This window comes from Chenggangzhangella methanolivorans, from assembly GCF_042648545.1.
Taxonomy (GTDB): Bacteria; Pseudomonadota; Alphaproteobacteria; order Rhizobiales; family Methylopilaceae; genus Methylopila; species Methylopila methanolivorans.
The window spans coordinates 55739-107914 of the sequence record NZ_JBHRXS010000015.1; the positions used below are offsets into that span (position 1 = coordinate 55739).

The following is a 52176-nucleotide window of genomic DNA, read 5'->3' on the forward strand; positions in this document are numbered from 1 at the left end:
CGACGCCGACTGCTATGGCGGGCGGCAGGATTATGTCCGCGAGCAGGTCTCGCGAGGCGACCGCACGTTCTTCAGCGCGGTCGACAAGGTGACGCTCGACCTGCTCAGCTGCCTGCGAGCCGAGTTCAACTCGGAGCTCTGGTCGACCGACGGCACGCCCGCCGGAACCCGCAAGGTGCGGGAGATCTATCCCGGCGAAGGCGGCTCCGTCGGCGACAGCTACCGCCACATGGGCTCCGACCCCGCCTACCTGACCGTCGGCGGCGCGCCCGTCAGTCGGTGAGTTCGGCCTCGAGCTTGGGCCACGACTTCTGAGCGCTCGCGAGGTCGCCGAAACCGTCTCGGGTCTGGGCGGTGCTGAACAGATAGAGCCGCTTGCCCTCGATGCGGAAGATGAGCGGATGGCCCGCGACGGCGACGCCGGTCGCGACCGCCGACGGATCGTAGCCGCCAAAGCGGGGAGCGTAGGTCTCGGGCGAGGACAGGAACACGGCGCGGTTCGCCTCGTTGGCGAAGCGCCAGGCGGCGCCGTTCCACTCGGCCTCGACGTCGCGGCGGCCGCGCACGGCCTTGCCGTCGGTGAAATAGGCCACCGGATCGAAGCCGTAGAGCGCGACGCCCGTCGAGGGATCGGCCACGATCTTCTCGTTGAGGCCGGGCGTCGCTTCGGCGAGACCGCCAAGGCACGCCAGCCCGACGCCGAGCGCGAGCGCCCCGGCGAGCTTTGCGATGGTCATCTGATCGTCCCCGACCGCTGTTTTTGGCGCGGTTCGTCCTGTCTTCCTCCTTCTAACCCGGCGCCGTTCACCTTCCGGTAAAGCCGATCGCTCAAATTGTTTCGAATCGGCGCGAACCCCGCTCCCCCTTGGGATTCGCGCGTCTGACCGAAAGGACGACGCGATGAAGTGGAACGCCCTCGTCGCGGGCCTCGCGTTCGGAGCCGCCATGCTGACGGCCGCCGCCGACGCCCATGCGCAATATTCCGGCCCCCGGGCCGCCAACGCGAACTACGCCGAAGACGGCGGCTACGGTTCGCCCCGCCAGACCTATTCGGCCGGCGACATCGTCGACCGCGGACACAAGTTCTTCGGCTCGACCACCCGCGGCCTCGGCGGGATCGTCGAGAAGGCCGTCTCCACCTGGGGCGAGCCCGACGCCTACATCCTCGGCGAGGAAGGCTCCGGCGCCTTCGTGGGCGGCCTGCGCTATGGCGAGGGCAAGCTCTTCACGCAAGGCGGCGGCGACCAGGGCGACCGCCACGTCTACTGGCAGGGCCCCTCGCTCGGCTTCGACTTCGGCGGCGACGGCGCGCGGACCATGATCCTGGTCTACAACCTGACCTCGCCCGACATGCTGTACTCGCGCTTCGCCGGCATCAACGGCTCGGCCTATCTGGTCGGCGGCTTCGGCATGACGGCGCTCAAGGACTACAACGTCGTGCTGGTGCCGATCCGCACCGGCCTCGGCGCGCGGCTCGGCGTCAATGTCGGTTACCTCAAGTTCACGCCGCAATCGACCTGGAACCCGTTCTAAGCTCCGAACGCGTTCCGACCACACGGTCCGAGAAGGGCCGCGCAAGGGTCGCGCGGTCCTTAGAGTTTTCTGGTTTCCGGGCACGTTTCCTTGGCGTCGCGGAGCGGCTGTGCCATGGTGCCGGTCGAAACCGGGGCCGCGGGCGGCGCGCCTTTCGCGGTCCCCACGTCGGGCGCGGGTCAAGACGCGCCAAGCGAGCCTGAATGGTCGAGCCGATCCTCTACGCTTCCTTCGGCGCGCTCCTCGCCACGCTTCTCGGGCTTCTGTTCCTGCCCTTCTTCTGGGGCCGGGCCGTGCGCCTGACGACCCGCCGCCTGCTTCACCGCCTCCCCGTATCCGCCGACGAGATCGTCGCCGCGCAGGACCGCCTGCGCGCAGAATTTGCGATGACGATGCGCGAGACCGAGCGAAAGGCCGAGCGCGCGACCGCCGAGGCGACCCGCGACCGGGTCGAGAGCGCCCGCGCCCGCGCCACGGAGCTCGGCCACCTCGCCGACATCTCGGAGCTTCGGAGCCAGGTCGCCGCGCTTGAAAGCGAAGGCGCGAAGGCGCGCGACGAGCGCGACCGCCAGGGCGCGGACGCGGCGTCCGCCCATTCCGCGCTGGAGGAGGCGCGCGCGGCCGCGCTCCAGGCCGCCAAGGATCTGCAGGCCGCCCGTCAGGACGCTTCCGCCTCGCGGGCCGCGACGGAGCAGGCGCGCATCGAGGCCGCCGAGCGCGAAGCCGAGATCGCGGCGCTGCGCGCCAAACTCGTGATGCTGGGCGCCGACAGGCGCGCGCCCTCCGCGTCAGCCTCGCCGCGCATGCCCCATGTCGACCAGACGCTGGAGAGCGCGGAGACGGCCGACCGGCCGGACGCCGAGGCGCTCGCGGCTCTCCGCCGACGCCTCGACGAGGTCGCGGACCAGATCGCAGCCGCGACCAAGGCGCCGGCCGAACCTGCTCCGCAGTCCGAGCCCACCGTCCCTCCGACCAAGCCGGAGCAGCGCCGCTTCGTGCCCCAGCTCGCCGCCGGGCAGACTGTGGGCGGCTAGAGGCCCGTCCTCCCGATCGAGGTCAGGCCCCAAGCCCCTCAGAACCGCAGCGCGCGGGCCTGCGTCACGTGCTCGAGCGCCTCGACCTTGGCCACCACCTCGGCCGGAATGTCGCCGTCGATCTGGACGAGCGCGATCGCCTCGCCGCCCTGCGCCGCGCGGCCGAGATTGAAGGTCGCGATGTTGACGCCCGCCGCGCCGAGCGTCTGGCCGAGCGCGCCGACGTAACCGGGCTTGTCGTCGTTGGTGACGTAGAGCATGGAGGGCGCGAAAGCGGCTTCGATCTCGATGCCCTTGATGTCGATGATGCGCGGCTTGCCGTCCGCGAACACCGTGCCGGCGACGTGCCGGGTGAAGCTGTCGGTCTCGACGGTCAGGCGAATGACGCTCTCATAGGTCTCGGCCTCCTCGCGCCGCACCTCCTCGATCGCGACGCCGCGCTCGCGCGCGATGACCGGGGCCGACACCATGTTGACGTCGGCGAGCAGCGGACGGAGCAGGCCGGTGATGGCGGCCGAGGTCAGCGCCTTGGCGTTCATCGAGGCGACCTCGCCCTCATATTCGATGCGCACCGACTTCAGCCCCGCGTCGGTCAGCTGGCCCGCAAAGGAGCCGAGCCGCTCGGCCAGCGCCACGAAGGGCTTGAGGCGCGGCGCTTCTTCGGCCGTGATCGACGGCGCGTTGATCGCGTTCGAAACCGCGCCGCGGATGAGATATTCGGACATCTGCTCGGCGACCTGCAGGGCGACGTTCTCCTGCGCCTCGGAGGTCGCGGCGCCGAGATGGGGGGTGCAGACCACCGCCGGGTGGCCGAACAGCGGATTGGCCTCGGCCGGCTCCTCGGTGAAGACGTCGAAGCCCGCGCCCGCGACATGGCCCGAGTCGAGCGCGGCGCGCAGCGCGACCTCGTCCACGAGGCCGCCGCGCGCGCAGTTCACGATGCGCACGCCCTTCTTCATCTTCGCGATCGCGGCCGCGTCCACGATGTTGCGGGTCTTGTCCGTCATCGGCACGTGCAGCGAGATGAAGTCGGCGCGCGCGAACAGCTCGTCGAGCTCGACCTTCTCGACGCCGAGCTCGATCGCGCGCTCGGCGGAGAGGAACGGATCATAGGCCGCGACGTGCATCTTGAGGCCGATGGCCCGGTCGGCCACGATCGAGCCGATGTTGCCGCAGCCGATGAGGCCGAGCGTCTTGGCCGTGATCTCGACGCCCATGAAGCGGTTCTTCTCCCACTTGCCGGCCTGCGTGGAGGCGTCGGCCGCGGGGATCTCGCGCGCCACCGCGAACATCAGCGCGATGGCGTGCTCGGCGGTGGTGATGGAGTTGCCAAAGGGCGTGTTCATCACGATCACGCCGCGGGCGGTGGCGGCCGGAACGTCGACATTGTCGACGCCGATGCCGGCGCGGCCGATGACCTTGAGACGCGTGGCGCGCTCGAGGATCTTCGGCGTCACCTTGGTGGCGGAGCGGATCGCGAGCCCGTCATAGTCGCCGATGGCGGTCGCGAGCGCCTCCTTGTCCTTGCCGAGGTCCGGCCGGAAGTCGACCTCCACGCCGCGGCGCTTGAAGATGTCGACGGCGGCGGTCGAAAGCTTGTCGGAGACGAGAACGCGGGGCGCCATGGCTGGGCTCTTTCATGAACTGAGCTGGGGGAACCCGCGCCATGCCGGGCGCCCGGGCCTTGGGCGGCCCGGCGCATGACGCGGAAGATCAGGGCCGCCGATAGATCGGCTGGTTGTCTTTCTCGAAGTACCCGTCGAGCGGGGAGCCCGGCACGGGCACGAAGTCGATGACGTCCGAGGGCTTGGCGACCTCGTCCAGGACTTCGCCGACATGGTCGAGCACCACGTCGAGATCGCCGTCGCAGTCGATGCCGATGACGAGGCGCTTCAGGCCGTCGGCGTCGGGAAACAGCGACTGGGCGAGATAGGCGGCGCGCACCTCGCGCAGCCCGGAAAACAGCTTCGTCAGCGGCTTGACCAGATGGGTCGGCACGGGCGAAGGCCGGCCGACGACCTGCGGCAGCGCCTCCTCCTCGTCGAAACCGCCGTCGGCCGCGAAATCGTCGCTCTCGGCGGCCTTTTCGAAGTCGCCCGCGAGCATCGCGGCGACGTCCTCCTCCATGATCTCGCGACCGTAGTCGGAGCCGGGATTGAGCACGAAGTTCGCGCCGTCGATCTGCTCGAGGATCTGCCGGAAGGTCTGGCGGACCTTCATCATCTTCTCGAAGCCGAACATCGCCTCGACGCGGCTGTCGGCGGTGAAGATCGGCACGAAGGCGACGTCGTCGGACATCACCTCCGGCACCTCGTAGCCGCCGCCCTTCTTGTCGCGGGACTCGACGAGGGCGAGCGTCAGCTCGGCGTCGATCAGCTTCTCGAAGAAGGGCGCGCGCGCCGACGCGTCTTCCGCGGCGCTGACGAGGGCGCGTTCGATGTCGTTCTCGGGCTTGAACATGGGTTCGTCCGGGGTCTGATGGGCGTGTCGATGCGACTGGAGGCGGGACATGCGCCCCGCCGCCAGGTTTTCAACGCGTCGCGCCTCAGGCCGCCTGCGCCAGTCCCTGCCGGGCCTCGGCGTAGGCCCAGTCGAGCCATTCGGTGAGCGCGAGGATGTCGGAGGTCTCGACTGTCGCGCCGCACCAGATGCGAAGGCCGGCCGGCGCGTCGCGATAGGAGCCGAAGTCGTAGGCGACGCCGAGGCCCTCGAGGCGATCGACGATGCCCTTGGCGAAGGCCGCCTGCTCCTTGGCCGGGAGAGCGACGATCGCCGGATCCACGACCTTGAGGCAGACGCCCGTGTTGGTGTGGGTCTTCGGATCCTCGGCCAGGAAATCGAGCCAGTCGGTGCGGCGCACATAGTCGCCGAGCGCGGTGGCGTTGCGGGTGGCGCGGGCGATGAGGCCTTTCAGGCCGCCGACCGACTTGCCCCACTTCAGCGCGTCGAGATAGTCCTCGACCGCGAGCATCGAGGGCGTGTTGATGGTCTCGCCCTGGAACAGACCCTCGTCGATCTTGCCGCCCTTGGTCATGCGGAAGAGCTTCGGGATCGGCCAGGTCGGCACGTAACTCTCGAGCCGCTCGACGGCGCGCGGGCCCATGATGAGGATGCCGTGCGCGGCCTCGCCGCCCATGATCTTCTGCCAGGAGAAGGTCACGACATCGAGCTTGTCGTAGTCGAGCTCCATCGCGAAGGCGGCCGAGGTCGCGTCGCAGATGGTCAGGCCAGCGCGGTCGGCCGGGATCCAGTTCGCGTCGGGGACGCGCACGCCCGCGGTGGTGCCGTTCCAGGTGAACACGACGTCGTTCTCGAAGTCGACGGCCGACAGGTCGGGCAGCTTGCCGAAGTCGGCGACGGTCGCCTTGGTGCCCGGCACCTTGAGCTGCTTGACGGCGTCGGTGACCCACACCGCGCCGAAGCTTTCCCAAGCCAGCACCTCGACGCCGCGCGGGCCGAGCAGCGACCACATCGCCATCTCGACGGCGCCGGTGTCCGAGCCCGGCACGATCGCGATGCGATGGCTGGCCGGCACCTCGAGCACCTCGCGGGTGAGGTCGATGGCTTCCTGGAGCTTGGATTTGCCGAGCTTGGACCGGTGGGAGCGACCGAGGGACGCGTCCTTGAGGGCTTCGAGCGACCAGCCGGGGCGCTTCGAGCAGGGTCCGGAAGAGAAATTGGGGTTTGCCGGCCGCACGGCCGGGCGAGCAGTCGTCGTCATGTCCATCCATCCTTTCAGATGGTCGCCCCTCGGTGGGGAGGGGTGGCCCGTCGACGCGGATACTTCCCCGACGCCCGCTTCGTCAAGCGCGAACTTGGGCAAGGCCCCAAAAAGCAAAACGGCGGACCACGAAAGCCCGCCGTTCTCTTGAACTCGCATGTAACGCGGAAGATCAGTCGAGCATGTAGCGGAAGCCGACGCGGACTTCGTGCGCCTGCACGTCGTCGATCCGCACCTTGCCGCCGTTCTTTCCGGGAACCGTCTTGGTCCGGGCCTCGCCGAGGTCGACGAAGCGGTAGTTGGCGTCGAACAGCAGGTTGTCGGTGATCTGGTAGGAGGCGCCGGCCTGGAGGTTCCAGGCGAAGTTCCACTGGGCGTCGCCGCCGTAGCTGTCGGGCTTGCAGCCCGGGCAATTGGCGATCGGCTTGGTGTCGTAGCCGCCCTTGACGTCGAGGCGCGCGACGCCGATGCCGCCGCCGACGTAAGGCGTGAAGCCGTGAATGGTGATCAGGTCGACATAGCCGTTCCAGAACAGGGTCCAGGCGTCGATCTTGGTGACGTCGCGGCTGCCGCACTGCACCGCGCCGCAGGCGCCGGTGTTGGAGTAGAGCGTGCCGGTGAACTTGGCCCGGGTCTCGTAGTCGACCGTGACGTCGGAGCGGAAGTGCTCGTTGAACTTGTAGCCGACGCCGCCGCCGATCACGGCCGCGTCGCCGAGCTTCTCGCCCTTGAAATTCGGGTTGCCCGGATAGTTGCGGCCGGTGAAGCGCGCGTCCGGGTTGTTGTAGTTCTTGTATCCGACGTCGCCGCGGATGTACCACGCCGAGGCGAACTCAACCGGAGCGGCGGGCTCGAGCAGCGGCGGCTCCGGAAGATCGGCCGCGTGACCCGCGACCGGCGCGAGCGCGACAGCGAGCGCGCCTGCGAGCGCGTAGGTCGTGAGCTTGGCCATAATTGCCAGATCCTTGCTTGTGTCGCCGCCCCTCCCCCCAGGGCGAATGCGGCGCGCAGTCATGTGACGACTGGCAATCTGGCAGCTAATCCTTAAAGGACGTTTAACCTTAACTCTTAACCGTGCTCTCTCGACTTTCGGCTGATCTTCGTCAGACGCGAACACGCGCTCCCGCAAAGCGGGCGCGCGTCTCGATAAGGCTGAGAATAAGGGCTTCGGGCCGTCAGGCCGCGACCTTGGAGATGACGTCCACGACGTCGTCGACGACGTGCCGCACGAGATCGCCGTCGTCGCCTTCCGCCATCACGCGGATCACGGGCTCGGTGCCCGAGGGGCGGATGACCAGGCGCCCGTCCGCGCCGAGGCGCTCGGTGGCGCTGGCGATCGCGGCCCGCACCGTTTCGTCGTCGAGCGGCCGGCCGGCCTTGTAGCGGACGTTCTTGAGCACCTGCGGCAGCGGCTCGAAGCGGTGGCAGACCTCCGAGACCGGACGCCCGGCCTTCTGGACCACCGCGAGCAACTGAAGCGCCGCCACCAGCCCGTCGCCCGTGGTGGCGAAATCCGACAGCACGATGTGGCCCGAGGGCTCGCCGCCGAGATTGTAGCCCTGCGCGCGCATGCGCTCGACGACGTAGCGGTCGCCGACGGGCGTGCGCTCGAGGGTGAGGCCGATCGAGCTGAGATACCGCTCGAAGCCGAGATTGGCCATGACCGTCGACACCAGGCCGGGAGCGGAGAGCCGCCCGTCCTCCGCCCAGGAGGCCGCGACCACGGCCATCAGCTGGTCGCCGTCCACCACCTGGCCCTTCTCGTCCACGATGATGACGCGGTCGGCGTCGCCGTCGAGCGCGACGCCGATGTCGGCGCGGGTCTCGCGCACCTTGGCGATCAGCGCGTTCGGCGCGGTGGAGCCGCAGTCCTTGTTGATGTTGAGGCCGTTCGGCTCGACGCCGATCCGCACGACCTCGGCGCCGAGCTCCCAGAGCGCTTCCGGCGCCACCTTGTAGCCAGCGCCATTGGCGCAATCGATCACCACCCGCACGCCCTCGAGCGAGAGGTTGCGCGCGACCGTGCGCTTGGCGAATTCGATGTAGCGGGCCTGCGCGTCGTCGATGCGCTTGGCGCGGCCGATGTCGTCGGAGAGGGCGAAGCGCGGGGAGAGATCGGAGTCGATCAGGCGCTCGATCTCGAGCTCGACCTCGTCGGAAAGCTTGAAGCCGTCGGGCGCGAACAGCTTGATGCCGTTGTCGTCGTAAGGGTTGTGAGAGGCCGAGATCATCACGCCGAGATCGGCGCGCATGGAGCGGGTGATGTGGGCGACCGCCGGCGTCGGCATCGGACCGACCAGCAGCACGTCGACGCCGACCGAGGTGAAGCCCGCCTGCAGCGCGCTCTCGATCATGTAGCCCGACAGCCGCGTGTCCTTGCCGATGACGACGCGGTGGCGATGGTCGCCGCGGCGGAACGCCAGCCCCGCCGCCATGCCGACCTTCATCGCGAGATCGGGGGTGATCGGGAACCGGTTCGCGCGGCCGCGGATGCCGTCGGTGCCGAAATATTTGCGCGTCATCTGGGCCGCTCTCCACGTGGCGTCCGCCGCTTCCTGGGAAGCCGCGGAGGCGTCAGTGCGTCGATGCTAGCACGGCGAGGTTCAGAAATGGTGAGCGTGGCCGCGGCGCATCACTTTGGCGTTTCGCGCCTCCGATGAGCGCGCCGACGAGGTGGGACGATCACAGGACGTCGGCGGAGAGACAAACAAAAAAGGCCGGGCGCTGGGGCCCGGCCTTTTCTTCAGATGGCGCTCGCCGCTTACGCGCTCGGCTGCGGCTCCAGCCCGGCGTCGGGGCGCGGGCGCGGCTTGCCGGCGGTCGGCACCGCGGAGCCGCGCGGGCTCGGCGGCTCGTCGGTCGCGTCGCGCACCGGCGGATTGCCGGCGAGGATGTCCTTGATCTCCTGGCCCGTCAGCGTCTCGTATTCGAGAAGCGCCTTGGCGACCTTGTCCATCTCGTCCTTCTTCTCGGTGATGATCCGGCGCGCGGTCTCGTAGCCTTCGTCGACGAAGCGTTTGATCTCGTTGTCGATCTTCAGCATCGTCGTGCCCGAGACGTTCTGCTGGCGCGCGACCGACATGCCGAGGAACACCTCGTCCTGGTTCTCGCCATAGGCCACGGTGCCGAGCTCCTTGGAGAAGCCCCAGCGCGTCACCATCCCGCGGGCGATGTTGGTCGCCATCTGGATGTCGGACTGCGCGCCGGCCGTCACCTTGTCCTCGCCGAAGAAGATCTCTTCCGCCACGCGCCCGCCCATCGCCATTGCGAGGCGCGAGGTCAGCTGCTCGTAGCTGATCGAGATCTGGTCCTTCTCCGGCAGGTACTGGACCATGCCGAGCGCGCGGCCGCGCGGGATGATGGTCGCCTTGTGGATCGGGTCGTTGGCGGGCGTGAAGAGCGCCACCACCGCGTGTCCGGCCTCGTGATAGGCCGTCACCTTCTTCTCCTCGTCGGTCATCACCATGCGGCGCTCGGCGCCCATCATGATCTTGTCCTTGGCGCTGTCGAACTCGGCCGAGGTCACCATGCGCTTGGAGCGACGCGCCGCGAGCAGCGCCGCCTCATTGACGAGGTTCATCAGATCCGCGCCCGAAAAGCCCGGCGTGCCGCGCGCGACCGTCTTGAGGTCGACGTCCGGCGCCAGCGGCACCTTGCGGACGTGGACCTTCAGGATCTTCTCGCGGCCGACGATGTCGGGGTTGGCGACCACGACCTGGCGGTCGAAGCGGCCCGGACGCAGCAGCGCGGGGTCGAGGACGTCGGGACGGTTGGTGGCGGCGATCAGGATGATGCCCTCGTTCGCCTCGAAGCCGTCCATCTCAACGAGCAGCTGGTTCAGCGTCTGCTCGCGCTCGTCGTTGCCGCCGCCGAGGCCCGCGCCGCGATGGCGGCCGACCGCGTCGATCTCGTCGATGAAGATGATGCAGGGCGCGTTCTTCTTGGCCTGCTCGAACATGTCGCGCACGCGGCTCGCGCCGACGCCCACGAACATCTCGACGAAGTCCGAACCCGAGATCGTGAAGAACGGCACGTTGGCTTCGCCCGCCACCGCGCGAGCGATGAGGGTCTTACCCGTTCCGGGAGGGCCGACGAGCAGCACGCCGCGCGGAATCCGGCCGCCGAGCCGCTGGAACTTCTGGGGATCGCGCAGGAACTCGACGATCTCCTGGAGGTCGTCCTTGGCCTCGTCGACGCCGGCGACGTCCTCGAAGGTCACGCGGCCATGGGCCTCGGTGAGGAGCTTGGCCTTCGACTTGCCGAAGCCCATCGCCTTGCCGGCCCCGCCCTGCATCTGGCGCGACAGGAAGATCCACACGCCGATGAGCGCGATGAAGGGCAGCCACTGCAGCAGCAGCGCGACGATCCACGGCATGTTCTCGCCGGGCGGGCGGGCGGTGATGGCCACGCCCTTGTTGTAGAGGCGCTGGACGAGCGAAGGGTCGCTCGGGGAGTAGGTCTGGAACTGCGCGCCGTCGGTGTAGGAGCCGGAGATGTTCGGCCCCTCGATCGTCACCGCCCGCACCCGGCCGTTGTCGACCTCGGTGAGGAGCTGGGAGAACGAGATGTCGTTCGTCTGCGCGCGCTGTCCCGGGTTCTGGAACAGCGTGAAGAGCGCAAGCAGCAACAGAACGATGATCACCCAGAGGGCGAAGTTCCGGAAATTCGGGTTCATCCACGCGCCTTTCGCGACGTCGGCCGCCGGGGGAGAAAGGAGCGGCGCGCGTCGCTCGCGAATGTAGGCGCGCGGAGGGCCGCTGCCAAGACGAGGCCGCGTTGTCGAATGCGCGAAGAATCAACATGGTTTCGCGCCCGCGCAGCCTTGCTTCGCCACAATTGCCCGCTCTAGTCGCGTCGAGGGCGGCGGCCGCCGGGACACGCCGTCGACGGCGAGGGTTCGAGGATCTCCATGACGACGTTCGACAGTCGCGAGCAGGCGTTCGAGGCCATGTACGTGCATGACGAGGAGACGCGGTTCTACGCGCTCGCTCGACGCAACCGACTGCTCGGCCTCTGGGCCGCCGAAAAGCTCGGCAAGACCGGCGAGGCCGCGGAAGCCTACGCCAAGACCGTGGTGATGTCGGACTTCGAGGAGGAAGGCGACCACGACGTCTTCCGCAAGATCCGCAAGGATTTCGACGTCGCAGGCGTCGACCAGTCCGACCACCAGATCCGCCGCCGCATGGACGAGCTCCTCGCGGTCGCGGCCGAGCAGCTCGCCGGCGAGAAGTGACGGCCCAACGCCAGACGCCGCGCCCGGGAGCGCTGCCGGCCGCGAGCCTCGGGCCCGGCGGGCGGCACTTCACCGGCTGGATGTTCACCGCCTACCCGATGATCGTCGAGACGGTGGCGCGCGCCGGCTTCGATTCGGTGACTCTCGACGCCCAGCACGGCTTCGCGACCTTCGAGACCATCGCCGAGGGGGTAGCGGCCGCCGCGCTTGCGGGCAAGCCCGCGATGGTGCGCCTGCCGCTCGGCGGCTTCGCGCTCGGCGCCCGGGCGCTCGACGTCGGGGCCGCGGGACTGGTCGCGCCGATGATCGACACGGCGGCGGACGCCCGCGCCTTCGTGGACGCGGTCAAGTATCCGCCGGTCGGCCGGCGCAGCTGGGGCCCGGTGCGCGCCATGGGGCTCACCGGCCTCTCCCGCGACGCTTATCTTGCGACCGCCAACGACTTGACGCTCGCCCTCGCCATGATCGAGACCGAGACCGCGCTTAGAAACGTCGAGGAGATCCTCGCCGTCGACGGGCTCGACGGCCTTCTGATCGGACCGAATGATCTCAGCGTATCCCTGTCGGCCGGCGCGGCCGTCGATCCCGCTCATCCGGGCGTGGTTGCGGCGCTCGCGAAGATCTCGGCGGCGGCCAAGCGGGTCGGAAAGCCCGTGGCGATCTTCGCCAACACCTCGGCGTTCGCGTCGGACTATGTGCGCCGCGGTTTTCCGATGATCGCGCTCGGACCCGACCTCGCCTTCCTGTCGGCGGGCGCGGAACGCGCGCTGTCGGACGTGTTCGACGCGCCCGCGACCGGCGAAGGCCCGGGCGGATGACGGGCGGGCGCGACATTCGAAGATGTGATCGGCGCCATCTTCGCGCCGCGCAGGCTTCGTAAGGCGCGCTCGTGTAACGCAGCGAACAGACGGGCGACGCCGCGCGTTTGAAGCTTTGAACGACTGTCGCAGCCGCCCGACAAGCCGGCGCGACGAGACCAACAGGGAGTTACGACGCCCATGACCTTCAAGCTCAAGGCGCTGCTCGCCTCCGGCGCGCTGCTCCTGTCCTCGGGCGCGGCGCTCGCGGCGTCCGCGACAGCCTCCACCAACGTCAACGTCCGCTCGGGCCCGGGCCAAAACTATCAGGTGATCGACGTCCTGCCCGAGGGCGAGACCGTCAACCTCATCGGCTGCGACGACGCCTGGTGCGAGATCAGCATGGGGCGCGACGGCACCGGCTTCGCGCTCGCCGACCTGCTCGACTTCAACGGCCGCGCGCCGGCGATGAGCTACGGCGAAGAGCCCTTCGTTATCGAGCAGGACGACCCGGTCGTGGTTCGCGGGCTCGTCATCGGCGGCTATTGGGACAACCGGCCATACTACATCCGCGACGGCTACTATTACTGGGGCGGCCGCTGGTACGGCGCGCGTCCGGGCCTGCGCGGCTGGCGCGAGCGTTCGTGGCGGCGCTGGGAGGAGCGACGCTCCTGGGGCGGCCGCGACCGGCGCTGGGCCGATCGCCGCCCCGGCGACACCCGCAACGGCTTCACCAACCGTCCGCCCCGCGCCGACGACCGGCGCGACCGCCCGGGCCGACCGAACGACGAGGCCGGTCGCGGCGGCGGCCGTGACCGCGGCGACGGGCGCGGCGGCGGACGCGACGATCGCTGGGGCGGCGGAGAGCGCGCTGGCGACGGGCGCACGAGCCGCGCCGAACGGGTCGAGGCGCGGCCCGAGCCGCGCGACCGCGGCGACCGCATGGGCCTTGACCGGGCCGGCGGCGGCGGCCGGGGCGACGGCGCCGGCCGTGGCGGCGGCGGCGGTCGCGGAGATGGCGGCGGTCGTGGAGACGGCGGCGGCGGTGGACGCGGCGAGGGCCGCGGGCGCGACTGAGCCTGGAAAGCGCGAGATCTGGATTGCGGGATGGGCGGCCGAGAGGCCGCCCGTTTCGCTTCCGGCCCGGCGCCGACCTGCGGCGCATGTCGGGAGAATCTCATGCTTGTAAGTTGATAGATTTAATGACTTTAATCCGCCCGGCGACGGATCGCCCTGGGGTGGACAGGCATGGCCGAGAACATTGGACGACGGACTTTTCTGAAGGCGTCCGCAGCGCTTGCGGCCGGCGCAGCCGCAGGCTTCAGCTGCGTCGAGATCGCGAGCGCGGCTCCCATCGTCGCGCCGACCGTCGACAAGCTCACGCTGCGGGTGCTGATCGACTCGGCCCATGACCAGTTCCTGAAGCCGAGCACGGTCCAGGGCGTGCTGCACCAGCCGCCCGGCAACGGCCGCGGGCAGGACTATCGCAAGGTGCTGCACAACCAGTGGGGCCTGTCGCTGTTCGCCGAGACGCAGCGCGCCGACGAGACCCGCGCCATCCTGCTCGACTTCGGCTACAGCCCGGACGCGCTTCTCAACAACATCGAGATCCTGAAGGTCGATCCGAGAAAAGCGAACGCGCTCATCGTCAGCCACGGCCACCACGACCACTACGGCGGGCTCACCGGCTTTCTCGATCGCTACCGGAAGGAGCTCGCGCCGGACGTGAAGCTCTACGCCGGCGGCGAGGACAATTTCTGCCACCGCGTCAGCCCGAGCGGCGTCCAGGGCCAGTTCACCGACTTCGGCCAGCTCGACCGCCGCGAGCTCGCGGCGCGCCAGATCACGACGGTGCTGTGCGAGACCCCGACGGTGGTCGCCGACCACGCCTTCACCACCGGCCAGATCAAGCGCTCGTCGATCGAGCGCGTGCTGCCGAACACCTTCGTGGAGCGGGGGATCAAGGACGGGCTCGGCTGCGACCCCAGCCACTATTCTCCGGCCGAGCTTCAGGGGAAGATCATCCCCGACGAGCACGTCCACGAGCAGGCCACTTGCTTCAACGTCAAGGACAAGGGGCTGGTCGTCATCAGCTCCTGCGGCCATGTCGGCATCGTGAATTCGGTGCGGCAGGCGCAGGAGGTGTCCGGCGTGCAGAAGGTCCACGCGATCGTCGGCGGCTTCCATCTCGGCCCGGCGCCGAAGGACTACCTCGTCCAAGTCGTCGCCGAGATCAAAAAGCTCGAGCCCGACGTCGTCATCCCGATGCATTGCAGCGGCCTGAATTTCGCGCTCGAGGCGCAGGCGCAGATGCCCGCCAACGTCATCGTTCCCACGACCGGCAGCAGGCTGACGTTCGGTGCGTAACGCCGCCCTCGCCGCGGCTCTGGCGGCCGCGCTCGTCTGCCATCAGGCCGCGCGCGCCCAGGACGGCGGGGCGCCGCGCCGCTCCGCCGCGGAGCTGATGGACGTGCTGATGTGGAGCCGCGAGCCGATCGGCGGCCCGTTCGCGCTCGTCGACCAGAGCGGGCGCGCCCGGACCGACGCCGACTATCGCGGCAAGCACCTGCTGGTCTATTTCGGCTTCACCACCTGCCCCGACATCTGCCCGACCGACCTCTACCAGATCTCCCGGGCGCTCGAGCTGCTCGGAGACGACGCCGAGAAGGTGCAGCCGCTCTTCATCACGCTCGATCCCGAGCGCGACGGCCTTTCGCGCCTTGCGGAGTACGTCGCGGCCTATCATCCGCGCCTCGTCGGCCTCACGGGCGAGCCCGACGCGATCCGCAAGACCGCGGACGCCTACAGGTTGTTCTACGAGAAGGTCGCGTCGCCCGGCGGCGGCTACACCGTCGACCACTCGGCCTTCATCTATCTGATGGACCCGTCAGGCCGGTATCTCGGCTTCTTCCCGCCCGGCACGACGGCGGAACGGATGCTGACGATCCTGAAACCGCATCTGGCCCGCTGAAGCCTTCATACGGACGCAATCGCGCGACCGCGCCGCGCCCTGAACTCGTCGCCGCCAACCAACGCCAGATACAGCTCCTGCAGAGACTTCGTCCCGAAGCTATCCAGAGCGTCGTTCTGCTCCCTCGCCGTCGGCTTGCGGGCCAAAACGAGCCGGTAGGCGGCGACGACATCCCGGTCGGAAGGCGCACGCTTCCTCACCCATTCGGGATACCGGTCCAGGAAACTTCGCGCCAAGGTCTCGTCATCGATCTCCCGAACCGACCGGAGAAGGGTCAGGCCGATTTGCGCCGCCCAAGCGTGATCAGGGTGCAATCCATTCAGAAACGGCGAGCCCAAATCGTTGACTCGAACAAACTTGTCGTGGGCGCTGATTGGCGCCCGCAGCGCCTCGCCGAAATCTTTGCGCGCATGAGAATGATACCAGCGGTTCACGCCGTCGAAGGTCGCGAACGCGTAGTCCTGATCGAGCAGAGCCGCCTCCCAGGCGGGAGGCTCAAAGCCAGCTTCAATCACGATCACCATCGGCCTGACGAATGAAAGGCCAGCCCCTGCGAGAACGTCGGCCTCAGCGCCCTCGACGTCGATCTTGAGCAGCTCGTATTCTTGGCGGCCCGGGAAATGTTCCTCCAGACATCGAGCGAGCGTCGTCATCGGCACCGTGAACTCGACGACCCCGACCGCTCTGGCCTTCATCGCCGCGCCAAGCTCCGCGACGATGGTCGACGTGCCGCCGCGCCCGAGCGACTGGAAGAACCTCGCCTGTCCTTCCGAGCGGCCGGCTGCGGCGCGGATGGTTATGTCGCGCGGCCGAAGCGCCTCGTTCTCCTCAGCGCGTTCCGGGATCGGCTCCAGATTGATGCCGCGCCATCCCCTGCGATAAAGAGCGTAGGTCACCGAATGCCGTGTCGGCTCCGAAGCCCCGACATCGACGTAGACGCCGGCCGCCGTGGACCCGAAGCACCGCTCGGCGAGAACGTCCTCAGCATTTTGGGCGAAGCTTTCGAACGTCATGGATGATCGCGCCCCCGCGCCGAGCCCCAACTTTTACGCCATTGCCCGGACAGGAAAGAGGCCGTCAGGCCTCTCAGCTCTCGCCGAACACCCGGGCGAACACCGCGTCGACCGCCTTGAAGTGATAGCCGAGGTCGAACGCCTCTTCGAGCTCGGCGTCCGAGAGCAGCGCGCTCACCTCCGCGTCGGCCTTGAGCAGGGTCAGGAAGTCGCCCTCCCCGCGCCAGACCGGCATGGCGTTGCGCTGGACGAGCCGATAGCTGTCCTCGCGGCTCGCGCCCTTCTGGGTCAGCGCCAGCAGCACGCGCTGGGAATGCACGAGGCCGCCGAGCCGGTCGAGATTGGACTGCATGCGCTCGGGATAGATCAGGAGCTTCTCGACCACGCCCGCGAGGCGATTGAGCGCGAAGTCGAGCGTGACGGTCGCGTCCGGGCCGATCATGCGCTCGACCGAGGAGTGCGAGATGTCGCGCTCGTGCCAGAGCGCGACGTTCTCCATCGCGGGAAGCGCGTAGGATCGCACCATGCGCGCAAGGCCGGTGACGTTCTCGGTCAGGACCGGGTTGCGCTTGTGCGGCATCGCCGACGAGCCCTTCTGGCCTTCCGAGAAGAACTCTTCGGCCTCGAGCACCTCCGTGCGCTGCAGGTGGCGGATCTCGATGGCGAGCCGCTCGCAGGACGAGGCGACGACGCCGAGCGTCGCGAAGAACATGGCGTGGCGGTCGCGCGGGATGACCTGCGTGGAGACAGGCTCGACCGTCAGTCCGAGCTTCTCGGCCACGTGCGCCTCGACCGCCATGTCGATGTTGGCGAAGGTGCCGACCGCGCCCGAGATCGCGCAGGTGGCGATCTCCTTGCGGGCCGCCACGAGCCGCTCGCGGGCGCGCTCGAACTCGACATAGTAGCCGGCGAGCTTCAGCCCGAAGGTGGTGGGCTCGGCGTGGATGCCGTGGCTGCGGCCGATTGTGGGCGTGAACTTGTGCTCGAGCGCGCGGGTTTTGAGCGCCGCCAGCATCCGGTCGACGTCGGCGATCAGGATGTCGGAGGCGCGGGCGAGCTGCACCGAGAGGCAGGTGTCGAGCACGTCGGACGACGTCATGCCCTGGTGCACGAAGCGCGAGTCCGGCCCGACGAATTCCGCGAGATGGGTGAGGAACGCGATGACGTCGTGCTTGGTCACGCGCTCGATCTCGTCGATGCGCTCGACGTCGAACGTGGCCGCCCCGCCCTTCTCCCAGATCGTCTTCGCCGCGTCCTTCGGGATCACGCCGAGCTCGGCGAGCGCGTCGCAGGCGTACGCCTCGATCTCGAACCAGATGCGGAAGCGCGTCTCCGGCGACCAGATCTCGGTCATCTCGGGGCGCGAATAGCGGGGGATCATTGCAGGCTCCGGCGCGGGGATTGGTCTCGCGGCGGGTCTCTAGCACGGATCAGGCGGACGGCCAGAACCCCTCCTAGAACATCCCGTTCGAATTGGCCGAGGTCTCGGGCAGGACCTGGAGCACGTCCCAGTGCTCGACGATCTTGCCCTGCCCGTCGAGCCGGAAGATGTCCATCGCCGCATAGTCGTGGTCGCCCGGCCAGCGCTGCAGGCAGTGCAGCACGACGAGATCGCCTTCGGCGACCGCGCGCTTCACCTCCATGCGCTTGCCCGGCCACTCGCGCGCCATGCGCTCGAAATAGTCGATGAAGCCGGCTTTGCCGGTCGCGACATGCGGATTGTGCTGGATGTAGTCGTCGCCCGCATAGGTCTCGATCGCCTCCCGGGGGCGGCAATCGTTGAACATCAGCTCATAGAAGGCGATGACGTTCGCCTTGTTGCGGCCGAGCCTGTCCATGCGCTCCCCCAAGCGGCGACGCGGACCTCAGACGGCCACGCTCCATTCGAAATGCTGAGAATGGCCGGGCGGCAGAAGCACGACGCCGCGCTTGCGGGCGAACTCGCCGTCCCAGTCGGCCTGGCTCGCCATGCCGCGCCACGGCTCGACGCACAGGAACGGCGCGCCCTTCGGCGCCGACCAGACGCCGAGGTCGCGATAGCCCCGCCACGAGACGGTCAGCGCGCGAAGCTCCTCGCCGTCGGGCCCGAGCGCGACATAGCGCACCGACCGGCTCGCGACGTCCGGCATCACCAGCGCGTCGCGCGCGAACAGCGCCTCGTCGAGCGGCAGCGTGACGCCGTCGAACGGCAGGTCGCTCTCCTCGCCTAGTAGGCCGCCGTCGACCACCGAGCGGCGAACGCCGGTCTCGCGCGCTTCGAATTCGAGGATGTGCGCGCTCTTCTCCACGCCTTCGACCAGAGGCCAGCGAAAGCCGGGATGGGCGCCGATCGAGAACGGCAGGTCGACGTCGCCCGGATTGGACACCGTGTGCGCGACGGTGAGCCGCGAGCCCTCCGCGGAGATCGTCGCATCGAGCCGGAACGCGAAAGGAAAGATCGCCCGGCTCTCCGCGTCGTCGGTCAGCGCAAGGACGGCGCGCGCCTCGCTCCGCTCGACCCACTCGAACCGGCGGTCGCGCGCGAAACCATGCTGAGTGACACGGTAGCTTTCGCCGCCGTGCCTCAACGCGTCGCCCTTCAGCCGCCCGACCACGGGAAACAGCGCCGGCGCATGCCGCGGCCATTCAGGCCCGGCCTGCCACAGCAGCTCCTCGCCCGCCTTGTCGGTCACGCTGACGAGCTCCGCGCCGTGCTCGGACACGCGCGCGGAAACGCCGGTCGAACCGACGCGCCAGGTCTCGCTCAACTCCACGACCCCGCGGCGACGATCATTCGGCGCTCTGCAGGCGCGGCCTGCCGAAATCGCCGGTCTCGGTCGCGTCAAGCCGCTCGAGCAGCTTGCCCATGTCCCTGCGCAGATTTCGGATTTCGTCGTCGCCCATGCCGAGCCGGCAGACGATGGTCTCCCGCACGCCGAGCGCCTCGTCGCGCATCGCCGAGCCGCGATCCGTCAGGCTGATCTCGACCTCGCGTTCGTCGGCGCGATTGCGCGAGCGACGCACAAGCCCGGCGCTCTCAAGGCGCTTGAGCACCGGGGTCAGCGTGCCGGAGTCGAGCCGCAGCCGCTGGCCGAGCTCCGAAACGCTCTGACGGTCGATCTCCCAGAGCGCGAGCATGGTGAGGTATTGCGGATAAGTGAGGCCCAACGGCCCGAGCGCGACCCGGTAGGCGCGATTCATCGCATGCGCCGCGGCGTAGAGCCCGAAGCAGAGTTGGTTTTCGAGCCTCAGCGTATCGTATTTGTCAGGGCTGGATGGATGGGCAGTGGGGGTATCATGGGGCATGGAAGCCTATCCGTACATACCGAGCGCGGACCCGCCACGGTTATTCATGAAGGAACTCCGCGCTCCTTGTCTCAAAACGGTACGATCGGAGAGCGGCTTTGAAGTACCGCAACGATAACCGATCGATAATCCTTCCCATCACACAAGTATGACACGAGTCGAACCGTATTACACCATGTCAGTCGAAGATCGCCGGTTACGCTGGAACGCAGAGGCGGAACAGAGACTTAGGGCGGCCCGAACACGGCTCCCAGTCCCGACTTCCGTATACGCTTTCGAGCGCCGTTGGGTTCCAAAGACCGCACGCGCCGCGGTCGATGGCTACTGGCGTGCACATCCATTGCGTGCAGATCGGCTCGCCCGCGCGCTCGCCGCCAAGAGCGAGACGCCCGTGGGCTGGCGCTGGAGCGCGCCCGAGATCAAGGCCGGATTTCGCCTGCCGCCGCAGCCGTTTCGCGCCGAGGGCGCTGCGCCCGGGCGCTGCGTCGTCTGTGGCCAGCCGGTGTTCCGCCTGGGATGGCACGAAGATCTGTGGGGCGCGGGCGCGCCGAACGCGCGCGCCGCGTGGCATTCGGCCTGCGTCGCCGCGTGGCGGTTCTGGCTCGCCCCGCAGGGCGCCCGCAAGATCGTGGCGCGGGTCCAGCGCCACCGCTGCGCGCTGACCGACAAGCGCCTCCTGAAGGGCGCGGAGATCGACCACCGCACGCCGCTGCACGAGGTCTGGCGCGATCTGCGCGACCGCCCTTACGCAGAGCTCCTGTCCTATTGGGGCCTCGGCAACCTCCAGGTCGTCAACGCTCCGGCGCACGCGGCCAAATCCGCCGCCGAGGCCGCCGCCCGGGCCTCGCTGCGAGCCGCGGCGCGGCTGTCGGACGCCGCCTGAGGCCGCGCCTACGACAAAATTTCCGGCCGCCTGTCGGCGCGCGCTAGGCTCGCTCGTCCTCAGATCACGAACCGGGTCACGCGACGATGCTCTACGCTGTTCTTTGCTACCACTCCGAAGCGACGGTCACCTCCTGGTCCAAGGAAGAGGACGAGGCGGTCATGGAGAAGCTCCAGGGCGTGAAGCGCCAGCTTGCGGCCGAGGGCAAGCTCGGACCGAACGCCCGCCTGCTGCCCACCACCGCCGCCACCACGCTGCGCAAGTCCGTGGAGCCTCCGCTCGTGATCGACGGCCCGTTCGCCGAGACCAAGGAGCAGCTTCTCGGCTTCTACATCCTCGACGTCGCCTCGCTCGAGGAGGCGCTCGACGCCGCTCGCGCGCTCGGCAAGGTCAATCCCGGCGGCTCCTACGAGATCCGGCCAGTCGGCTACTACGACCCCGCGACCCTCGAACCCGCGCGAGATCCCGTGCCATGACCGACATCGCCTGGATCGACAAGGCGCTCGCCGCCGCGCGGCCGCAGGCGGTCGCGGCGCTCCTTCGCTACTTCCGCGACCTCGACGTCGCCGAGGAGGCGTTCCAGGAGGCGAGCCTGCGCGCGCTGAAGACCTGGCCCGACAAGGGCCCGCCGCGCGATCCGGCCGCCTGGCTGATCTTCGTCGGGCGCAACGTCGCGCTCGACGGCAAGCGCCGGCTTTCCCGCCAGACGGCGCTTCCCGACGAGGACGCGATCTCCGATCTCGACGACGCCGAAGCCGACATGGCCGACCGGCTCGACCAGTCCGACTATCGCGACGACATCCTGCGGCTCCTGTTCGTGTGCTGCCACAAGGACCTGCCCGCCACCCAGCAGATCGCGCTCGCGCTCCGGATCGTGTCGGGCCTCAGCGTGCGCCAGATCGCCCGCGCGTTCCTTGTCGGCGAGAGCGCCATGGAGCAGCGCATCACGCGCGCCAAGGCCAAGGTCGCGACGGCCGGCGTGCCGTTCGAGACGCCGGGCGCGGCCGAGCGCGCAGAGCGCCTCGGGGTCGTGGCCGCGATGGTCTATCTCGTGTTCAACGAAGGCTATTCGGCCTCCTCCGACGAGGTCGAGGCGCGCGCCGCGCTGTGCGACGAGGCGATCAGGCTGGCGCGCCTGCTGCTGCGCCTCTTTCCCGCCGAGCCTGAGATCATGGGGCTTGCGGCCCTCATGTTGCTGCAGCACGCCCGCGCCGCCGCGCGCCATTCGCCCGAGGGCGAGATTATCCTGCTCGAGGACCAGAACCGGGGCGTGTGGGACCGGCCGATGATCGCCGAGGGCCTCGCGCTGGTCGACAAGGCTCTGCGCCACCGCCGGCCGGGCGCCTACCAGATCCAGGCCGCGATCGCCGCGATCCACACCCGCGCCAAGACCTTCGCGCAGACCGACTGGCGCGAGATCGACGCCCTCTATGCGGCGCTCGAGCGCCTGCAGCCCTCGCCGGTCGTGACGCTGAACCGCGCGGTCGCGCTGTCGAAGGTTTCGGGACCGGAGGCCGCGCTCGACCTCATCGCTCCGCTCGGCGAGCGGCTGTCGGGCTATTTCTACTTCCACGGCGTGACCGGGGCGCTGCTGCTGGAGCTTGGCCGCAAGGCCGAGGCCCGGGTCGCCTTCGACAGGGCGATCGCGCTCGCCAACAGCGCGGCCGAGGCCGCGCACATCAGATCCCAGCTCGACCGTCTTGCGGAGCCGCAGGGCTCCGCCGCAGCCAGCGGCTAGGTCCGGGCGCGCTGAAGGCGCGCCCGGAGGTCGTCTCGATCAACGCTGACGGAAGGGCCGGAGCGCCCGGGGCGTGTAGTAGCACCGGCGACCGACATACTTGCCGCACCAGGCGCCGCGGCGATGGACGCGCGACATTGTCCGGCTGCGGAAGACGCCGCGGCGGCGAACGTAGCGGCGCTTGTGCCAGCGGCGATGGCGCACCTCCTGAAGCTGGCCGAGCTTCAGGCTCGTCATCGCTTCGCCGCGAACCTCGGCGCGCAGTTCCTCGAGCGAGCGCGGGCTCGGCCCGGCGCCTTCCGCGCGCGCCGGGACCGTCTCGGTGATCCCCGCGAGCGCGAACGCGCCGGCCAGTGCGTAGAGCAGCGTCTTCTTCATGGCATGTCCTCCGGTTTCTCCCGCCCCGCGCCCAAGGGGCCCGCTTCGAGGCGGAAGCCGGGTCGCGCCATGCGCTCCAGCCCGTCACGATCATGCGGTGAACGATGATCTAGGGCCGCGACGCGCGTCGTCACCTCTTGGCGTTGCGCGCGTCCTTTAATTCGTCGATCAGCGTCGAGGCCTCGGCCTTGGTGAGGTCGTCGCGATAGGCGGCGGCGCCGGTCTCCTCGGAGAGAGTCTTGAGATAGGACGCCTGCGCGCCGGTCATCGGATCATCGCCCGACACCCAATCGGAGGGATCCTTCTCCGCGTTGCTTTCGGGATCGGGCGCGGTCTTCGGATTGGGGTCGACCCGCTGCACGGGCGTGTCCGGCGTCGGGGCGTTCGGGTCGGCCGCGCGACGCTCGTCGGTGCGGCTCGAGGGGGTGCTCTTGTCCAGCATGTCTGCCTCCGTTCGATGTTCGTTCCCTATGAAGCGAACGTCCGCGGCGGCCCGTCGTTCCGGCTGTCGAGCCGACAAAAAACCCCGGCGCTGTCTCAGCGCCGGGGCGGATGGACGTCGGATCGGGCTCGCGCCTTACGGGCAGGCGCGCCGGACGCCGTCATAGGTCACGTAGGTGCCCGACGCCCAGTCGTAGGACCGGTAGCGGTTGGCGCACCACTGCTTGCTCCGCGAGCGGGGAGCCGAGCGCGCCGCGTCGGCCGCGATCGCCCCGAGCGCGAAGCCCGCGACGCCGGCCGCGACCGCGCCGCCATAGCCGCGCCGGCCGCGATAGTAGCGCCGGCCGCCGTAATGGCGCCGGTAGCCGTAGCCGCGGCCCCGCCAGTTCCGGCCGCCTCGGAAGCTGCGCCCGCGATAGCTTCTGCCGCCGCGGAAGCTGCGCCCGCCCCGCCAGCTGCGGCCCGCTCTCCGGCCCTTGCGGACCTCCATCAGGTTGCCGGCCTGCATTTCGGCGAGCGCGTTGGCGCGGATCTCGTCGATCGAGCGAGGCGCGGCGCGACCGTCCGCGGCGTGGGCGCGCGGCGTCGTCTCGGCGTATCCCGCGACGCCGATGACGCCGGCGATCGCGATGGCGAAGAACTTTCTCATGAAATGCGCTGCTCCTGCATGCCGGCCGCCGGTCGGCGGCTGACTTTATCGTCCTCACAAGGCCAACAGCCGGAGGGGCTTTTGCGTTGCGTCAAAGCGGCGTGACCACGGCGTGATCGAGGCCGGACGCAAAACGGCCGGGCCGGCTGGCGAGCCGGTCCGGCCTCTGGTTGCGGCGTGGTGATTTACGGGCGGATGCCGATCACGAGGCCCGGACGGTAGCGCCGGCCGCCATAGTAACGGCGCGGGCCGTAATAGCGCCGGCCGGCATATCGGCGTCCGCCGTAATAGCGGGCGCCGCGCCAGCTGCGGCCGCCGCGCCACTTGCCGCCGCCGCGCCAGGCGCGACCCGCCCTGCGGTCTCGCACCTGCTGGAGGTCGCCGGCGTACATCGCCGTCATCGCGTTCTCGCGCACCTGCTCAAGCGAGCGCGGCGCCGCATTGGTTTCTGCGGCCGCCGCAGGCTGCACGGTCTCGGCCGCTCCCGCGACGCCGAATGCGGCCGCGACTGCGACGATCGTGAACTTCCTCATGGGGCGATCCTTTCTTTTCTCGGTTTCGCCGTTCGCTTCGCAAACCCGCGGGACGCCGGTTTGGTTGCGCCGGCGGGCAAATAGGGCGGCCGAAACGGAAAGAGCCCCGGCGCGGGGGCGCCGGGGCTCTTCGAACCAGATCGGTCTACCGATCAGTAGATGCCGAAATAGATGCCGGGACGATAACGCCGGCCGTAATAGCGGCGCGGGCCGTAATAGTAGCGCCGGCCGTAGTAGCGCCGACCGCCGTAATAGCGCCGACCGCCGTAGAACCGGCGTCCGCCGTAATAGCGGCGACCGCCCCAGTGGCGTCCGCCGCCGCGCCAGCGCCGGCCGACCGTCTGGACGTCGCCCTTGGCGAGGCTCGTCATCGCCTCGGACCGAACCTGCTCGCGGATCTGCTCCAGCGAACGCGGAGCCTTGCTCTCGGATGCGAAAGCCTGCGGAATGGTCTCGGCCACTCCCGTCACGCCGATGGCGCCGGCGATTGCGTAGACGAACATTCTCTTCATAGGTTTCTCCGGTTTCTCTCTTGCGTCCTCGGCTTCCGGCGGAGTTTCCGCCGAGCGGGCCGAAAGACGCGTTCAAGGCGCCGCCCCACCTCGCTATAGACCGCTTTAACGGCGGCCTCGGCCCCACCCTTCGTTCCGGCCCCAAGCCATCTGGTAACGAGTTCGTGATCGACAAGACCGCCCCGCGGGGAGAAAGGCGAGACGTTCGATGAAGACCTGCCTCGCAGCGTTCGCTCTCTGCCTGTCGGCCGCTTCGACCGCCGCCGCGGCCGAAGGCGTGTTCGAATCCTGGAAGACGGCCTGCGCCGCGCAGGCCGCCCCCGGCGATTGCCGCGCCTCGACTGAAGCGGCGGCCTCCGGCGCGACGTCCGTGCGCCTCTCCGTGGTGCGCGAGCCCGCCAAGGACGCGCCCGCGCGGCTCGTCGTCGTGCTGGTCGGAGCCGAGCGGCCGGCGCCGCGGCCGCGCATCGCCGTCATTATCGACGGGGGCCCGCCGCTGCGCTTCGCCTCGGGCTCGGACCTGTCGAGCGGCCCCGGCCCTGCGGCGGACACGACCGAGCTTCGCCTCTCCGACGCCGCGACCCGGCGGCTGCTACCGTTCCTGCGGCGTGGCAAGGTGCTTCATGTCACGGTGTCGGGCGAAGGCGGCGAGCAGGTTTCCGCGGCGCTCCCCCTGCCGGGCTTTGCGGCCGCGGCCGCCGAGCTCGACGCCCGCCAGGGCCGCGTCGCCCGGCAGGACGCGCTCGCCGGTCTGATCGGCGCCGCGGCGCCGGGCGCGCTGTCAGGCCGGCGGCGCGACGTCGGGCGCGACGAGATCCCCGAGACGCTGCGCAAGATCATGGTGGGGCGCGACTGCCCGGTCTGGGACCAGACCGAGACGACGCCCTCGTTCCTCGCCGAACAGTCGTTTGCGGCCGATCTCGGGACCGGGCGCACCCTGTGGGCGATCGTCTGCGCCTCGGGCTCCTACAATGTCGACTACGTGCTGTTCGTCGAGGATCCATCGAAGGCCGCCGACCGGTTCGACCCGCTGCTGTTCGCCGCCTTCGTGGAGTCGATCGGCTGGACCGGCACCGACACCCTCGCCAACGTCGCCTACGACCCCGAACGGCGCGAGCTGAAGGCCTTCGACAAGGGCCGCAGCGCGGCCGATTGCGGGCAGGTCGGGCTCTGGGAATGGGTCGGAGCGGCCTTCCGCATGATCGAGTACCGCGCCAAGGAAGAATGCGACGGCGCCGGAAAGCCCGAGAGCTTCCCGATCGTCTTCAGGGGCGAGAGGTAGGGCGGAACGCAGCCTTCAGCGTTAGCAGGAAAGGGCGTCAGAGTTCCCGGCCCAAAAACGGTCGAGCTTGTCCCACCAGCGTTTGCTCTCCGGGCCGAGCCAAGCCTCCACGGCCGAACCTCCGCGGTCGTCGCCTCCCAGCAGGTTCTGCAGGGACTCGAGCATGCCGATCGTCGCGGCTTCACGAACGTAGGCGTCTCCATCGGCATGCCAGGGCTCGACGACAGCGAAGATCGCGTCGAGGTTCTCAGTCCGCTGCGCGTTCAAACATTCCACGACATGCCGGGCCAATTCGGCCAGGGCGAGATAGAGCGGCGGCTCCGCTTCATCGGACCATTCCGCCGTGAACGCTACCCATCGAGGACGGAAAGACGGGTCCGCCGAGAAGATCGGATCGAACATCTCGTCGCGAGTGATCCGAGAAGCCGCCACGTCCTACCCTTGGTCCGCTGCTTTCGCAATCATCTTTCGGCCCGTCATCAAGGTCTACGGGAATGAGCGCGAGCCTCGCCATCAGCCTGCCGCGCCCCCGCGCGTCTCGAGGCTCGCGAAGCCTTCCGGGCCCTCCCCGGCCTCGAACGGGGTCGCGATTTCGACGAAGTCGTCCGGGTAGAAGCCGTTGAAGCGCGTGCGAAGCGCGAGACTGTAGGCGCCGATATGGCCGATCTCGATCCAGTCGCCGGTGTCGACGCTGTCGGGCAGCCAGAACGGCCGGCTGAGAATGTCCACGGAATCGCAGGTCGCGCCCATGACGCGGAACGGCGCAAGCTTCTCGCCCGAGGTTTTCTGCGCGCGGCGGCGCGCGGGGTCCGGGATGAGACGGGCCGGCAGGGTGATGCGGCCGGTCCAGCTGTCCGATAGCGAGCTCCAGACGCCGTCATTGATGTAGAGCCGCTGGCCCTTCTTCAGCAGCACCCGGACGATGACCGACAGGCAGCGCGCCACGATCACCCGGCCGGGCTCGGCGACGAGCGGCAGGTCGCCGAGGCCCCAGGCGTCGATTTCGCCTTCGATGTCCTTCACGAGCTTGCCGACTTCCGGGGCCGGCGGCGCCGGTCGCTTCGGATCCTCGCCGTAGCGCGCCGGAAAGCCGCCGCCGATGTCGAGCCCGGCGAGCTCCACGCCGGCGCGGCCCCGCACCCAGGCGGCGGTGCCGAGCGCGCGCTCATAGGTTCCGAGATCCTCGACCTGGCTGCCGACATGGAAGGTGAGCCCGGCGCGGAACCCCACCCGGTCGATCCGCTCCAGCAACTCGACGGCGTGAGACGGCGCGGCTCCGAACTTCTTCGACAGCTCGTAGGCCGCATGCCCCTTGGTGGCGAGGCGGACAAAGAGGGTGACGTCCTCCGGATCGAGATCCTGCGCGCGCACGATCCGAAGGATCTTCGCGACCTCGTCCTCGTGATCGAGCGCAAGCGTGCGGATGCCGTAGGTCTCGAGCGCGAGGCGGATGTCGGACTGCGCCTTCACCGGATGCATGTAGAGCTGGAGCGCGTCAGGCGAGGCGCCGCGCGCGGCCTCGAACTCCGCGGGGCTTGCCACGTCGAAGGCGGTGACGCCCGCGGCCGCCAGCCGCTCCAGCACGAAGGGCTCGCCGTTGGTCTTGACCGCATAGGCGGTGGTTCCACGGAACGCCGACAGGAACGCCCTGGCGTCCTCCTCCAGCACGAGAGGGCGGAACCCGTAGACCGGCCGGTCCGGCCGGAGCGCCAAAGCCGCCTCGCGGGCGGTCTCGAAACGTCGCATGCCGATGGCCGGCCTCCCTGCTTCGCGTCGGGGCGCGGACGCTAGCATCCTGCGTGCGGCGATCCCAAGACAGGGTCGAGGACAGCGTCGGAGATCGGCGCGCCGCCGGTCGCACGGGCGTGGCGCGCCGACACACCTGACGAAAAAGCGACTTCTCCGCTTAACCACCGCGCCCTGCGCTGCTTGATTTGGCCCGGACGGCGACAGATTGTCCGTCGACGCGCGGGGGTCGGCGGCCGACTCGCGACGGGCAGTCCGAGGACGGATGAGATGAAACGGATCGTGATCCTTGCGGCGGCGCTCGCCGCGGCCGTTCTCGGCGTCGGCGCGGCCTCGGCCGCCGACTATTCGCCCCGCGGCTCGGTCGTGACCTATCGCCATGACCCGGCGTTCGAGCGCGGCTATTCGGGCCTGCTGCCGGGCTGCGACGACCCGGCGGTGCTGAAGTCGGTGACGAGCGCCTTCGCGCATCGCGAGAAGGCCTACTGGAATTCCGGCCTCGAGCTCGTCGAGTTCCGCCGCCCGCGCGAGGTCGGCTATCGCAGCTGGGGCCTGTCCTTCGTTCCGCGCCGTTTCTGCGTCGCGCACAGCTTCACCAATGACGGCCGCAAGCGCCTCGTCTCCTACAACATCGCCGAGCAGCAGGGCTTCGCGAGCCTGTCCTGGGGCGTCGAATGGTGCGTGAGCGGGCTCGACCGGTCGCTCGCCTATGCGCCGGGCTGCAAGATGGCCCGCCCGTGAGGTCTTTCGGGCTCGCGCTCGCGGCCGCGCTTGCGCTCGCGGGCCCGGCCGGGGCGCAGTCCCGCGGCGGCCACCAGGCCGGCGAGTTCGATTTCTACGTGCTGTCGCTGTCGTGGTCTCCGACCTACTGCGCCCAGTCCGACCGTCCGGACCCGACCCAATGCGGCCTGTCAAAGCGCTTCGCCTTCGTGGTGCACGGGCTCTGGCCGCAATATGAGCGCGGCTTCCCGAGCGACTGCCGGGTGACGGGCCGCTTCCCGACCCGCGCGCAGGTCGACGACATGCTCGACGTCATGCCGAGCCCGGGGCTCGTGCGGCACGAGTGGCGCAAGCACGGAACCTGTTCGGGGCTCGACCCGCGAGCCTATTTCGACACGGTCCGGGCCGCGGCCGCCAAGGTGAAGACGCCGGCCGACTTCATGAGCGCCGACCGCGAGCGCGACGTCTCGCCCGCCGACGTCGAACGCGCCTTCATCGACGCCAATCCCGGCATGAAGCCGTCGGGGATCGCGGTCCAGTGCCGCGACGGCGACATGCAGGAGGTCAGGGTCTGCCTGACCAAGGACCTCGCCTTTCGCCCCTGCGCCGACGTCGACCGCCGCGCCTGCCGCGCCTCGCGCGTCTCGGTGCCGGCCTCAGGAGCCCGCTGATGGACCACGACGCGACCGCCGCCATGCGGCTGCACCGCCCCGACGTCATCGAGATCTGGGAGGAGAGCGTTCCTCCGGCCGAGCGCGTCGTCGAAGGCTCTCCGACCTTCCGCACCGCCGTCCACTACGAGGCGCCGGACGGACGCCTGATCACCGGCGTCTGGGAGGCGACGGAAGGCTCCTGGAAGATCGCCTATGACGAATGGGAATGGTGCCGACTTCGCTCCGGCCGCTGCGTCGTGATCCCGGACGACGGCGAGCCCGTGCCGCTCGGCCCCGGCGACGCGCTGGTGCTGGAGCCGGGCTTCACCGGCGTCTGGAGCGTGCTCGAGCCCTGCTCGAAGGACTTCGTCGTGATGCTGCCGCCGCCGGCAGAGGACGAGCCGGACGCGGCGTGAACTATCGCCACGCCTTCCATGCGGGCAACTTCGCCGACGTGCTGAAGCACGTCGTGCTGGCCAAGATCGTCGCGCATCTCAATCTGAAGGACGCTCCCTGGAGCTATCTCGACACCCATGCGGGCGTCGGGATCTACGACCTTTCGGGCGAGGAGGCCGAGCGCACCGGCGAATGGCGCAACGGCGTCGGGCGCCTGCGCGACAAGAGGCTCGGCGAGGCGGCCGAGACGCTGCTCGCGCCGTGGCGGGCGGTGCTCGCCGAGCTTGGCCCGACCCTCTATCCCGGCTCGCCCGAGATCGTCCTGCGCCTCGCGCGCGCCGGCGACCGGCTGCGGCTCTGCGAGAAGCATCCAAAGGACGTCGCCGCGCTCGTCGACGTCGTCGGGCGCGACCGGCGCGCGAAGGTCACCGAGATCGACGGCTGGACGGCGCTCGGCGCCTGGCTGCCGCCGCGCGAGCGCCGCGGCCTCGTGCTGGTCGACCCGCCCTTCGAGGAGACGGGCGAACATGGCCGCATGGCCGAGGCCTTCCTGAAGGCGCACCGCATCTGGCCGACCGGAACCTATGCGCTGTGGCGCCCAATCAAGGATCAGCGCGCCGACGCCGCCTTCCTCAAGCCGCTCGCCGAGGCCGGCGTGCCGAAGCTTCTGGACGTCCGCCTGCTGGTCCGCGCCGCCCGCGACCCCAAAACGCTCGCAGGTTCCGGACTTGTGATCGCCAACCCGCCATGGACGCTCGCGGACGAATTGACGGCTGGGCTCCCTGAGATTGCGCGGGCGCTCGCGCAAGCTGAAGGCGCCGAGGCGCAGATTGAGGCGCTCAGCGTTTAGGAATGAGGCGTTTGAGCGGCAAAAGCGCCATTTTTTCGCCTTGCCATCTCGCGGGCGATATCGTTACCAAGTAGCGTTCGGTCGAGTTTTTGGCTCGCCGGGCCAGACGGCGCGCGGGGGCGGCGCCGGCCGGAGGAGAGAAAGCTTGCTCCGGCAGACTGCTTGGGGAACTTCGATGGCGCAGAGCGGTACGGTTAAATTCTTCAACACTGAAAAGGGTTACGGCTTTATCAAGCCGGACGATGGCGGGACGGACATCTTCGTTCATGTCTCCGCAGTGACCCGTTCGGGCCTCGCGACGCTGTCGGAAGGCCAGCAGGTCTCGTTCGACGTCGAGCCAGACCGCAAGGGCAAGGGCCCCAAGGCCGTCAACATCACGGTGGGCTGACCGGCCGGGGGCGGCCCAAGGCCGCCCTGGCCATTCGTGCGAGAAGCCGACGTCTCGTCCGCGCCCCATCGGGCCGATGAGCGTCGCCTTTTGCGCGTCGGCCTTCCAGCCGCGCCGCAGCTTCAGAAAGTCATGGCGTCCGGGACGCGTCTCGGGCATGAGGGCGGCGCGCGACGCGCCTCGCCGGCGCGCGGCTTCTTCGGTCCATGACGGAGGTTTCGGCCATGCTCGTTCTGCGGTCTTCTCCGCCCTCGCCCTTCGGCCGCAAGGTCAAGATCGCCGCGGCGGCGCTCGGACTGTCGGACCGGATCGAGATCGTGGCGACCGACACGATGAACCCGGACGACCCGATCCGCGCCCTCAATCCGCTCGGCAAGATCCCGGCGCTCGTGCTCGAGGACGGCCTCGTCCTCTTCGACAGCCGGGTGATCCTTGAATATCTCGACCATCTCGCAGGCGGCGGACGACTGATCCCGGCCGAGCCTGCGGCCCGCTTCGCCGCGCTTCGACTGCAGGCGCTCGCCGACGGGCTGATGGACGCCGCCCTGCTCCAGATCTACGAGGCGCGGCTTCGCGAGCCCGACAAGCGCTCCGAGCGCTGGCTGGAGTCGCAGTCCGGCAAGGTGACGCGGGCGCTCGCGGCGATCGAGGCGGCTCCGCCCGCCGTCGAGACCACGGTCGGCGCGATCGCGACCGCCTGCGCGCTCGGCTATCTCGACCTGCGCTTCGAGGGCGGTTGGCGAGCGACCCATCCCGGGCTCGTCGCCTGGCTCGACGCCTTCCGGGCGGCGGTTCCCGCTTACGACAAGACCGCGCCGCACTGAAGAACAGGGAGCGGAGCGGCCTCGCGCCGTCCCGCTCCCGTCACGTCATTTCACTCCGGAATGCGGAGCTTCTGGCCCGGATAGATCTTGTCCGGATGCGTCAGCATCGGCTTGTTGGCCTCGAAGATCTCCGGATAGCGGTTGGCCTTGCCGAGTTGCGACTGGGCGATGGCCGACAGCGTGTCGCCCTTCTTCACCGTGTAGAACTTCGGCTCCTTGGCGCCGCCGGCGACCGTGAGGTTCTCCTCGACCTTCGAGACGCCGAGCGTGTTGCCGGCCGCCACGATGATCTTCTCGCGGATCTCCTGAGAGGGTGCCGCGCCCTCGATCTTCACGGTGTCGCCGTCGACCGTGACCTTCACGTCGTCGCCGTCGAGACCGTGCTTGGCCAGCTCTTCCTTGATCTTGTCGGCGGGCGCGGCCTTGGCCTCGCTCGCGCCGAAGAGCTTCTCGCCCACGTCCTTGATGAAGTCGAAAACGCCCATGGATCCTGCCCCCGTTTGGTGTCTGGCGCGAGGTAGTCTAGGGCGAGGCGGGACTCGGGGTAGAGGACCTTCGGCGCGTCAGAAGCGATAGTTGAGGCCGAACCGCGCGAGCCCGCCCGACGGGCCGATCGAGGCGCCGCCCGGAACGTCGAAGCCGTCCCGGTCGAGATCGACGTAGAGATATTCGGCGCGCGCCGACAGCGCCCCGGTGATCGCGACCTCGACGCCGCCGCCGACCGTCCAGCCGAGCTGGGTCCGGCGGTCGCGCTCGCCGCCGCGCGCGAACTCCGCCGAGGCGAAGGCGACGCCCGCCGTCCCGAACGCGACGAAGCGGTCGAAGGCGTAGCCGACCCGCGCCCGGATCGCGCCGAAGGCCTCGACCTCATAGCGGCCGCCGAGCCTGCGCCCGTCGAGGCCGCCGAAGGAGACTTCGCCCTCGGCCCCGATCACGAGATTGTCGAACTGAGCCGCATAGCCGCCCGCGACGCCGCCGAGCGCGCCCGATCCGCCGAGGTCTCCCGCGCCGACGATCACGCCGACCCAGGGCCCGGTCCAGCGGTCTGCGGCCGCCTCGGACAGGTCCGCGGCCGCAGCCGGCGAGACAAGCGCGAGACAAAGGCCAAGAGACCTGAAGCCAAGAGATCTGAGCGCGGAAGCCGTCATGAACCGTCCGGATGGCGGGCGCGACCGGCCCGTCTGATCCGCCAAGCCTCGCCCGCAAGGCGCGACCATCGGGTTAACGGATCGTTTCGCGGACGATTAAGAGTCGACGGAGTCAACAGAGCGTTAACGACCCTCAGGACGCGAAAAGGCCCCGCGCGGTTTTCCGCGCGAGGCCCTTCCGATCACGAGACCTTGCTCCCTTTAAGGAAGCCAGGCCGATCTCACCAGCCGCCGAACTTGTAGGCGACGCCCGCGGTGACGCGGTTCTCGGTGAGGTTCGACTTCATCGAGCCGCCGCCGGCCTTGAACTTGTCCGTGCCGTAGTCGTTGTAGCGATACTCGGCGCGGGCCGTGACGTTGTCGGCGATCATCGTCTCGACGCCGCCGCCGACCGTGTAGCCGACCGCGGTCTTGCTGTCGGAGGACGGGCCGACCTTGGTCTTGACTTCGCCGTAGGCGACGCCGGCCGCGCCATAGACCATCACGCGGTCCATGCCATAGCCGATCTTGGCGCGGGTCGCGCCCGACCACTTGAGCTCGTTGCGCACGCGGCCATTGCGGTCAGAGCCGGTGTTGTAGTTCAGGTCGGTGTCGACGCCGGCGACGACCGGCGAACCCTCGAACTGGTAATCATAGCCGGCGTAGCCGCCAACCACCGCGCCGTCCGGCTGGGTGTTGGGGCGGCCGTTCTTGTTGTCGGAGCGCTTCCAGCCGTAGCCGGCCTGGGCGCCGACATAGCCGCCGGTCCAGGTGGAGGCGGGAGCGGGCGCGGCGTAGGCCGGCGCGGGCTCGTAGGCCGGGAGGTCCGCGGCGAAGGCCGGGGCGGCGAAGACGACGGCGGCGGCCGCCAGGGACACGATACGCAACATGACGAAACCTCAGCACTCATCCGGACGGGGGAGGTCCGGAACGCGACGGAACAAACGAAACGCGGCGCCGGACAGGGGCGATGCACAAAGCCCCCCGGCGACCTCGTCAATTTACCGGCCAAACATTAGCGAGGCGTAAAGCTTGACCCGCCCTAAACAAAAACCCCGCGACTTTCGTCGCGGGGTTCTCGATTTTGAGGCTGCGGCGGCCGCTGCGGCCGCCCGCCGGATCAGAACGGCGAGTCGAACTTGACCGCGAGGCCGCCCATCACGCGATGCTCGGTGGCCGAGGACTTGAGCGACGAGTTCGGCAGACGGAACGTGTCCTTGCCGTAGTCGGTGTAGCGATACTCGCCGCGCACGAAGACGTTGTCGGTGACCGCGACGTCGACGCCGCCGCCGACGGTCCAGCCGGTCGCGGTCTTGCTGTCCTTGCCGCCGGGCGAACGCTTGACCTCACGATCGGCGTAGGCGAGGCCGGCCGCGCCGTAGACCAGCACGCGATCCCAGGCGTAGCCGACGCGGGCGCGGGTCGCGCCGTTCCAGTCGGAGTTGGTGCGGGTGGTGCCGCCGCGGGCGGCCTTGCGGCCGTCCTGATCGCTCCAGTTGAAGTCGGTCTCGACGCCGACGACGACCGGCGAGGCGTCGAACTGGTAGTTGTAGCCGAGGAAGCCGCCGAGCATCCAGCCGTTCGACTTCTGGTTCACGGCGCGCTGCCAGCCGTGGCCGACCTGGGCGCCGATATAGGGGCCCGACCAGCTGAAGGACGGCACCGGAGCGACGACCGCGGGGGCCGGCTCGTAGGCAGGAAGATCCGCCGCCTGAGCGGCCGGAACGGCGAGAGCGAGAGCGGCGGCCGAGGCTACCCCGAGAGCGATGTGACGGATCATTGTCTCAAGTCCTAAGTTTGTTTGGTTGCCCCAAATTAACGCCGGAGCAGTCGAGCGGATAGCCTGCCATCGCCACAAAACAGAGTCCGTGGCTATCGGGTGACAGTGACTTCCGTTCCTTAACCCCGATTTAACCGCGCAGACCTTTTCGCGGCCCCGATAAATGGGCTCATCGCCCACCTTTCGTCTCTCAAATGGCCAGAAAGTGACACAATCTCGTCTTGCAAAGATTGTCACCAACCGGTCGAAAACTTGTATCCGAGTCCAAGAAGAACCCGGTTGTCGGTCGCCTCTGACTTGATGCGGGTGCCGGCAACGCTGAACGTGTCGGCGCCATAATCGGAGTAGCGATACTCGACGCGCGCCGTGACGTTGTCGGTGAGCGCGGCCTCGACGCCGCCGCCGATGGTCCAGCCGACCGCGACGGTGTCGTCCGAGCCGCCCGCGGCCCCGCGGGCGCTGAGCTCTCGGTCGGCGAAGGCGACGCCGGCCGCGCCATAGACGAGGAAGCGGTCGAAGGCGTAGCCGAGCCGGCCGCGCACGGCGCCGGTCCACTTCATCTCCTCGCGCAGCCGCGCGTTGGGGAGACCCGTGAAGGCGCTCGTCACGCGGCTGTCCCGCGCGTCGGAATAGTTGATGTCGGCTTCTGCGCCGAGGACAAGCGGCGAGCCGTCGAACTGGTGGTTGTAGCCGGCGTAGCCGCCGATCGTGAAACCTTCGGGCCGGGTCGTGGGCGAGACGCCGCCGCCGCGGGCGTCGGCCTTGAACCAGTCGTAGCCGCCCTGGACGCCGACATAGGCGCCCGACCAAGAGAACGACGGAACGGCGACGGGGGCGACCGGCTCCAACGACGGCATGTCGGCGGCCTGCGCCGCCCCCGCCGTCATGAGCGCCGCGGCGCCCGAGAGCCAAATCTTGCGAAACATCCAGTTCGACTCCGACGTCGCGACTTTTAAAGCGCGACACAGACCCCCGAAGGTCGATCGGCTCATCAACGTTGATCCCATCGTTTGGTTCCACGCGCAGGCCGCCGGACCCCTGCGAAAAAGAGCAACGGTCTGAGACGGATAGACTCCCGATTGTGGCGCGCCCGCGTCGACGCCATGGCCTCTCGCGGACGTGACCGGCCGGCCGACGTTGATTCTTCTGGAAATTTGCGTCCCGCGGCGCGCGTCTCGCGTATAAGCCCGGCCATGCGCAGGACAGGTCGGACGTCGATGAAGCGACAGAGCAACGGGGCGGCGGCGCGCCCCGGAACGTTTTCGTGAGCGGCGCGGCTCTCGTCACCGGCGCCGGCAGGCGCATCGGCGCCGCGATCGCGCGACGGCTTGCGGCGGCGGGCTACGCCGTCGCGCTGCACTGCCGATCCTCGCGCGGCGACGCAGGCGCGCTGGCCGAAGAGATCCGCGCGGCCGGCGGACGCGCCGAGACCTTCGCCGAGGACCTGTGCGATCCCGCGGCTCCCGCGCGGCTCGTCTCGGCGGCTGTCGCGGCGCTTGGTCCTCTGTCGGCGCTCGTCAATTGCGCGTCGTCCTTCGAGGAGGACGCGGTCGGGTCGCTCGACGCGGATCTGTGGGACCGGCAGATGGCGCTGAACTTGCGCGCGCCGGTGTTCCTCGCCGAAGCCTTCGCGGCGCAGGCGCCCGAGGGCCTCGATCCGTGCGTGGTCAACATCGTCGACCAGCGCGTGCTGAAGCTCACGCCGCGCGCGATCTCCTACACGCTGTCGAAATCCGCGCTCCTGACCGCGACCACCACGCTCGCCCAGGCGCTCGCGCCGAAGGTACGGGTCGTCGCGGTCGGGCCGGGGCCGACCCTGCCGAACCCGCGCCAGTCGCAGGACCAGTTCGCCGCGCAGGCCGCCGCGACCCCGATGGGCCGCGGCCCGAGCCCGGAGGACATCGCCGACGCGGCGCTGTATCTCCTCGGCGCGCGCAGCGTCACCGGGGCCATGATCCCGGTGGACGCCGGCCAGCATCTCGCCTGGCGCACAGCCGACGCCATCGACTGAACAAGCCGGCGACGATAGTGCGTGCTTCGAGACGCCTGCTTCGCAGGCTCCTCAGCATGACGAGGAAGTCGGCTCCTCAGCGGTCCTCATGCTGAGGAGCTTGGCGCAAGCCGAACGTCTCGAAGCGCGCAGTTCCCTTTCCGCCCTCGCGGCGCGGCCTCGCCACGACTAGATTCGTTTCAATGACCGAACAGGACCGCCCTCCCCTCGAGCCCGACGACGACATCGTCGAGGAGCGCGAGATCGAGACCGCCGAGGCCGAGCTCGACGCCGCGCCCGAGAGCCTCAAGCGCGGCGCGGAGGTCATCAAGGCGCAGCTCCGCCACCTGCCGAACGGGCCGGGCGTCTACCGGATGTTCGACGGCAAGGGCGAGGTTCTCTACGTCGGCAAGGCGCGCTCGCTGAAGAAGCGCGTCGCCAACTACGCGCGCGGCGTCGGGCACAACACCCGCATCTCGCGGATGATCGCCGAGACCTGCTCGATGGAGTTCGTCTCCACCGAGACCGAGACCGAGGCGCTGCTGCTCGAGGCCAACCTCATCAAGCGGCTGCGGCCCCGCTACAACGTGCTGATGCGGGACGACAAGTCGTTCCCCTACATCCTGATCGCGATGGACCACGCGGCGCCGCAGATCGCCAAGCACCGCGGCGCGCGCAACCGCAAGGGCGACTACTTCGGGCCCTTCGCGTCCGCCGGGGCGGTCGGGCGCACGATCGACGCGCTGGAGCGCGCGTTCCTGCTCCGTTCCTGCGCCGACAGCTATTACGAGCGCCGGACGCGCCCGTGCCTGCTCCACCAGATAAAGCGCTGCTCGGCCCCCTGCACCGGCGAGATCTCGATCGATGACTACGGATTGCTGGTCGACGAGGCGCGCGACTTCCTCACCGGCAAGTCCGACCGGGTGAAGCGCGAGCTGAACGAGGCGATGGCGAGCGCTTCCAAAGCGCTCGATTTCGAGCGCGCCGCCGTCTATCGCGACCGCATCGCGGCGCTCGCGGCCATCCAGTCGAGCCAGGGCGTGAACCCGCGCGACGTCGAGGAGGCCGACGTCTTCGCCATCCACGCCGAGGGCGGGCAGACCTGCATCGAGGCGTTCTTCTTCCGCGCCTACCAGAACTGGGGCGCGCGCGCCTACTTCCCGAAGGCCGACCGCAGCATGGAGCCGCGCGAGGTGCTGGGCTCGTTTCTCGCGCAGTTCTACGACGCCGAGGAGGCGCCGCGCCTCGTGCTGCTTTCCGAGGACGTCGAGGACCGCGCGCTGCTTTCGGAGGCGCTGACCATCAAGACCGGCCGCAAGGTCGAGGTCGCGGTCCCCATGCGCGGCGAGAAGCGCGAGCTAGTGGTCCGCGCCCACGACAACGCCCGCGAGGCGCTCGGCCGCCGGCTCGCCGAGACCTCGACCCAGACGCGGCTGCTGGCGGGGGTGGCCGAGGCCTTCGGACTGCCCTCGCCGCCCGCCCGCATCGAGGTCTACGACAACAGCCACATTATGGGGACGGCGGCGGTCGGCGGAATGATCGTGGCCGGGCCGGAGGGGTTCTCGAAGAACCACTATCGCAAGTTCAACATCCGCCCCGAGGAGCTTTCCGCCGGCGACGACACCGCGATGATGCGGCAGGTGCTGCGACGCCGGTTCCAGCGGCTGCAGAAGGAATCGCCCAAAGACGAGAACGGCAAGGCGCCCGACAACGCCCCGCCCTGGCCCGACCTCGTGCTGATCGACGGCGGACAGGGGCAGCTCACCGCCGCGCGCGAGACGCTGGCCGAGCTCGGGCTCGACGCCCAGGTGCCGCTTGTCGGGGTAGCGAAAGGCGTCGACCGCGAGGCCGGGCGCGAGACCTTCTTCATGGCCGGCAAGACGCCGTTCCGCCTGCCGCCGAAGGACCCGGTCCTCTACTATCTGCAACGCCTGCGCGACGAGGCCCACCGCTTCGCCATCGGCTTCCACCGCGCCAAGCGCTCGAAGGAGTTCGTGGCGAACCCGCTCGACGAGATCGAGGGCATCGGCCCGTCGCGCAAACGCGCTCTGCTCGCCCATTTCGGAACCGCCAAGGCGGTGGCGCGGGCCGGGCTGTCGGACCTCGAAAAGGCGCCCGGGGTCAGCAAGACGGTGGCGAAGGCGGTCTACGACCATTTTCACGACGGCAAAGGCTAAGAGCGCCTCGCTTTGCTCGACCACGCCACGAGGCTCAGCTATCACGGGCCCTCTCGTGAGTTGGGCTCACCGATGCCGGCGCATAATTTTCCCGAGCTCGCCGCTTTCGTCGCAATCGCCCGGCGCCGCAGTTTTCGCCGGGCCGCGGTCGAGCTCGGCGTCTCGCCCTCGGCCGTAAGCCACTCGCTGCGGCAGCTCGAGGACCGGCTCTCACTCAAGCTCGTCAACCGGACGACGCGCAGCGTCGCGCTGACCGAGGCCGGCCAGCGGCTGTTCGAAAGCCTCGGCCCCGCCTTCGACGGCATCGACGCGGCGATCGAGGACCTCAACCAGTTCCGCGACGCCCCCCGCGGGACGCTGCGCATCAACGCGCCGCGTCAGGCCATGCGGCTCGCGGTCGGCGAGGTGATCGCCGACTTCGTCCGCCTCCATCCCGGCATGCGGATCGAGGTCGCCGGCAGCGACCAGCTCGACGACGTGGTGGCGGCCGGATTCGACGCCGGCGTGCGGCACGGGGAGCTGATCGCCGAAGACATGATCGCGACGCCGATCGGCCCGTGGCTCGGCTACGCCGCCTACGCCGCGCCCGGCTATCTCGCGGAAAATCCGCCGCCGCTCCATCCGGCGGACCTCAAGGGCCACTCCTGCGTCGCCTATCGCTTCCCGAGCGGAAAGCCGTTCCTGTGGCGGTTCCGGCGCGACGGCGCGCCGATCGAGGTCGAGCCGGCCGCGACGCTCACCTTCGACGACATGGACCTCGTGCTCGACGCCACGCTCGCGGGCGCGGGCGTCGGCTACATGTTCGAGGCGCAGGGCCGCGCCCATGTCGCGGCCGGCCGGCTCGTCGAGATCCTGCCCGACTGGCGCACCGGCCCGATCCGCTTCTTCCTCTATTATCCCGGCCGCGCGAACCTCTCCTTCGGCATGCGCGCCTTCATCGACTTCGTGAAGCGGCGCAGCCGCGCGATTGATGAGCCCGCCTCACCTCCCCAAGCAGTTTTGAACGCATAGTCGCGCAATCGCCGCCAGCTTACCTCACGTCGCACCGCAACTGACGACCGACACGAGGAGCCCAGCCATGAGCCGCGTCATCCGCTTCCACGAAATCGGCGAGCCCGAGGTTCTCAAGATCGAGGACGTAGAGGTTCCGGACCCGAAGGCCGGCGAGATCCGGATCGAGACCAAGGCGCTCGGCCTCAACCGCGCCGAGGTGATGTTCCGCACCGGGACCTATGTGAGCGACCCGGTCTTTCCGGCGCTCAACGGCTACGAGGCGTCGGGGGTCGTCGAGAAGCTCGGCCCCGGCGTCGAGGGGTTCGCGATCGGCGACAAGGTCAGCGTCGTGCCCTGCTTCACGCTGGGCGAATTCGGCCTCCACGGCGAACTCGTCAACGCGCCGGCCTTCGGCGTGGTGAAGCACCCGGAGAACCTCAGCTGGGAAGAGGCCGCCGCCACCTGGATGATGTTCGTCACCGCCTATGGCGCGCTCGTGGACATCGCGGACGTCAAGGCCGGCGACGTCGTGCTGATCCGCGCCGCCTCCTCGAGCGTCGGCCTCGCGGCGATCCAGATCGCCAACATGCTGGGCGCGGTCCCGGTGGCGCTGACGCGCGGCGGCGCCAAGCGCGACGCCCTCATCGCCGCCGGCGCGAAGCACGTCATCGCCACCGAAGAGCAGGACCTCGTCGCCGAGGTCGCGACGATCACCGGCGGCAAGGGCGCGCGGGTCGCGTTCGATCCGGTGGGCGGGCCGGAGGTCGCCAAGATCCTCGACAGCCTCTCGACCTTCGGGATCTTCTTCCAGTACGGCGCGCTCGACGTCCGCGACGTGCCGGTCTCGGTGATGGCGCTGCTCGGCAAGATGCTGACGATCCGCGGCTACCAGCTTCACGAGGTGACGCAGAACCCCGAGCGTCTCGAAAAGGCCAAGGCCTTCGTGGTCGAGGGACTGGCGTCGGGCGCGCTGAAGCCTGCGATCGCCAGGAGCTTCCGTTTCGACGACATCGTCGAGGCCTACCGCTTCATGGAGTCGAACCAGCAGGTCGGCAAGATCGTGGTGACGATGTAGCGCCGCCGCGATCGGGGCGCGGTCCGGCGCGGCGCCGGATCACGCCCCGGTCGCCCCGGACGCGTGTCTCCGGTTGACGCGGCGCCCGCCCGCATGGTGACGTCGAGCGGAATTGATCGTCGCCGGCCCGAAGACTGCGCAGTCCCGACATGAGCACCGAAAGCCACTTCGAACCGGCCCCCGCGCGCAGGGCAAGCCGCGTGGCCAATCCCTCGCGCGACCACGCGCTGAGCCTTCCGAACCTCCTGACCTATGGCCGCATCGCCATCGTGCCGATGGTCTGCGCCTGTCTCTTCGTCGGCGGCGACACCGCCCGGTGGCTCGCGCTCGCGCTCTTCACCGTCGCGGCCGTGACCGACTTCCTCGACGGTTATCTCGCCCGCATCTGGGGCCAGTCCTCCCCGCTCGGGCGGATGCTCGATCCGATCGCCGACAAGCTGCTGGTCTCGGCCTGCCTGCTGATGCTCTGCGCCATCAACACCATCACGGGCTGGTCGCTCTGGGCCGCGGTGGTGATCCTGTGCCGCGAGGTGCTGGTCTCGGGCCTTCGCGAGTTCCTCGCGGAGCTGCGCGTCTCGGTGCCGGTGACCAAGCTCGCCAAGTGGAAGACGACCGCGCAGCTCGTTTCGCTCGGCTTCTTGCTCGCAGGCCCCGCCGGCGACCAGGTGCTGCCGCACAACACCGAGATCGGCCTCGCTTTGCTGTGGTTCTCGGCGATCCTTACGCTTTACACCGGCTATGACTATTTCCGGGCGGGACTGCGGTTCGTGCTCGAGGATCCGGCCGAATGAAACTGATGTATTTCGCCTGGGTGCGCGAGCGCGTCGGGCGCGCCGACGAGGAGGCGGAGCTTCCCGCAGGCGTCGGCACGGTGGCCGAACTCATCGACTGGCTGCGCGCGCGCGGCCCCAACTACGCCCACGCCTTCGAGGCCGGCCCCTCGATCCGCGCAGCGATCGACCGCCGCCACGTGAAGGCCGACGCGTCGCTCGCCGGCGCCCGCGAGATCGCGTTCTTCCCGCCGATGACGGGCGGCTGAGCCGGCGATGGTCGTCCGCCTTCAGGAAGAGCCCTTCGACCTCGGCGACGAGGCCGCGCGCCTGACGCTCGGCCGCGCCGACGTCGGAGCTGTCGTGACGTTTTCGGGACTTTGCCGCGACCGGGCCGACTCGGGCGCCCGGCTGGTGGCGCTGACGCTCGAGCATTATCCGGGCATGACCGAAGAAGAGCTCGGCCGCATCGAGCAGGAGGCGCGCCAGCGCTTCGGCCTTGCGGATTCGCTCGTTCTCCACCGCTACGGCCGCATCCTGCCGGGCGAGCCGATCGTGCTGGTGGCGACCGTCGCGTCCCACCGCCGCGCGGCCTTCGAGGCGGCGGAGTTCCTGATGGACTATCTCAAGACCTCGGCGCCCTTCTGGAAGCGCGAGGAGACCGCCGAGGGCGCCGCGTGGGTCGCGGCCAAGGGCTCGGACGACGACGCCGCGGCGCGCTGGACGGCGGGCTGAGAGGCCGCGCCTCTCCCGGGACAAGCCCTTGCTTAACCTTCGTTAACGCGCATGGTTAAGCGGCGTTAACCATAACGAAAAATGAACGTCGCCTGGGGCCTCGGGCCGCCCTACGATCGCTTTATGAGTAGAGCCCCATCGTTCCGCGCGAGCACCGCCCTGATCGTCACGGGTTTCGCCGTGATCGCGGGCGTGATCGCGTTCGGGCTCGGCCACGACCTCTGGCGTCCGATCCCCGGAATGGCTCCGCAGGTCTCCTGGCTGATGCCGGAGACGACGCCGGTGCGGCTAGCGGCGCTCAAGGGCGCCGGCATGCCCGAAACGGCCGCGCTCTACGCCCTCATCGTCGCGCTGTGCTGGGGGCTCATCGGCGCGCTGGTCGCCGGCGGTTTCGCCTGGGGCGTCATGAACAAGGGCGCGACGGTGCTCGGCGTCGACAAGGCGCTCGGCTATCTCACCGCGCTCGCCTTCCTCTACGGCGTCTCGACCGGGCTCGAGGTCCTGCTCCATCTCGTCAAGATCACGCCGCGCGGGGGGCTGCACGCCATTCCGGGCCTCTGGTTCTGCGCCATGATCCCAAGCGCCGCGATTCTGTCGCGGATCGGCGCGCTCATCGCCCACGACGCCGGCGCGCTGATCGCGATCGCGCTTGCGGGCGAGCCGCGCCGCCTCGCCGAGCTCGTCGCCTCCGCCGAAGAGGTCCGCGGCGCAAAAAGCCTCGAGGCCCGCCTCGCCCGTCGCCTGGCGGCGCGCCGTCCGGAAGTCTGAGCCTCAGGCCGTCGCGAGCTGCGGCGTTCGCCCCGCGGCCGGCGTCTGGATCGGCCGCAGGAAGATCCGCGTGATTTCCGGATGCGCGGCCTCGATCGCGGCGGTGAGTTCGCGCACGGCCACCTCGGCCGCCGCCCCGTCGAGATCGTCGCGCAAGTCGAGCGAGGCCGCGAGCAGCACCTCGGTCGGTCCAAGATGCATGGTCAGCGCCTCCTGCACCGAGACGACCCGAGCGTCCGCTCCCAGGATGCGCCGAACGTCGGCCCGCACCTCCGGCGAGGCGCTTTCGCCGGTGATCAGGCTCAGCGTCTCCCGCGCGAGGAAGATCGCGACCAGCACGAGCAGCACGCCGATGGCGATCGACGCGAGCGCGTCGAAGGCCGGCGCCTCAAGAAGATAGGCGAGCCCGACGCCGACGAGCGCGATCACGAGGCCGACCAGCGCGGCGGCGTCCTCGCACAGCACCGCGAAAACATTGGGATCCTTGCTTCGGCGGATCGCCGCGAACGTCGTGCCCTTGGCGTCGACCGCGCGAAGCTCCTTGAGCGCGACGCTGAACGAATAGGCCTCGAGCGCGATCGAGACGCCGAGCACGGCGAAATTGATCCACGGATCGTGCATCTCTTCGGGGGCCCAGAGCTTGCGCCAACCCTGGTGGATCGAGACGGCGCCGCCGAGCGCGAAGATCAGCAGCGCCACCACGAAAGCCCAGAAATAGACCTCCATGCCGTGGCCGAAGGGATGGTCGACGTCGGCCGGTCGCGCCGCCCGCTTCAGCCCGAGCAGCAACAGGCCCTGGTTCGCGGTGTCGACCAGGGAGTGGACCGCCTCCGAAAGCATCGCGCTCGAACCGGTCCAGGCGGCCGCTGCGAACTTCGCGACGGCGATGCCGAGATTGGCCGCAAGAGCCGCATAGATCACCGCCTTCGAGCCCTTGGCCGCCATTCGTCGTCTCCGGTGGGATGAGCGATCGGCCAAGGCCGCGCATGAGGGAGACATAGCGCTCGATCACGCGATCGCGAGCCCTGCGTGAGCCGACGCGCCTCTGGACGCGCCGCGCCTGCGCGCCAAACCCTGTGTCCCTTTCACGGCCGCCGGAGACCCCACGCATGCCCCTGCCCGTCCTGAAGGTTCCGTCGAAGCGCGAGGCCGAGCGCTACGCCACCGGCCTCGGCTTCGCCCAGCTCGCGCTCGCGGCCTTCGAGCTCGCGCGACCCGGGGCGCTCGCGAAGTCGGTGGGCCTGCGGGAGAACCACACCTTCCTGAAGGGTTTCGGCGCGCGCGAGATGGCGACCGGCGCCGGGCTGTTCGGCTGGCGGCGCGGGCGCGGCCGGTCGATGTGGATCTGGGCGCGGGTCGCGGGCGACGCCATGGACCTCTGGACGCTCGCGCCCGCGCTTACGCGAGCGAACCCGAAGCGCAACGCCGCGATCGCCGCCGTCGCGATCGTCGGCGCGGTGACGATCATCGACATTCTCTGCGCCAGGGCGCTGGACGAGAGGTAGCGCCGTTCTTGTCCCGGGCTTGAGCCGGGACCCAGAACCGAGGCGGCTGCAGCTAAGAGCGGCGAACATCCCGAAAACTGGGACACGCCGTCGGTTCTGGGTCCCGGGTCAAGCCCGGGACAAGAGCGTCAGAGGCGCGCCTTGAAGGTGTCGCAGCGGCGCATGTCGCCGCTCTGCAGGCCGGTCTTGAACCACTGGGTGCGCTGCGCCGACGAGCCGTGGGTGAAGCTGTCCGGCACCACCTCGCCGCCCGAGCGCCGCTGCAGCTTGTCGTCGCCGATCTCGCTCGCGGCCTTCAGCGCGCCCTCGACGTCGCCCTGTTCGAGAATGTTGAACTTGGCGTCGGCGCGCGCGGCCCAGACGCCCGCGAGGCAATCGGCCTGAAGCTCGATCCGGACCGAGATCGCGTTCGACTCCTCCTCCGAACGCGCCCGCTCGCGCGCCCCTTGCGCGCTGTCCATCACGCCGATGAGGTTCTGCACGTGGTGGCCGATCTCATGCGCGATGACATAGGCGCGCGCGAAGTCGCCGGGCGCGCGGAACTTCTGGGTGAGCTCGTCGAAGAACTCGGTGTCGAGATAGACTCGGCGGTCGCCCGGACAGTAAAACGGTCCCATGGCCGAGACCGCCCGCCCGCAGGCCGAGCGCGTCTGGCCGCTGAAGAGCGTGAGCCGCGGCGCCTCGTAGCGCTTGCCCTGCTCGCGGAAGATCTCGGTCCAGACGTCCTCGGTCTGGGCGAGCACCGCGCGCACGAACTCGCCCTGGCGCTGCTCGGCCTGGCTGAGCTCGCGCCGCTGCCCCTGCGGCCGGTCCTGCTGCTCGTAGCCGCCGCCCCCGCCGCCCTGGACCGCGTCGATGCCGGCGAGGATCAGTCGCGGATCGACGCCGAGCGCCCAGGAGACGAGGCCGACGACGATGAGGCCGCCGATGCCGAGGCCGCCTCCGCCGCCGGGGAAGCGGAAGCCGCCGCCGCCGCCCTCGCCGCGCACGTCGTCGACATTGTCGCTCCGGCGAAAATCGTCCCAGCGCATCGCGCATCCCCTGACAAGGCGGTTCGGCCCCTTGTCACGAGCAGATAGCGCGCCCGTGAGGGTTCGGAAACGCGCAGCGCGCGGCGGGCGTCCAAAATCCCATTGCCGTGCGACGCGCGGCGCTCCAGCTTCAGGCGATGCGGCGCGGCCGCAGAAGATTCGCACCCGAGGGCTTACTCGCCATGACGCCGACCGCCGGACTCCGGACCGCGCTCGCAGCAGCGCTCCTGATGGCCGCGCCGGGCCTCGCGTCCGCCGACATCTCGTCCGTGCCGAAGCGCGCGCCCGGCCTCTGGGAGACGATGACCATCACGGACGCCGGGCGCACCGGCGCGAAAGAGTGCATCGACGCCGCGACCGACCGGCTGGTGCTGCAGCTGACCTCGGTGCTGACGTGCAAGAACAACGACTTCAAGCGCACCGCCGACGGCTATGCGGCCGGCGCGGTGTGCTCGTCGGGCGGTCTCTCGGTCGACAACAAGGTGACCGTCACCGGCGACTTCGAGACTTACGCGCGCGCCCAGGCCCTCACCACCATGCGCAGCGACGGCGGCGACGCGGGCCTCAACCGCACGTTTTCGACCGCGATCGAGACCCGCCGCCTCGGCGATTGCGAGCCCGGCCAGATCCCCGGCGACCTCATCCTGCCGAACGGCAAGACGGTGCACGTCAACCCTTCGCGGCGCTAGGAACCAGAGCGCAGTCGTCAACGCGCCGCGCCGTCGGCCCCTCCCCGCAAGGGCGAGGGGGACGCCCTGCTCACCGCGCCCCGTCGCGGGCCTCTTCGGCGTAGAGCCGGCGCGTCGCCTCGTCGGAAGCGGCGCGCTCCTCGTCGGTGAGCTCGCGCTCGCGCACCATGGACAGCGCGAGCCCGCCGCCGAGCATGATCACGCCGGCCACTGCGCTGAGAATCCAGAAAATTTCGCCTCCGCCGTCCATCATGGATCGAACTCCGCTTGAGCGTTTACGCGCGGCGGACGAATCGAGCGCGCCGGCCGCTGAAGCCGAGCTATTGATCGGATGTGACCCGCGAAGGGCGCCAAGACGGCGGGAAGGCCGCTATAAGGCGGCCGGAACGCGGGGCCGCCGATCGGCTCCAAGGCACGCTAAGGAAGGATCAGACGCATGAGTCTTATGGTCGCGCTCACCACGCTCGGGGGCCTCGCGCTCGCCATGGCGGTGACGCCCGCCGCGGCGGTCGAGACGAAGGCCGGCCCGGGCGGCCTCAAATATCAGGACACGGTCGTCGGCTCGGGCGCCGAGGCCAAGGCCGGCCAGCAGGTCGAGGTGCACTACACCGGCTATCTCGACGACGGCGGCAAAAAGGGGACGAAGTTCGACAGCTCCGTCGACCGCGGCGACCCGTTCTCGTTCCGCCTCGGCGCCGGCATGGTGATCCAGGGCTGGGACAAGGGTTTTGAGGGCATGAAGGTCGGCGGCAAGCGCACGCTGATCATCCCGCCGGAGATGGGCTACGGCGCGCGCGGCGCCGGCGGCGTCATCCCGCCGAACGCCACGCTGATCTTCGACGTCGAGCTGCTCGGCGTGAAGTGAGTTCTGGCCCGCCGGCCGCGCGTCGCGGCCGGCGGGCGCGCTTTCAGGACTTGTCGAACGCGTCGAGCGTGCGGGCCGAATAGACCAGCGCCGCGCCCGCGTTGAGCGCGATCGCGACGCCGAGCGCCTCGACGAGCTCCTCCTTGCTCGCCCCGGCCTTGCGGGCGGCCTCGGAATGGACCGCGATGCAGCCGTCGCAGCGCGTGGTCACCGCCACCGCGAGCGCGATCAGCTCCCGGGTCTTGGCGTCCAGAACCTTTCCGGCGGTCGCCGCCGCCGCCAGCGTGTCGTGCCCCTTCATCACGTCGGGACTGAGCTTCGCCAGCTCGCCGAGCCGGCCGCCGAGGGCGTCGCGATAACCGTTCCAGTCAAACATACGTATCCTCCCAAATTCACCAACCTACTAGTAGGGTGCACGATGGGCGGATCAAGGACGCGGGCGGCCGGAGCGAGCGGATCGAGGCGGGCGTGAAGGAGATGCTCCGGGACCTCGCCGGCGTGCGGGCGTGGGATCAGGCGTCAGCTTGGGATGACGCCGAGTGCGTGCTTCGAGACGCCTGCTGACGCAGGCTCCTCAGCATGAGGGAGGTTTAGAAGACGCCAATCTCCCACGCCCCTCATGCTGAGGAGTCGACCGGAGGTCGGCGTCTCGAAGCACGCAGTTCGGCAAAGCAAAGCGCTCTCGAAGGAAGGAGGCCGGCGTGAACGACATGCCCCTTCCGAACCCTTCGGACGCCGCCCGCGCGCCGCCGCCGGCGTCCCCCGGCTTGCCGGCCGAACTCACTCATCGCCGCCCCCTCGCCTGGACGCGCGTTGACGGGGCCCTGCTGCGCCGGATACTTCGCCGATGTCCCTGAAGACCCGAGACCGATTGCTGATCGAGGCCGAGAGGCTGGTGCGCCGCCTCGGCTACGCCGGCTTCAGCTACGCCGATCTCGCGGCCGAGGTCGGGATCACCAAGGCGAGCATCCATCACCACTTTCCGTCCAAGGAGGCGATGGGGCTGGCGCTCGTGGCGGCCTATGACGAGCGCTACGACGCCGCGATGGCCAAGATCCTTGAGGCTCACGCCGACGCGCCCGCGCGCATCGACGCCTATGCGGCGCTCTATCTGAAGGGGCTGGAGGACGACCTTGGCTGCCTCTGCGCCGCGCTCGCGGTCGAGGTCGCGGCGCTGCCTGCGGCCTTCCGGACGGCGCTTTCGGCGTTCTTCGCCAAGCATGTCGAGTGGCTGGCGGCGGTCATCGCCGAGGGACAGGCGGCGGGAGACTTGCGTCCGGGCGTCGGCAGCCAAGCGCTCGCCCGCCAGATCATCGCGACGCTCGAAGGCGCGCTGCTGATGGAGCGGGTGTTCGGCCGGGCCGGCGGGTTCCGCGACACGCTCGCGGCGCTGCGGGCGAGCGTGGCGGCCTGAAGGGGCGGCGCGCCAAGTTCAGTTCGTCATGCCCCGGCTTGTCCGGGGCATCCACGTCTCCACGCCACGACGCCCTACGACATGGCGTGGATCCCCCGGACAAGCCGGGGGATGACGAGCGGGGTGACGGTCGCGCCCAACTCGGCGCAGCCGCCTCGGCCCAATCTCAGACCTTACCGTCGAGACCCATCTGGTAGTACTTGTGCGTGATCTTGTCCTGGTTCTCGAGCAGCCAGTCGATGGTCGGCTCCGACGCCATGGCCTTGCGGATCGCCTCGCACATGCTCTTGCGGTGGATGTCGAACAGCACCTTGTGGTCGAGGTCCTTCACGTCGACGATCGTGGGCGCGAGCCAGACCGAGCAGATCACGCCGAGGTCGTTGGCCTTTTCCTTCGGGATGTAGCCGGCGCGGACCGCGTCCAGCACGCCGTTGGCGATCGCGAACTGCACCGTGCCCATAAGGATGTTGGTGTAGCGCGAATTGTCGACCGTGACCTTGGAGACGCACAGCGTCACCGGGCGCACCATGATGTCGGTGTTCAGAAGCGCGAACACGCGGGTGTGGCCCTGGACCTGGTCGCCGGTCAGCGTGGCGATCGCGGTCCCGACCGGCCCGTCGAGCTCGCCGATCACGACCTCGGGCTCGGCCGCGGTTCCGGGAGGGCCGCCGGCGACGAGCGCCTCGCCGGCGCGCAGGACGATGCGGTTGCTCATGGGTGCTTTCCTTCGCTTATCGAATGGAGATCAGGCGCAAGACGCGCTCAGTCGAAGCCAATCGGGCAGATCGACTTCAACCGCGTAGAAGTCATCGACATAGACGAGCCCCTGACCTTCCAGCGCCCTGATGACGGCCATGACGGCCTCCGCGCCGAAGAGCGGGCCGAGCAAGACGAGGTCGGCGGTCTCGGTGGGGGCGTCGCGAAAGCCGAGGTCCGCGAGAACAGGCTGAAGATGGACCGACTTGTCCGCGATCGCCTGCTTTCTGATCACGATCGCCGGCGGAGCGATCGGCGCCGACCGCGACGCATCGTCGGCCATGGTCGCGCCTCCGGTCACCAGGCGAGCTGCGGCATGACGGCCACCGGGCGGTAGCCGTGCTCGGCGAAGAGGGCGTCGAGCTTTTCGGGGTCGGGCGCGCCGCGGCCAAGCTCCTCGCCATGGATGCCGTCGGCGACGAACACGCAGTCGATCCCGGCGTCGGTCGCGCCCGTGAGGTCGGTGCGCACCGCGTCGCCGATGGCGATGACGCGCTCGCGCGGCACGGGTCGGCCGAGCACGTCGGAGCCGAGCCGCATCGCCGCCTCGTAGATCGGCGCGTAGGGCTTTCCGGCCCACAGCGTCTCGCCGCCCATGGCCTCGTAGCGGTCGGCGATCGCGCCCGCGCACCAGAGGCGCTGCTCGCCCACCATCACGACGAGGTCGGGGTTGGCGCAGATCAGCGCGAGGCCGCGCGCCTTCATGACGGCGAGGCGCTCGTCATAGTCTTCGGGAACTTCGGTCTGATCGTCCACGAGGCCGGTGACGACCGCGATCGGCGCGTCCTCGAGCGGAACCCGCGCGATGCGCTCGTCGCCCAGCAGCGGCAGGTCGCGTTCCGGCCCGATGTGGTGGACGCGCGAAAATCCGCGGTCGGCGATCATGCGCTTGGCGACGTCGCCCGAGGTCACGATCGCGTCCCAGGCGGAGCGCGGCACGCCCTTCTCGTCGAGGCTCGTCACCACCCATTCGGACGGGCGCGGCGCGTTGGAGACCAGCACCACGGCCCCGCCTGCCTCGCGGAAGCGCGTGAGCGCGTCGGCGGCGGAGAGATGGGCGTTGAGCCCGTCATGCAGCACGCCCCAGACGTCGCACAGCGCCAGCTCGTAGCCGGGCGCGAGCGCTGAGAAGCCGGGGAACGGCGAGGCTGAGACGTTGGACATCGCGCCTCGGCTAAGCGCGGCGCCGGTCGCCGTCAAGGCGCAGTCTCATGCGCCCCGCGCGCCACGGCGACGCATGACGGGTTTCTCGGGGATCAAATAATCCACCTCACAGTGAATGAGACCTCTGCGCGTCGGTCTCGATCGCCGGTTTCGTCGAAGACGGATCCCGCATTCCGAATGCACTTTAATCGGTCCGCACACACCCTCTTAATACCACCCATGGAAGCATGTCGCCGCCGCGAGCTCCCGCGGAACGCTTCTCCACAGGGTCCTACATGCGCAAGTCGATCGCCGCCGCCTGCCTGGTTTTCGCCGCCACCTCCGCCCACGCCCAGACGCCGACCGGCGAATGGGAGTACGGCCAGCTCCATCTCTCGCTCGACCGGTCCCAGGCGGCCGGCGCCAGATGCTTCTTCCCGAAGTTCGACGCCGAACCCTCGGATATCGACATCGGCTATTCGCGCATCCGCGGCGACGGCGCGAAGACGGGGGCGATCGTGCTTCCGGAGATCGGCGTCTCGGGCGACGGCGCGCTGCTGCGGATCGCAGGCGGCACCGCGATCAAGCTGAAATCGGCCAAGAACGGATCGCTCGAATTCGCCGGCGAAGGCATCGGCTATTCGAAGGGCGTCCAGGTGGTCCCGAACGTCACCTTCACGGTCGCCAACTTCCGCACGACCGAGAAGAAGGGCCGGCTGCTCGTCGAGTTCGACCTCAAGGCCGACGCGAGCTTCGGCGGCTGCGGGTTCAAGGCGAACGGCAAATACGTAAAGTGAGCGGACGGCGCCGGGGTTCCGCGGCCGCCGCGGGCCCCGCGCGCTTCAGCGCCCGGAGAACTCCCGGCGCACGTGCTCTTCGGCGACCTGCGCCATCGGCATCATCAGCTTCACGGCCTCGGTCTTTCGCCCGGCGCGCATCAGCAGCACGACCGTCTCCGCGCCGCCGCAGGCGGGATCCCCGCAGGCGATCTCGCTCACGGTGACGGCGTCGTCCTCGTCGAGGCCGACGATCTCGCGCACGAGCGCCGCCACGCGCCGGGAGGCGTCGGCGCGCGCGGGGTCTTCCGGATTGCGTCGGAACAGGAACGCCATGGCGCCCATGTCTTACGCCCGGGCCGCTCGTGCGCTCAAGCCGCCTCGCGCCGCCAATGCGGGAACGGGTCGGGCAGTCGCGCAAGCGCGGCCCAGTCCACGTCCTGCGCCCGCTCCGGCCCGACCAGCGCCGCCTCGAGCGCGGTCCGCATCGCTGCTTCCTCGAGACCGATCCCGATAAAGACCAGTTCCTGACGGCGGTCGCCCCAGCCCTCCTCCCAGCGCGCATTCAGCCAGCCGCGCCATTCGGAGCTTTCAGGCCATGCGTGGCGGGGCGTCGCGGCCCACCAGGTCCCGGCTCCCTCGGTGCGGCAGACGGCGCCGGCGAGCGACATCTCGCCCGCGAAATCCGGCCGGGTGGCGAGCCAGAAGTGGCCCTTCGCGCGCACGAGCCCCGGCCAGGCTTCTGCGAGAAAGGCCGCGAACCGCTCCGGATGGAACGGCCGCCGGGCGGCGAACGTGAAGCTCCTCACGCCGTACTCCTCGGTTTCGGGCGTGTGGTCGGCGAAACCGAACAGCTCCTTCAGCCAGGTCGGTCGCCGCCGCGCGGCGTCGAAGTCGAACCGTCCGGTGCCGATCACGTCGGCGAGCTTCACGCGGCCAAAATCGGTCTCGACCAGCGCCGCCTCATCGTTGAGCGAGCGGATCACGCCGCGCACGTTCCGC

General features: G+C 69.4%; 64 protein-coding genes (2 of these 64 only partly in view). 31 read left to right on the forward strand and 33 right to left on the reverse strand.

What is annotated here, in order from left to right:
* Nucleotides 1-283 carry the final stretch of a hypothetical protein gene (locus ACFOWB_RS21075; RefSeq protein ID WP_261402299.1) on the forward strand. Its footprint begins 1184 nt before the window's first position, so 283 of the gene's 1467 nt are visible here — the last part of the coding sequence; its start codon lies beyond the left edge, outside the window; it ends in the stop codon at nt 281-283.
* On the opposite strand, the gene ACFOWB_RS21080 is transcribed toward ACFOWB_RS21075, so the two are convergent.
* Nucleotides 273-737, reverse strand: a complete 465-nt coding sequence (locus tag ACFOWB_RS21080) for a YHS domain-containing (seleno)protein (RefSeq protein WP_378149154.1) — start codon at nt 735-737, stop codon at nt 273-275. The two genes, ACFOWB_RS21075 and ACFOWB_RS21080, sit on opposite strands and share 11 nt — an antisense overlap.
* Before the next feature lie 163 nt (nt 738-900).
* Between ACFOWB_RS21080 and ACFOWB_RS21085 the strand changes: the two genes are divergently transcribed.
* A complete protein-coding gene (locus ACFOWB_RS21085) occupies nt 901-1533 on the forward strand; it encodes a DUF1134 domain-containing protein (protein WP_261402297.1) in 633 nt (210 codons plus the stop codon).
* Nucleotides 1534-1736: 203 nt separating this feature from the next.
* The gene (locus ACFOWB_RS21090) at nt 1737-2567 is read left to right on the forward strand and encodes a hypothetical protein (protein WP_378149157.1); all 831 of its coding nucleotides are present in this window, start codon (nt 1737-1739) and stop codon (nt 2565-2567) included.
* A 38-nt stretch (nt 2568-2605) separates the two neighbouring features.
* Here the strand turns inward: ACFOWB_RS21090 and serA are convergent, their stop codons facing one another.
* The 6 genes from serA to ftsH form a co-directional block, all read right to left on the reverse strand.
* Nucleotides 2606-4192, reverse strand: a complete 1587-nt coding sequence (serA, locus tag ACFOWB_RS21095) for a phosphoglycerate dehydrogenase (protein WP_378149159.1) — start codon at nt 4190-4192, stop codon at nt 2606-2608.
* Nucleotides 4193-4280: 88 nt separating this feature from the next.
* The gene (locus ACFOWB_RS21100; protein WP_378149161.1) at nt 4281-5027 is read right to left on the reverse strand and encodes an enhanced serine sensitivity protein SseB C-terminal domain-containing protein; all 747 of its coding nucleotides are present in this window, start codon (nt 5025-5027) and stop codon (nt 4281-4283) included.
* An 85-nt stretch (nt 5028-5112) separates the two neighbouring features.
* Complete coding sequence (locus ACFOWB_RS21105; RefSeq protein WP_261402294.1) at nt 5113-6288, reverse strand: phosphoserine transaminase; 1176 nt, start codon at nt 6286-6288, stop codon at nt 5113-5115.
* Between the two features lie 172 nt (nt 6289-6460).
* Nucleotides 6461-7240, reverse strand: a complete 780-nt coding sequence (locus tag ACFOWB_RS21110; protein ID WP_378149164.1) for an outer membrane protein — start codon at nt 7238-7240, stop codon at nt 6461-6463.
* A 223-nt stretch (nt 7241-7463) separates the two neighbouring features.
* Nucleotides 7464-8810, reverse strand: coding sequence for a phosphoglucosamine mutase (glmM, locus tag ACFOWB_RS21115; RefSeq protein ID WP_378149166.1), 1347 nt, complete (start codon nt 8808-8810; stop codon nt 7464-7466).
* A 239-nt stretch (nt 8811-9049) separates the two neighbouring features.
* Nucleotides 9050-10963 carry an ATP-dependent zinc metalloprotease FtsH gene (gene ftsH, locus ACFOWB_RS21120; protein ID WP_378149169.1) on the reverse strand — a complete coding sequence of 638 codons (1914 nt, stop codon included), beginning with the start codon at nt 10961-10963 and terminating at the stop codon, nt 9050-9052.
* A 234-nt stretch (nt 10964-11197) separates the two neighbouring features.
* On the opposite strand from ftsH, the gene ACFOWB_RS21125 reads away from it, so the two are divergent.
* From ACFOWB_RS21125 to ACFOWB_RS21145, 5 genes are all read left to right on the forward strand, one after another.
* Complete coding sequence (locus ACFOWB_RS21125) at nt 11198-11521, forward strand: DUF1476 domain-containing protein (protein ID WP_261402292.1); 324 nt, start codon at nt 11198-11200, stop codon at nt 11519-11521.
* The gene (locus tag ACFOWB_RS21130; RefSeq protein WP_261402291.1) at nt 11518-12339 is read left to right on the forward strand and encodes an HpcH/HpaI aldolase family protein; all 822 of its coding nucleotides are present in this window, start codon (nt 11518-11520) and stop codon (nt 12337-12339) included. Before ACFOWB_RS21125 ends, ACFOWB_RS21130 begins: the two co-directional genes overlap by 4 nt.
* 180 nt (nt 12340-12519) lie before the next feature.
* Entirely contained in the window at nt 12520-13395 is an 876-nt protein-coding gene (locus ACFOWB_RS21135) for an SH3 domain-containing protein (protein WP_261402290.1), read from the forward strand.
* A 171-nt stretch (nt 13396-13566) separates the two neighbouring features.
* A complete protein-coding gene (locus tag ACFOWB_RS21140; RefSeq protein WP_378149172.1) occupies nt 13567-14685 on the forward strand; it encodes an MBL fold metallo-hydrolase in 1119 nt (372 codons plus the stop codon).
* Entirely contained in the window at nt 14678-15289 is a 612-nt protein-coding gene (locus tag ACFOWB_RS21145; RefSeq protein ID WP_378149174.1) for an SCO family protein, read from the forward strand. Before ACFOWB_RS21140 ends, ACFOWB_RS21145 begins: the two co-directional genes overlap by 8 nt.
* 5 nt (nt 15290-15294) lie before the next feature.
* Here ACFOWB_RS21145 and ACFOWB_RS21150 read toward each other — a convergent pair whose 3' ends face one another.
* The 5 genes from ACFOWB_RS21150 to ACFOWB_RS21170 all read right to left on the reverse strand — a co-directional run bounded on the left by ACFOWB_RS21150 (nt 15295) and on the right by ACFOWB_RS21170 (nt 19587).
* Nucleotides 15295-16302 carry an FkbM family methyltransferase gene (locus ACFOWB_RS21150; protein ID WP_261402288.1) on the reverse strand — a complete coding sequence of 336 codons (1008 nt, stop codon included), beginning with the start codon at nt 16300-16302 and terminating at the stop codon, nt 15295-15297.
* A gap of 73 nt (nt 16303-16375) precedes the next feature.
* Nucleotides 16376-17683: an adenylosuccinate lyase gene (gene purB / locus ACFOWB_RS21155; RefSeq protein ID WP_261402287.1), complete on the reverse strand. Its 1308-nt coding sequence runs from the start codon at nt 17681-17683 to the stop codon at nt 16376-16378.
* Nucleotides 17684-17756: 73 nt separating this feature from the next.
* Nucleotides 17757-18140, reverse strand: a complete 384-nt coding sequence (locus tag ACFOWB_RS21160; RefSeq protein ID WP_261402286.1) for a nuclear transport factor 2 family protein — start codon at nt 18138-18140, stop codon at nt 17757-17759.
* Nucleotides 18141-18167: 27 nt separating this feature from the next.
* Nucleotides 18168-19055: an aldose 1-epimerase family protein gene (locus ACFOWB_RS21165; RefSeq protein WP_378149177.1), complete on the reverse strand. Its 888-nt coding sequence runs from the start codon at nt 19053-19055 to the stop codon at nt 18168-18170.
* Nucleotides 19056-19071: 16 nt separating this feature from the next.
* Complete coding sequence (locus ACFOWB_RS21170; RefSeq protein WP_378149179.1) at nt 19072-19587, reverse strand: MarR family winged helix-turn-helix transcriptional regulator; 516 nt, start codon at nt 19585-19587, stop codon at nt 19072-19074.
* 340 nt (nt 19588-19927) lie between these two features.
* Between ACFOWB_RS21170 and ACFOWB_RS21175 the strand changes: the two genes are divergently transcribed.
* The 3 genes from ACFOWB_RS21175 to ACFOWB_RS21185 all read left to right on the forward strand — a co-directional run bounded on the left by ACFOWB_RS21175 (nt 19928) and on the right by ACFOWB_RS21185 (nt 22208).
* Entirely contained in the window at nt 19928-20470 is a 543-nt protein-coding gene (locus ACFOWB_RS21175) for a hypothetical protein (protein ID WP_378149181.1), read from the forward strand.
* 86 nt (nt 20471-20556) lie between these two features.
* The gene (locus tag ACFOWB_RS21180; protein ID WP_261402284.1) at nt 20557-20946 is read left to right on the forward strand and encodes a YciI family protein; all 390 of its coding nucleotides are present in this window, start codon (nt 20557-20559) and stop codon (nt 20944-20946) included.
* Nucleotides 20943-22208 (forward strand): RNA polymerase sigma factor, encoded by a 1266-nt coding sequence (locus tag ACFOWB_RS21185; protein WP_378149183.1) that lies wholly within the window; start codon nt 20943-20945, stop codon nt 22206-22208. Before ACFOWB_RS21180 ends, ACFOWB_RS21185 begins: the two co-directional genes overlap by 4 nt.
* A gap of 39 nt (nt 22209-22247) precedes the next feature.
* Here the strand turns inward: ACFOWB_RS21185 and ACFOWB_RS21190 are convergent, their stop codons facing one another.
* The 5 genes from ACFOWB_RS21190 to ACFOWB_RS21210 all read right to left on the reverse strand — a co-directional run bounded on the left by ACFOWB_RS21190 (nt 22248) and on the right by ACFOWB_RS21210 (nt 24721).
* Nucleotides 22248-22586 carry a hypothetical protein gene (locus ACFOWB_RS21190; RefSeq protein WP_261402283.1) on the reverse strand — a complete coding sequence of 113 codons (339 nt, stop codon included), beginning with the start codon at nt 22584-22586 and terminating at the stop codon, nt 22248-22250.
* Nucleotides 22587-22716: 130 nt separating this feature from the next.
* Nucleotides 22717-23028, reverse strand: coding sequence for a DUF3072 domain-containing protein (locus tag ACFOWB_RS21195; protein ID WP_378149186.1), 312 nt, complete (start codon nt 23026-23028; stop codon nt 22717-22719).
* A gap of 135 nt (nt 23029-23163) precedes the next feature.
* Nucleotides 23164-23676: a BA14K family protein gene (locus tag ACFOWB_RS21200; RefSeq protein WP_261402282.1), complete on the reverse strand. Its 513-nt coding sequence runs from the start codon at nt 23674-23676 to the stop codon at nt 23164-23166.
* Nucleotides 23677-23861: 185 nt separating this feature from the next.
* Nucleotides 23862-24209, reverse strand: a complete 348-nt coding sequence (locus ACFOWB_RS21205; RefSeq protein ID WP_378149188.1) for a hypothetical protein — start codon at nt 24207-24209, stop codon at nt 23862-23864.
* A gap of 152 nt (nt 24210-24361) precedes the next feature.
* Nucleotides 24362-24721 carry a hypothetical protein gene (locus tag ACFOWB_RS21210; protein WP_378149190.1) on the reverse strand — a complete coding sequence of 120 codons (360 nt, stop codon included), beginning with the start codon at nt 24719-24721 and terminating at the stop codon, nt 24362-24364.
* Nucleotides 24722-24929: 208 nt separating this feature from the next.
* On the opposite strand from ACFOWB_RS21210, the gene ACFOWB_RS21215 reads away from it, so the two are divergent.
* A complete protein-coding gene (locus ACFOWB_RS21215; RefSeq protein WP_261402279.1) occupies nt 24930-26003 on the forward strand; it encodes a DUF1176 domain-containing protein in 1074 nt (357 codons plus the stop codon).
* A 21-nt stretch (nt 26004-26024) separates the two neighbouring features.
* Here the strand turns inward: ACFOWB_RS21215 and ACFOWB_RS21220 are convergent, their stop codons facing one another.
* Nucleotides 26025-26405: a DUF7674 family protein gene (locus tag ACFOWB_RS21220; RefSeq protein ID WP_261402278.1), complete on the reverse strand. Its 381-nt coding sequence runs from the start codon at nt 26403-26405 to the stop codon at nt 26025-26027.
* A 111-nt stretch (nt 26406-26516) separates the two neighbouring features.
* Nucleotides 26517-27749 carry an ornithine decarboxylase gene (locus tag ACFOWB_RS21225; protein WP_261402277.1) on the reverse strand — a complete coding sequence of 411 codons (1233 nt, stop codon included), beginning with the start codon at nt 27747-27749 and terminating at the stop codon, nt 26517-26519.
* 270 nt (nt 27750-28019) lie between these two features.
* On the opposite strand from ACFOWB_RS21225, the gene ACFOWB_RS21230 reads away from it, so the two are divergent.
* The 6 genes from ACFOWB_RS21230 to ACFOWB_RS21255 all read left to right on the forward strand — a co-directional run bounded on the left by ACFOWB_RS21230 (nt 28020) and on the right by ACFOWB_RS21255 (nt 31580).
* A complete protein-coding gene (locus ACFOWB_RS21230; protein ID WP_261402276.1) occupies nt 28020-28490 on the forward strand; it encodes a hypothetical protein in 471 nt (156 codons plus the stop codon).
* The gene (locus tag ACFOWB_RS21235) at nt 28487-29140 is read left to right on the forward strand and encodes a ribonuclease T2 family protein (protein ID WP_378149194.1); all 654 of its coding nucleotides are present in this window, start codon (nt 28487-28489) and stop codon (nt 29138-29140) included. The genes ACFOWB_RS21230 and ACFOWB_RS21235 overlap by 4 nt, the downstream gene beginning before the upstream one ends.
* The gene (locus ACFOWB_RS21240; RefSeq protein WP_378149196.1) at nt 29140-29538 is read left to right on the forward strand and encodes a cupin domain-containing protein; all 399 of its coding nucleotides are present in this window, start codon (nt 29140-29142) and stop codon (nt 29536-29538) included. Before ACFOWB_RS21235 ends, ACFOWB_RS21240 begins: the two co-directional genes overlap by 1 nt.
* Nucleotides 29535-30368: a 23S rRNA (adenine(2030)-N(6))-methyltransferase RlmJ gene (locus ACFOWB_RS21245; protein ID WP_261402274.1), complete on the forward strand. Its 834-nt coding sequence runs from the start codon at nt 29535-29537 to the stop codon at nt 30366-30368. Before ACFOWB_RS21240 ends, ACFOWB_RS21245 begins: the two co-directional genes overlap by 4 nt.
* A 175-nt stretch (nt 30369-30543) precedes the next feature.
* Nucleotides 30544-30756 (forward strand): cold-shock protein, encoded by a 213-nt coding sequence (locus ACFOWB_RS21250; RefSeq protein WP_261402273.1) that lies wholly within the window; start codon nt 30544-30546, stop codon nt 30754-30756.
* Between the two features lie 224 nt (nt 30757-30980).
* Entirely contained in the window at nt 30981-31580 is a 600-nt protein-coding gene (locus ACFOWB_RS21255; protein ID WP_261402272.1) for a glutathione S-transferase N-terminal domain-containing protein, read from the forward strand.
* 50 nt (nt 31581-31630) lie between these two features.
* Here the strand turns inward: ACFOWB_RS21255 and lysM are convergent, their stop codons facing one another.
* The 5 genes from lysM to ACFOWB_RS21280 form a co-directional block, all read right to left on the reverse strand.
* On the reverse strand, nt 31631-32065 hold the full coding sequence (gene lysM, locus ACFOWB_RS21260) for a peptidoglycan-binding protein LysM (RefSeq protein ID WP_261402271.1): 435 nt from the start codon (nt 32063-32065) through the stop codon (nt 31631-31633).
* 78 nt (nt 32066-32143) lie between these two features.
* A complete protein-coding gene (locus ACFOWB_RS21265; protein ID WP_261402270.1) occupies nt 32144-32728 on the reverse strand; it encodes an outer membrane protein in 585 nt (194 codons plus the stop codon).
* Nucleotides 32729-32949: 221 nt separating this feature from the next.
* Entirely contained in the window at nt 32950-33597 is a 648-nt protein-coding gene (locus ACFOWB_RS21270) for an outer membrane protein (protein WP_261402269.1), read from the reverse strand.
* A 230-nt stretch (nt 33598-33827) separates the two neighbouring features.
* Entirely contained in the window at nt 33828-34487 is a 660-nt protein-coding gene (locus ACFOWB_RS21275; RefSeq protein WP_261402268.1) for an outer membrane protein, read from the reverse strand.
* A 233-nt stretch (nt 34488-34720) separates the two neighbouring features.
* The gene (locus tag ACFOWB_RS21280; protein ID WP_261402267.1) at nt 34721-35413 is read right to left on the reverse strand and encodes an outer membrane protein; all 693 of its coding nucleotides are present in this window, start codon (nt 35411-35413) and stop codon (nt 34721-34723) included.
* Nucleotides 35414-35751: 338 nt separating this feature from the next.
* On the opposite strand from ACFOWB_RS21280, the gene ACFOWB_RS21285 reads away from it, so the two are divergent.
* The 8 genes from ACFOWB_RS21285 (at nt 35752) to ACFOWB_RS21320 (ending at nt 42995) form a co-directional block, all read left to right on the forward strand.
* Nucleotides 35752-36498 carry an SDR family oxidoreductase gene (locus tag ACFOWB_RS21285; RefSeq protein WP_378149202.1) on the forward strand — a complete coding sequence of 249 codons (747 nt, stop codon included), beginning with the start codon at nt 35752-35754 and terminating at the stop codon, nt 36496-36498.
* A gap of 182 nt (nt 36499-36680) precedes the next feature.
* Nucleotides 36681-38654, forward strand: coding sequence for an excinuclease ABC subunit UvrC (gene uvrC / locus ACFOWB_RS21290; RefSeq protein ID WP_261402266.1), 1974 nt, complete (start codon nt 36681-36683; stop codon nt 38652-38654).
* 72 nt (nt 38655-38726) lie between these two features.
* The gene (locus ACFOWB_RS21295) at nt 38727-39665 is read left to right on the forward strand and encodes a LysR family transcriptional regulator (RefSeq protein ID WP_261402265.1); all 939 of its coding nucleotides are present in this window, start codon (nt 38727-38729) and stop codon (nt 39663-39665) included.
* A 67-nt stretch (nt 39666-39732) separates the two neighbouring features.
* Entirely contained in the window at nt 39733-40722 is a 990-nt protein-coding gene (locus ACFOWB_RS21300; RefSeq protein WP_261402264.1) for a zinc-dependent alcohol dehydrogenase family protein, read from the forward strand.
* A 149-nt stretch (nt 40723-40871) separates the two neighbouring features.
* Nucleotides 40872-41513 (forward strand): CDP-diacylglycerol--glycerol-3-phosphate 3-phosphatidyltransferase, encoded by a 642-nt coding sequence (gene pgsA / locus ACFOWB_RS21305; protein WP_378149205.1) that lies wholly within the window; start codon nt 40872-40874, stop codon nt 41511-41513.
* On the forward strand, nt 41510-41761 hold the full coding sequence (moaD, locus tag ACFOWB_RS21310) for a molybdopterin converting factor subunit 1 (protein ID WP_261402263.1): 252 nt from the start codon (nt 41510-41512) through the stop codon (nt 41759-41761). The genes pgsA and moaD overlap by 4 nt, the downstream gene beginning before the upstream one ends.
* A 7-nt stretch (nt 41762-41768) precedes the next feature.
* Nucleotides 41769-42227 carry a molybdenum cofactor biosynthesis protein MoaE gene (locus ACFOWB_RS21315; protein ID WP_378149208.1) on the forward strand — a complete coding sequence of 153 codons (459 nt, stop codon included), beginning with the start codon at nt 41769-41771 and terminating at the stop codon, nt 42225-42227.
* A gap of 123 nt (nt 42228-42350) precedes the next feature.
* Nucleotides 42351-42995: a hypothetical protein gene (locus tag ACFOWB_RS21320; protein WP_378149210.1), complete on the forward strand. Its 645-nt coding sequence runs from the start codon at nt 42351-42353 to the stop codon at nt 42993-42995.
* Between the two features lie 3 nt (nt 42996-42998).
* Here ACFOWB_RS21320 and ACFOWB_RS21325 read toward each other — a convergent pair whose 3' ends face one another.
* Complete coding sequence (locus ACFOWB_RS21325; RefSeq protein ID WP_261402260.1) at nt 42999-43940, reverse strand: cation diffusion facilitator family transporter; 942 nt, start codon at nt 43938-43940, stop codon at nt 42999-43001.
* A 164-nt stretch (nt 43941-44104) separates the two neighbouring features.
* Here ACFOWB_RS21325 and ACFOWB_RS21330 point away from each other — a divergent pair, with 164 nt between their 5' ends.
* The gene (locus ACFOWB_RS21330) at nt 44105-44500 is read left to right on the forward strand and encodes a hypothetical protein (protein ID WP_261402259.1); all 396 of its coding nucleotides are present in this window, start codon (nt 44105-44107) and stop codon (nt 44498-44500) included.
* A gap of 128 nt (nt 44501-44628) precedes the next feature.
* Here ACFOWB_RS21330 and ypfJ read toward each other — a convergent pair whose 3' ends face one another.
* The gene (gene ypfJ, locus ACFOWB_RS21335) at nt 44629-45531 is read right to left on the reverse strand and encodes a KPN_02809 family neutral zinc metallopeptidase (RefSeq protein ID WP_261402258.1); all 903 of its coding nucleotides are present in this window, start codon (nt 45529-45531) and stop codon (nt 44629-44631) included.
* 182 nt (nt 45532-45713) lie between these two features.
* Between ypfJ and ACFOWB_RS21340 the strand changes: the two genes are divergently transcribed.
* Nucleotides 45714-46220, forward strand: a complete 507-nt coding sequence (locus tag ACFOWB_RS21340; protein WP_378149213.1) for a DUF3617 domain-containing protein — start codon at nt 45714-45716, stop codon at nt 46218-46220.
* Between the two features lie 70 nt (nt 46221-46290).
* Here ACFOWB_RS21340 and ACFOWB_RS21345 read toward each other — a convergent pair whose 3' ends face one another.
* The gene (locus ACFOWB_RS21345; RefSeq protein ID WP_378149215.1) at nt 46291-46473 is read right to left on the reverse strand and encodes a hypothetical protein; all 183 of its coding nucleotides are present in this window, start codon (nt 46471-46473) and stop codon (nt 46291-46293) included.
* Nucleotides 46474-46656: 183 nt separating this feature from the next.
* Between ACFOWB_RS21345 and ACFOWB_RS21350 the strand changes: the two genes are divergently transcribed.
* A complete protein-coding gene (locus ACFOWB_RS21350; protein WP_378149217.1) occupies nt 46657-47085 on the forward strand; it encodes an FKBP-type peptidyl-prolyl cis-trans isomerase in 429 nt (142 codons plus the stop codon).
* 43 nt (nt 47086-47128) lie between these two features.
* Here ACFOWB_RS21350 and ACFOWB_RS21355 read toward each other — a convergent pair whose 3' ends face one another.
* The gene (locus tag ACFOWB_RS21355) at nt 47129-47461 is read right to left on the reverse strand and encodes a carboxymuconolactone decarboxylase family protein (RefSeq protein WP_378149219.1); all 333 of its coding nucleotides are present in this window, start codon (nt 47459-47461) and stop codon (nt 47129-47131) included.
* 471 nt (nt 47462-47932) lie between these two features.
* Between ACFOWB_RS21355 and ACFOWB_RS21360 the strand changes: the two genes are divergently transcribed.
* Nucleotides 47933-48499 carry a TetR/AcrR family transcriptional regulator gene (locus ACFOWB_RS21360; RefSeq protein WP_261402256.1) on the forward strand — a complete coding sequence of 189 codons (567 nt, stop codon included), beginning with the start codon at nt 47933-47935 and terminating at the stop codon, nt 48497-48499.
* Between the two features lie 166 nt (nt 48500-48665).
* Here the strand turns inward: ACFOWB_RS21360 and ACFOWB_RS21365 are convergent, their stop codons facing one another.
* Genes ACFOWB_RS21365 through ACFOWB_RS21375 form a run of 3 tightly spaced genes read right to left on the reverse strand, consistent with a single transcriptional unit; the run spans nt 48666 to nt 50419 of the window.
* Nucleotides 48666-49214, reverse strand: a complete 549-nt coding sequence (locus tag ACFOWB_RS21365) for a formaldehyde-activating enzyme (RefSeq protein WP_261402255.1) — start codon at nt 49212-49214, stop codon at nt 48666-48668.
* 30 nt (nt 49215-49244) lie between these two features.
* The gene (locus ACFOWB_RS21370; protein WP_378149222.1) at nt 49245-49538 is read right to left on the reverse strand and encodes a hypothetical protein; all 294 of its coding nucleotides are present in this window, start codon (nt 49536-49538) and stop codon (nt 49245-49247) included.
* A gap of 14 nt (nt 49539-49552) precedes the next feature.
* On the reverse strand, nt 49553-50419 hold the full coding sequence (locus ACFOWB_RS21375) for a TIGR01459 family HAD-type hydrolase (protein ID WP_378149224.1): 867 nt from the start codon (nt 50417-50419) through the stop codon (nt 49553-49555).
* 275 nt (nt 50420-50694) lie between these two features.
* Here ACFOWB_RS21375 and ACFOWB_RS21380 point away from each other — a divergent pair, with 275 nt between their 5' ends.
* On the forward strand, nt 50695-51195 hold the full coding sequence (locus ACFOWB_RS21380) for a hypothetical protein (protein ID WP_261402253.1): 501 nt from the start codon (nt 50695-50697) through the stop codon (nt 51193-51195).
* Nucleotides 51196-51240: 45 nt separating this feature from the next.
* Here the strand turns inward: ACFOWB_RS21380 and ACFOWB_RS21385 are convergent, their stop codons facing one another.
* Nucleotides 51241-51519 (reverse strand): hypothetical protein, encoded by a 279-nt coding sequence (locus ACFOWB_RS21385; RefSeq protein WP_378149227.1) that lies wholly within the window; start codon nt 51517-51519, stop codon nt 51241-51243.
* A gap of 26 nt (nt 51520-51545) precedes the next feature.
* Nucleotides 51546-52176: the 3' portion of a GTP-binding protein gene (locus ACFOWB_RS21390; RefSeq protein WP_261402252.1), read on the reverse strand. The gene runs 578 nt beyond the window's last position; 631 of the gene's 1209 nt are visible here — the last part of the coding sequence; its start codon lies off the right edge, out of view; it ends in the stop codon at nt 51546-51548.

Bases quoted from the DNA above. Each gene is read 5' to 3' on its own strand.
- ACFOWB_RS21080 (WP_378149154.1), bottom strand. From the start codon at position 737: ATGACCATCGCAAAGCTCGCCGGGGCGCTCGCGCTCGGCGTCGGGCTG.
- ACFOWB_RS21085 (WP_261402297.1), top strand. From the start codon at position 901: ATGAAGTGGAACGCCCTCGTCGCGGGCCTCGCGTTCGGAGCCGCCATG.
- ACFOWB_RS21090 (WP_378149157.1), top strand. From the start codon at position 1,737: ATGGTCGAGCCGATCCTCTACGCTTCCTTCGGCGCGCTCCTCGCCACG.
- serA (WP_378149159.1), bottom strand. From the start codon at position 4,192: ATGGCGCCCCGCGTTCTCGTCTCCGACAAGCTTTCGACCGCCGCCGTC.
- ACFOWB_RS21100 (WP_378149161.1), bottom strand. From the start codon at position 5,027: ATGTTCAAGCCCGAGAACGACATCGAACGCGCCCTCGTCAGCGCCGCG.
- ACFOWB_RS21105 (WP_261402294.1), bottom strand. From the start codon at position 6,288: ATGACGACGACTGCTCGCCCGGCCGTGCGGCCGGCAAACCCCAATTTC.
- ACFOWB_RS21110 (WP_378149164.1), bottom strand. From the start codon at position 7,240: ATGGCCAAGCTCACGACCTACGCGCTCGCAGGCGCGCTCGCTGTCGCG.
- glmM (WP_378149166.1), bottom strand. From the start codon at position 8,810: ATGACGCGCAAATATTTCGGCACCGACGGCATCCGCGGCCGCGCGAAC.
- ftsH (WP_378149169.1), bottom strand. From the start codon at position 10,963: ATGAACCCGAATTTCCGGAACTTCGCCCTCTGGGTGATCATCGTTCTG.
- ACFOWB_RS21125 (WP_261402292.1), top strand. From the start codon at position 11,198: ATGACGACGTTCGACAGTCGCGAGCAGGCGTTCGAGGCCATGTACGTG.
- ACFOWB_RS21135 (WP_261402290.1), top strand. From the start codon at position 12,520: ATGACCTTCAAGCTCAAGGCGCTGCTCGCCTCCGGCGCGCTGCTCCTG.
- ACFOWB_RS21140 (WP_378149172.1), top strand. From the start codon at position 13,567: ATGGCCGAGAACATTGGACGACGGACTTTTCTGAAGGCGTCCGCAGCG.
- ACFOWB_RS21150 (WP_261402288.1), bottom strand. From the start codon at position 16,302: ATGACGTTCGAAAGCTTCGCCCAAAATGCTGAGGACGTTCTCGCCGAG.
- purB (WP_261402287.1), bottom strand. From the start codon at position 17,683: ATGATCCCCCGCTATTCGCGCCCCGAGATGACCGAGATCTGGTCGCCG.
- ACFOWB_RS21160 (WP_261402286.1), bottom strand. From the start codon at position 18,140: ATGGACAGGCTCGGCCGCAACAAGGCGAACGTCATCGCCTTCTATGAG.
- ACFOWB_RS21170 (WP_378149179.1), bottom strand. From the start codon at position 19,587: ATGCCCCATGATACCCCCACTGCCCATCCATCCAGCCCTGACAAATAC.
- ACFOWB_RS21180 (WP_261402284.1), top strand. From the start codon at position 20,557: ATGCTCTACGCTGTTCTTTGCTACCACTCCGAAGCGACGGTCACCTCC.
- ACFOWB_RS21185 (WP_378149183.1), top strand. From the start codon at position 20,943: ATGACCGACATCGCCTGGATCGACAAGGCGCTCGCCGCCGCGCGGCCG.
- ACFOWB_RS21190 (WP_261402283.1), bottom strand. From the start codon at position 22,586: ATGAAGAAGACGCTGCTCTACGCACTGGCCGGCGCGTTCGCGCTCGCG.
- ACFOWB_RS21195 (WP_378149186.1), bottom strand. From the start codon at position 23,028: ATGCTGGACAAGAGCACCCCCTCGAGCCGCACCGACGAGCGTCGCGCG.
- ACFOWB_RS21200 (WP_261402282.1), bottom strand. From the start codon at position 23,676: ATGAGAAAGTTCTTCGCCATCGCGATCGCCGGCGTCATCGGCGTCGCG.
- ACFOWB_RS21205 (WP_378149188.1), bottom strand. From the start codon at position 24,209: ATGAGGAAGTTCACGATCGTCGCAGTCGCGGCCGCATTCGGCGTCGCG.
- ACFOWB_RS21210 (WP_378149190.1), bottom strand. From the start codon at position 24,721: ATGAAGAGAATGTTCGTCTACGCAATCGCCGGCGCCATCGGCGTGACG.
- ACFOWB_RS21215 (WP_261402279.1), top strand. From the start codon at position 24,930: ATGAAGACCTGCCTCGCAGCGTTCGCTCTCTGCCTGTCGGCCGCTTCG.
- ACFOWB_RS21220 (WP_261402278.1), bottom strand. From the start codon at position 26,405: ATGTTCGATCCGATCTTCTCGGCGGACCCGTCTTTCCGTCCTCGATGG.
- ACFOWB_RS21225 (WP_261402277.1), bottom strand. From the start codon at position 27,749: ATGCGACGTTTCGAGACCGCCCGCGAGGCGGCTTTGGCGCTCCGGCCG.
- ACFOWB_RS21230 (WP_261402276.1), top strand. From the start codon at position 28,020: ATGAAACGGATCGTGATCCTTGCGGCGGCGCTCGCCGCGGCCGTTCTC.
- ACFOWB_RS21240 (WP_378149196.1), top strand. From the start codon at position 29,140: ATGGACCACGACGCGACCGCCGCCATGCGGCTGCACCGCCCCGACGTC.
- ACFOWB_RS21250 (WP_261402273.1), top strand. From the start codon at position 30,544: ATGGCGCAGAGCGGTACGGTTAAATTCTTCAACACTGAAAAGGGTTAC.
- ACFOWB_RS21255 (WP_261402272.1), top strand. From the start codon at position 30,981: ATGCTCGTTCTGCGGTCTTCTCCGCCCTCGCCCTTCGGCCGCAAGGTC.
- lysM (WP_261402271.1), bottom strand. From the start codon at position 32,065: ATGGGCGTTTTCGACTTCATCAAGGACGTGGGCGAGAAGCTCTTCGGC.
- ACFOWB_RS21265 (WP_261402270.1), bottom strand. From the start codon at position 32,728: ATGACGGCTTCCGCGCTCAGATCTCTTGGCTTCAGGTCTCTTGGCCTT.
- ACFOWB_RS21270 (WP_261402269.1), bottom strand. From the start codon at position 33,597: ATGTTGCGTATCGTGTCCCTGGCGGCCGCCGCCGTCGTCTTCGCCGCC.
- ACFOWB_RS21275 (WP_261402268.1), bottom strand. From the start codon at position 34,487: ATGATCCGTCACATCGCTCTCGGGGTAGCCTCGGCCGCCGCTCTCGCT.
- ACFOWB_RS21280 (WP_261402267.1), bottom strand. From the start codon at position 35,413: ATGTTTCGCAAGATTTGGCTCTCGGGCGCCGCGGCGCTCATGACGGCG.
- uvrC (WP_261402266.1), top strand. From the start codon at position 36,681: ATGACCGAACAGGACCGCCCTCCCCTCGAGCCCGACGACGACATCGTC.
- ACFOWB_RS21295 (WP_261402265.1), top strand. From the start codon at position 38,727: ATGCCGGCGCATAATTTTCCCGAGCTCGCCGCTTTCGTCGCAATCGCC.
- ACFOWB_RS21300 (WP_261402264.1), top strand. From the start codon at position 39,733: ATGAGCCGCGTCATCCGCTTCCACGAAATCGGCGAGCCCGAGGTTCTC.
- pgsA (WP_378149205.1), top strand. From the start codon at position 40,872: ATGAGCACCGAAAGCCACTTCGAACCGGCCCCCGCGCGCAGGGCAAGC.
- moaD (WP_261402263.1), top strand. From the start codon at position 41,510: ATGAAACTGATGTATTTCGCCTGGGTGCGCGAGCGCGTCGGGCGCGCC.
- ACFOWB_RS21315 (WP_378149208.1), top strand. From the start codon at position 41,769: ATGGTCGTCCGCCTTCAGGAAGAGCCCTTCGACCTCGGCGACGAGGCC.
- ACFOWB_RS21320 (WP_378149210.1), top strand. From the start codon at position 42,351: ATGAGTAGAGCCCCATCGTTCCGCGCGAGCACCGCCCTGATCGTCACG.
- ACFOWB_RS21325 (WP_261402260.1), bottom strand. From the start codon at position 43,940: ATGGCGGCCAAGGGCTCGAAGGCGGTGATCTATGCGGCTCTTGCGGCC.
- ACFOWB_RS21330 (WP_261402259.1), top strand. From the start codon at position 44,105: ATGCCCCTGCCCGTCCTGAAGGTTCCGTCGAAGCGCGAGGCCGAGCGC.
- ypfJ (WP_261402258.1), bottom strand. From the start codon at position 45,531: ATGCGCTGGGACGATTTTCGCCGGAGCGACAATGTCGACGACGTGCGC.
- ACFOWB_RS21340 (WP_378149213.1), top strand. From the start codon at position 45,714: ATGACGCCGACCGCCGGACTCCGGACCGCGCTCGCAGCAGCGCTCCTG.
- ACFOWB_RS21345 (WP_378149215.1), bottom strand. From the start codon at position 46,473: ATGATGGACGGCGGAGGCGAAATTTTCTGGATTCTCAGCGCAGTGGCC.
- ACFOWB_RS21350 (WP_378149217.1), top strand. From the start codon at position 46,657: ATGAGTCTTATGGTCGCGCTCACCACGCTCGGGGGCCTCGCGCTCGCC.
- ACFOWB_RS21355 (WP_378149219.1), bottom strand. From the start codon at position 47,461: ATGTTTGACTGGAACGGTTATCGCGACGCCCTCGGCGGCCGGCTCGGC.
- ACFOWB_RS21360 (WP_261402256.1), top strand. From the start codon at position 47,933: ATGTCCCTGAAGACCCGAGACCGATTGCTGATCGAGGCCGAGAGGCTG.
- ACFOWB_RS21365 (WP_261402255.1), bottom strand. From the start codon at position 49,214: ATGAGCAACCGCATCGTCCTGCGCGCCGGCGAGGCGCTCGTCGCCGGC.
- ACFOWB_RS21370 (WP_378149222.1), bottom strand. From the start codon at position 49,538: ATGGCCGACGATGCGTCGCGGTCGGCGCCGATCGCTCCGCCGGCGATC.
- ACFOWB_RS21375 (WP_378149224.1), bottom strand. From the start codon at position 50,419: ATGTCCAACGTCTCAGCCTCGCCGTTCCCCGGCTTCTCAGCGCTCGCG.
- ACFOWB_RS21380 (WP_261402253.1), top strand. From the start codon at position 50,695: ATGCGCAAGTCGATCGCCGCCGCCTGCCTGGTTTTCGCCGCCACCTCC.
- ACFOWB_RS21385 (WP_378149227.1), bottom strand. From the start codon at position 51,519: ATGGGCGCCATGGCGTTCCTGTTCCGACGCAATCCGGAAGACCCCGCG.